This is a genomic window from Microterricola gilva (assembly GCF_004217495.1).
Lineage (GTDB): Bacteria > Actinomycetota > Actinomycetes > Actinomycetales > Microbacteriaceae > Microterricola > Microterricola gilva.
This window is the reverse complement of sequence record NZ_SHLC01000001.1, coordinates 2,279,399-2,334,710: the sequence shown is the minus strand read 5'-3', so window position 1 is coordinate 2,334,710 and position 55,312 is coordinate 2,279,399. Positions and strand designations below refer to the sequence as shown.

At 68.5% G+C, this 55,312-nt stretch carries 56 protein-coding genes and 2 riboswitches (2 of these 58 cut by a window edge); of the genes, 29 read left to right on the top strand and 27 right to left on the bottom strand.

All coding sequences use genetic code 11. From position 1 onward, the window contains the following. Positions 1-323 carry the 5' portion of an alkylmercury lyase family protein gene (locus tag EV379_RS10890; RefSeq protein WP_242616335.1) on the bottom strand. Its footprint begins 385 nt before the window's first position, so the window shows 323 of its 708 coding nt (coding positions 1-323); it begins with the start codon at positions 321-323; its stop codon lies off the left edge, out of view. 66 nt (positions 324-389) lie between these two features. On the opposite strand from EV379_RS10890, the gene EV379_RS10885 reads away from it, so the two are divergent. Together EV379_RS10885 and EV379_RS10880 are read left to right on the top strand one after the other, a co-directional pair. Then, entirely contained in the window at positions 390-794 is a 405-nt protein-coding gene (locus EV379_RS10885; RefSeq protein WP_130506152.1) for a VOC family protein, read from the top strand. 52 nt (positions 795-846) lie between these two features. Beyond that, positions 847-1,542, top strand: a complete 696-nt coding sequence (locus tag EV379_RS10880; RefSeq protein ID WP_130506151.1) for a hypothetical protein — start codon at positions 847-849, stop codon at positions 1,540-1,542. 4 nt (positions 1,543-1,546) lie between these two features. On the opposite strand, the gene EV379_RS10875 is transcribed toward EV379_RS10880, so the two are convergent. From EV379_RS10875 to EV379_RS10865, 3 genes are all read right to left on the bottom strand, one after another. Beyond that, positions 1,547-2,221 carry an alpha/beta hydrolase family protein gene (locus tag EV379_RS10875; RefSeq protein ID WP_130506150.1) on the bottom strand — a complete coding sequence of 225 codons (675 nt, stop codon included), beginning with the start codon at positions 2,219-2,221 and terminating at the stop codon, positions 1,547-1,549. A gap of 114 nt (positions 2,222-2,335) precedes the next feature. Next, the gene (locus tag EV379_RS10870) at positions 2,336-2,686 is read right to left on the bottom strand and encodes a VOC family protein (RefSeq protein WP_341273546.1); all 351 of its coding nucleotides are present in this window, start codon (positions 2,684-2,686) and stop codon (positions 2,336-2,338) included. Positions 2,687-2,985: 299 nt separating this feature from the next. Continuing rightward, positions 2,986-3,423, bottom strand: coding sequence for a VOC family protein (locus EV379_RS10865; RefSeq protein WP_130506148.1), 438 nt, complete (start codon positions 3,421-3,423; stop codon positions 2,986-2,988). 48 nt (positions 3,424-3,471) lie between these two features. Here EV379_RS10865 and EV379_RS10860 point away from each other — a divergent pair, with 48 nt between their 5' ends. The 4 genes from EV379_RS10860 (at position 3,472) to EV379_RS10845 (ending at position 6,689) form a co-directional block, all read left to right on the top strand. Next, on the top strand, positions 3,472-3,954 hold the full coding sequence (locus EV379_RS10860) for a hypothetical protein (protein ID WP_130506147.1): 483 nt from the start codon (positions 3,472-3,474) through the stop codon (positions 3,952-3,954). A 72-nt stretch (positions 3,955-4,026) separates the two neighbouring features. Beyond that, positions 4,027-4,455 carry a cupin domain-containing protein gene (locus EV379_RS10855; protein ID WP_130506146.1) on the top strand — a complete coding sequence of 143 codons (429 nt, stop codon included), beginning with the start codon at positions 4,027-4,029 and terminating at the stop codon, positions 4,453-4,455. Positions 4,456-4,535: 80 nt separating this feature from the next. After that, on the top strand, positions 4,536-5,153 hold the full coding sequence (locus EV379_RS10850) for an RNA polymerase sigma factor (protein WP_242616334.1): 618 nt from the start codon (positions 4,536-4,538) through the stop codon (positions 5,151-5,153). Between the two features lie 192 nt (positions 5,154-5,345). Beyond that, positions 5,346-6,689: a hypothetical protein gene (locus tag EV379_RS10845; protein ID WP_130506145.1), complete on the top strand. Its 1,344-nt coding sequence runs from the start codon at positions 5,346-5,348 to the stop codon at positions 6,687-6,689. Between the two features lie 110 nt (positions 6,690-6,799). Here the strand turns inward: EV379_RS10845 and EV379_RS10840 are convergent, their stop codons facing one another. Together EV379_RS10840 and EV379_RS10835 are read right to left on the bottom strand one after the other, a co-directional pair. Beyond that, positions 6,800-7,498 (bottom strand): alpha/beta fold hydrolase, encoded by a 699-nt coding sequence (locus EV379_RS10840; RefSeq protein ID WP_130506144.1) that lies wholly within the window; start codon positions 7,496-7,498, stop codon positions 6,800-6,802. A 43-nt stretch (positions 7,499-7,541) separates the two neighbouring features. Further along, entirely contained in the window at positions 7,542-7,775 is a 234-nt protein-coding gene (locus EV379_RS10835; protein ID WP_207226236.1) for a PLD nuclease N-terminal domain-containing protein, read from the bottom strand. 139 nt (positions 7,776-7,914) lie between these two features. Here EV379_RS10835 and EV379_RS10830 point away from each other — a divergent pair, with 139 nt between their 5' ends. The 5 genes from EV379_RS10830 to EV379_RS10810 all read left to right on the top strand — a co-directional run bounded on the left by EV379_RS10830 (position 7,915) and on the right by EV379_RS10810 (position 10,543). Next, a complete protein-coding gene (locus tag EV379_RS10830; RefSeq protein WP_130506143.1) occupies positions 7,915-8,268 on the top strand; it encodes a zinc ribbon domain-containing protein YjdM in 354 nt (117 codons plus the stop codon). A gap of 153 nt (positions 8,269-8,421) precedes the next feature. Next, complete coding sequence (locus EV379_RS10825) at positions 8,422-9,330, top strand: alpha/beta fold hydrolase (RefSeq protein WP_130506142.1); 909 nt, start codon at positions 8,422-8,424, stop codon at positions 9,328-9,330. A gap of 30 nt (positions 9,331-9,360) precedes the next feature. Then, a complete protein-coding gene (locus tag EV379_RS10820) occupies positions 9,361-9,549 on the top strand; it encodes a hypothetical protein (RefSeq protein ID WP_130506141.1) in 189 nt (62 codons plus the stop codon). Positions 9,550-9,601: 52 nt separating this feature from the next. Beyond that, positions 9,602-10,117, top strand: coding sequence for a hypothetical protein (locus tag EV379_RS10815; protein ID WP_130506140.1), 516 nt, complete (start codon positions 9,602-9,604; stop codon positions 10,115-10,117). A gap of 36 nt (positions 10,118-10,153) precedes the next feature. After that, positions 10,154-10,543: a DUF1801 domain-containing protein gene (locus EV379_RS10810; RefSeq protein ID WP_130506139.1), complete on the top strand. Its 390-nt coding sequence runs from the start codon at positions 10,154-10,156 to the stop codon at positions 10,541-10,543. A gap of 10 nt (positions 10,544-10,553) precedes the next feature. On the opposite strand, the gene EV379_RS10805 is transcribed toward EV379_RS10810, so the two are convergent. Beyond that, entirely contained in the window at positions 10,554-11,243 is a 690-nt protein-coding gene (locus EV379_RS10805) for a GntR family transcriptional regulator (RefSeq protein WP_130506138.1), read from the bottom strand. 193 nt (positions 11,244-11,436) lie between these two features. Here EV379_RS10805 and EV379_RS10800 point away from each other — a divergent pair, with 193 nt between their 5' ends. The 3 genes from EV379_RS10800 to EV379_RS10790 are packed head-to-tail and all read left to right on the top strand — an operon-like array spanning position 11,437 to position 15,640. After that, positions 11,437-12,690 carry an amidohydrolase family protein gene (locus EV379_RS10800; RefSeq protein WP_130506137.1) on the top strand — a complete coding sequence of 418 codons (1,254 nt, stop codon included), beginning with the start codon at positions 11,437-11,439 and terminating at the stop codon, positions 12,688-12,690. Next, entirely contained in the window at positions 12,647-13,921 is a 1,275-nt protein-coding gene (locus EV379_RS10795) for an MFS transporter (protein WP_130506136.1), read from the top strand. The genes EV379_RS10800 and EV379_RS10795 overlap by 44 nt, the downstream gene beginning before the upstream one ends. A 9-nt stretch (positions 13,922-13,930) precedes the next feature. Beyond that, positions 13,931-15,640, top strand: coding sequence for an ABC-F family ATP-binding cassette domain-containing protein (locus tag EV379_RS10790; protein ID WP_130506135.1), 1,710 nt, complete (start codon positions 13,931-13,933; stop codon positions 15,638-15,640). On the opposite strand, the gene EV379_RS10785 is transcribed toward EV379_RS10790, so the two are convergent. The 3 genes from EV379_RS10785 to EV379_RS10775 form a co-directional block, all read right to left on the bottom strand. Beyond that, on the bottom strand, positions 15,637-16,647 hold the full coding sequence (locus tag EV379_RS10785) for an NAD(P)H-quinone oxidoreductase (protein WP_130506134.1): 1,011 nt from the start codon (positions 16,645-16,647) through the stop codon (positions 15,637-15,639). The two genes, EV379_RS10790 and EV379_RS10785, sit on opposite strands and share 4 nt — an antisense overlap. Before the next feature lie 21 nt (positions 16,648-16,668). Continuing rightward, a complete protein-coding gene (locus EV379_RS10780) occupies positions 16,669-17,016 on the bottom strand; it encodes a LysR family transcriptional regulator (RefSeq protein WP_120256661.1) in 348 nt (115 codons plus the stop codon). 72 nt (positions 17,017-17,088) lie between these two features. Beyond that, on the bottom strand, positions 17,089-17,361 hold the full coding sequence (locus EV379_RS10775; protein ID WP_130506133.1) for a DUF2277 domain-containing protein: 273 nt from the start codon (positions 17,359-17,361) through the stop codon (positions 17,089-17,091). Between the two features lie 174 nt (positions 17,362-17,535). On the opposite strand from EV379_RS10775, the gene EV379_RS10770 reads away from it, so the two are divergent. Next, complete coding sequence (locus tag EV379_RS10770) at positions 17,536-18,441, top strand: EamA family transporter (RefSeq protein ID WP_130507422.1); 906 nt, start codon at positions 17,536-17,538, stop codon at positions 18,439-18,441. A gap of 80 nt (positions 18,442-18,521) precedes the next feature. Here EV379_RS10770 and EV379_RS10765 read toward each other — a convergent pair whose 3' ends face one another. The 11 genes from EV379_RS10765 to EV379_RS10720 form a co-directional block, all read right to left on the bottom strand. Continuing rightward, positions 18,522-20,009: an MDR family MFS transporter gene (locus EV379_RS10765; protein ID WP_242616333.1), complete on the bottom strand. Its 1,488-nt coding sequence runs from the start codon at positions 20,007-20,009 to the stop codon at positions 18,522-18,524. A 439-nt stretch (positions 20,010-20,448) separates the two neighbouring features. After that, positions 20,449-20,583: a hypothetical protein gene (locus EV379_RS17510; protein WP_278044030.1), complete on the bottom strand. Its 135-nt coding sequence runs from the start codon at positions 20,581-20,583 to the stop codon at positions 20,449-20,451. Positions 20,584-20,654: 71 nt separating this feature from the next. Then, positions 20,655-22,607, bottom strand: a complete 1,953-nt coding sequence (locus EV379_RS10760; protein ID WP_130506132.1) for a multicopper oxidase family protein — start codon at positions 22,605-22,607, stop codon at positions 20,655-20,657. A 53-nt stretch (positions 22,608-22,660) separates the two neighbouring features. Continuing rightward, positions 22,661-23,143: a DUF6220 domain-containing protein gene (locus EV379_RS10755; protein ID WP_130506131.1), complete on the bottom strand. Its 483-nt coding sequence runs from the start codon at positions 23,141-23,143 to the stop codon at positions 22,661-22,663. Between the two features lie 219 nt (positions 23,144-23,362). After that, on the bottom strand, positions 23,363-24,532 hold the full coding sequence (locus EV379_RS10750; RefSeq protein ID WP_130506130.1) for a cysteine desulfurase family protein: 1,170 nt from the start codon (positions 24,530-24,532) through the stop codon (positions 23,363-23,365). Positions 24,533-24,549: 17 nt separating this feature from the next. After that, positions 24,550-25,419, bottom strand: a complete 870-nt coding sequence (gene nadC / locus EV379_RS10745; protein WP_130506129.1) for a carboxylating nicotinate-nucleotide diphosphorylase — start codon at positions 25,417-25,419, stop codon at positions 24,550-24,552. Continuing rightward, positions 25,413-27,029 (bottom strand): L-aspartate oxidase, encoded by a 1,617-nt coding sequence (nadB, locus tag EV379_RS10740; protein ID WP_130506128.1) that lies wholly within the window; start codon positions 27,027-27,029, stop codon positions 25,413-25,415. The genes nadC and nadB overlap by 7 nt, the downstream gene beginning before the upstream one ends. Before the next feature lies 1 nt (position 27,030). Then, positions 27,031-28,392 (bottom strand): quinolinate synthase NadA, encoded by a 1,362-nt coding sequence (gene nadA / locus EV379_RS10735; RefSeq protein WP_130506127.1) that lies wholly within the window; start codon positions 28,390-28,392, stop codon positions 27,031-27,033. Continuing rightward, entirely contained in the window at positions 28,389-29,111 is a 723-nt protein-coding gene (locus tag EV379_RS10730) for an NUDIX hydrolase (protein WP_130506126.1), read from the bottom strand. Before EV379_RS10730 ends, nadA begins: the two co-directional genes overlap by 4 nt. Positions 29,112-29,215: 104 nt before the next feature. Further along, on the bottom strand, positions 29,216-30,037 hold the full coding sequence (locus EV379_RS10725; protein ID WP_165397347.1) for a hypothetical protein: 822 nt from the start codon (positions 30,035-30,037) through the stop codon (positions 29,216-29,218). Beyond that, positions 30,037-30,405, bottom strand: a complete 369-nt coding sequence (locus EV379_RS10720) for a hypothetical protein (RefSeq protein WP_130506124.1) — start codon at positions 30,403-30,405, stop codon at positions 30,037-30,039. Before EV379_RS10720 ends, EV379_RS10725 begins: the two co-directional genes overlap by 1 nt. 259 nt (positions 30,406-30,664) lie before the next feature. Then, a riboswitch (glycine riboswitch) is annotated at positions 30,665-30,762 on the top strand. A gap of 1 nt (position 30,763) precedes the next feature. Continuing rightward, positions 30,764-30,928: riboswitch (glycine riboswitch) on the top strand. Between the two features lie 74 nt (positions 30,929-31,002). On the opposite strand from EV379_RS10720, the gene gcvT reads away from it, so the two are divergent. Genes gcvT through gcvP form a run of 3 tightly spaced genes read left to right on the top strand, consistent with a single transcriptional unit; the run spans position 31,003 to position 35,569 of the window. Beyond that, positions 31,003-32,154, top strand: a complete 1,152-nt coding sequence (gene gcvT, locus EV379_RS10715) for a glycine cleavage system aminomethyltransferase GcvT (protein WP_130506123.1) — start codon at positions 31,003-31,005, stop codon at positions 32,152-32,154. Between the two features lie 49 nt (positions 32,155-32,203). Further along, complete coding sequence (gcvH, locus tag EV379_RS10710; protein ID WP_130506122.1) at positions 32,204-32,575, top strand: glycine cleavage system protein GcvH; 372 nt, start codon at positions 32,204-32,206, stop codon at positions 32,573-32,575. A gap of 48 nt (positions 32,576-32,623) precedes the next feature. Then, positions 32,624-35,569: an aminomethyl-transferring glycine dehydrogenase gene (gene gcvP, locus EV379_RS10705; protein WP_130506121.1), complete on the top strand. Its 2,946-nt coding sequence runs from the start codon at positions 32,624-32,626 to the stop codon at positions 35,567-35,569. Between the two features lie 530 nt (positions 35,570-36,099). Here the strand turns inward: gcvP and EV379_RS10695 are convergent. Both EV379_RS10695 and EV379_RS10690 read right to left on the bottom strand, forming a co-directional pair. Continuing rightward, positions 36,100-36,909, bottom strand: coding sequence for a CPBP family intramembrane glutamic endopeptidase (locus tag EV379_RS10695; RefSeq protein ID WP_423203262.1), 810 nt, complete (start codon positions 36,907-36,909; stop codon positions 36,100-36,102). A gap of 41 nt (positions 36,910-36,950) precedes the next feature. Beyond that, the gene (locus EV379_RS10690; RefSeq protein WP_130506119.1) at positions 36,951-37,340 is read right to left on the bottom strand and encodes a thiol-disulfide oxidoreductase DCC family protein; all 390 of its coding nucleotides are present in this window, start codon (positions 37,338-37,340) and stop codon (positions 36,951-36,953) included. Between the two features lie 228 nt (positions 37,341-37,568). Here EV379_RS10690 and EV379_RS10685 point away from each other — a divergent pair, with 228 nt between their 5' ends. From EV379_RS10685 to EV379_RS10655, 7 genes are all read left to right on the top strand, one after another. Beyond that, positions 37,569-39,191 (top strand): peptide ABC transporter substrate-binding protein, encoded by a 1,623-nt coding sequence (locus EV379_RS10685; protein ID WP_130506118.1) that lies wholly within the window; start codon positions 37,569-37,571, stop codon positions 39,189-39,191. 129 nt (positions 39,192-39,320) lie between these two features. Beyond that, entirely contained in the window at positions 39,321-40,250 is a 930-nt protein-coding gene (locus EV379_RS10680; RefSeq protein ID WP_130506117.1) for an ABC transporter permease, read from the top strand. Continuing rightward, positions 40,240-41,190, top strand: a complete 951-nt coding sequence (locus tag EV379_RS10675; RefSeq protein ID WP_130506116.1) for an ABC transporter permease — start codon at positions 40,240-40,242, stop codon at positions 41,188-41,190. The genes EV379_RS10680 and EV379_RS10675 overlap by 11 nt, the downstream gene beginning before the upstream one ends. Positions 41,191-41,198: 8 nt before the next feature. Beyond that, on the top strand, positions 41,199-42,935 hold the full coding sequence (locus EV379_RS10670) for a dipeptide ABC transporter ATP-binding protein (RefSeq protein WP_130506115.1): 1,737 nt from the start codon (positions 41,199-41,201) through the stop codon (positions 42,933-42,935). A 241-nt stretch (positions 42,936-43,176) separates the two neighbouring features. Beyond that, positions 43,177-45,087: a translational GTPase TypA gene (typA, locus tag EV379_RS10665; protein WP_130506114.1), complete on the top strand. Its 1,911-nt coding sequence runs from the start codon at positions 43,177-43,179 to the stop codon at positions 45,085-45,087. A 312-nt stretch (positions 45,088-45,399) separates the two neighbouring features. Continuing rightward, entirely contained in the window at positions 45,400-46,062 is a 663-nt protein-coding gene (locus EV379_RS10660; RefSeq protein ID WP_165397346.1) for a M23 family metallopeptidase, read from the top strand. A 67-nt stretch (positions 46,063-46,129) separates the two neighbouring features. Further along, a complete protein-coding gene (locus EV379_RS10655) occupies positions 46,130-46,585 on the top strand; it encodes a hypothetical protein (protein WP_130506112.1) in 456 nt (151 codons plus the stop codon). Between the two features lie 167 nt (positions 46,586-46,752). Here EV379_RS10655 and efeB read toward each other — a convergent pair whose 3' ends face one another. The 3 genes from efeB to efeU form a co-directional block, all read right to left on the bottom strand. After that, positions 46,753-48,117: an iron uptake transporter deferrochelatase/peroxidase subunit gene (gene efeB, locus EV379_RS10650; RefSeq protein WP_130506111.1), complete on the bottom strand. Its 1,365-nt coding sequence runs from the start codon at positions 48,115-48,117 to the stop codon at positions 46,753-46,755. Positions 48,118-48,127: 10 nt separating this feature from the next. Next, positions 48,128-49,306, bottom strand: coding sequence for an iron uptake system protein EfeO (gene efeO / locus EV379_RS10645; RefSeq protein ID WP_130506110.1), 1,179 nt, complete (start codon positions 49,304-49,306; stop codon positions 48,128-48,130). A gap of 65 nt (positions 49,307-49,371) precedes the next feature. Then, positions 49,372-50,229, bottom strand: a complete 858-nt coding sequence (gene efeU, locus EV379_RS10640; protein ID WP_130506109.1) for an iron uptake transporter permease EfeU — start codon at positions 50,227-50,229, stop codon at positions 49,372-49,374. Between the two features lie 171 nt (positions 50,230-50,400). On the opposite strand from efeU, the gene EV379_RS17415 reads away from it, so the two are divergent. The 3 genes from EV379_RS17415 to dapC all read left to right on the top strand — a co-directional run bounded on the left by EV379_RS17415 (position 50,401) and on the right by dapC (position 52,957). Then, positions 50,401-51,342, top strand: a complete 942-nt coding sequence (locus EV379_RS17415) for a hypothetical protein (RefSeq protein WP_242616332.1) — start codon at positions 50,401-50,403, stop codon at positions 51,340-51,342. Positions 51,343-51,455: 113 nt separating this feature from the next. Next, complete coding sequence (gene fdxA, locus EV379_RS17300; protein WP_207226235.1) at positions 51,456-51,776, top strand: ferredoxin; 321 nt, start codon at positions 51,456-51,458, stop codon at positions 51,774-51,776. A 14-nt stretch (positions 51,777-51,790) separates the two neighbouring features. After that, complete coding sequence (gene dapC, locus EV379_RS10630; protein ID WP_278044029.1) at positions 51,791-52,957, top strand: succinyldiaminopimelate transaminase; 1,167 nt, start codon at positions 51,791-51,793, stop codon at positions 52,955-52,957. Between the two features lie 76 nt (positions 52,958-53,033). Here dapC and EV379_RS10625 read toward each other — a convergent pair whose 3' ends face one another. Beyond that, complete coding sequence (locus EV379_RS10625) at positions 53,034-54,209, bottom strand: hypothetical protein (RefSeq protein WP_130506107.1); 1,176 nt, start codon at positions 54,207-54,209, stop codon at positions 53,034-53,036. Positions 54,210-54,468: 259 nt separating this feature from the next. On the opposite strand from EV379_RS10625, the gene EV379_RS10620 reads away from it, so the two are divergent. Next, a protein-coding gene (locus tag EV379_RS10620; RefSeq protein WP_130507418.1) for a citrate synthase crosses the window boundary here: on the top strand, positions 54,469-55,312 show its 5' portion. 425 nt of this gene lie beyond the right edge of the window; the window shows 844 of its 1,269 coding nt (coding positions 1-844); it begins with the start codon at positions 54,469-54,471; the stop codon falls past the right edge of the window.

The window sequence follows — 55,312 nt, the reverse complement described above, 5'->3', positions numbered from 1 at the left end:
ATGCCGAACGAGTCCCAGGCGCAGCCGCCCCACCAGCGACGGTCGTCTCGGCCGTCGAGCGGCGTCAGCACGAACGCCATTGGGGCGGCGGTGAACGGATGTGCCATCCGCACGGCGTCGCGCTCGACGTTCAGCACCAGTGCATGGGCGCCGTGCAACTCGGACAGGAGCCGCTTCACCGTTTCGGTGTCCGCGCCGGTCACGCGGGCCAACTCCCCGATGGATGGAGCTCGCCCCTCGGCTGCGAAGGTCGCGTAGACGAGGTCGCGGATCCGGCGGTTCTCTGGCGAGCTCATGGGGTCGCGTCGTTGCGTTTCAGTCATGTCCTCAGTCTCCCGCACGGTGCACGGAAACCCGTTCCGGGCGGGCGCATCCGCTAACGTGGCGTCATGGCCATCTTCGATCATCTCGGCATCACGGTCGACGACGTCCCGCGGGCAATCACGCAGTTCGACCCCGTGCTTGCGGCGCTCGGTTTCGCCCGGCACGACGCCGACGGGTCCGTCTCCTGGAACCTTGAGGGTGAGCCGGAGCTCATCCTGATGCCGGCACGCGATCCGGGTACGGGACCGCACCGTCACGGGCGAGTCGGCTGGCAGCACCTCGCGTTCGCCGTCGATTCCCGCGACGAGGTCGACCGCCTGCACCGGATCGCAACGGAGACCGGGTGGACGACTGTGCGCGACCCCAAGGAGTACCCCCGCTTCACCGATCGGTACTATGCCTCCTTCGTCGAGGACGACAACGGCATCCGGATTGAATTCATGCACAACCCGCCGCGCGAGGTCGACTGACCAGCAGGCGCGGCGCGAGCCGACCAGATTGTGCTGCCCCTATGCTGTGCCCATGGGGAACATGAGGCGTCCGAAGTTTGTCATCGCTGCGCTGGGGATCGCAGCGCTCGCACTTGTTGGATGCTCGCCGCAAACCGAGCCCACCGAGCAACCCGGCCAGACCACCCCGCCGGCTACCCAGACGCCAACAGCGACGGAGAGTTCGGCACCCGCCACCGCGGCGTCGATCGTGCTCTCGGTGACGTCGATCCAGGTTGTGGACAGCGCAGGCACGGTGATGAGCGAGAACGACTACTTTGAGCCCGCCGCGGATGTCGTCGCCACGCTCACTGCCGCTCTCGGCACGGATCCGATTGTCAGCCGCTATGAAGGCGGTGGGGATAGCCCTCCTGGCACGTCCTATGACTGGGGCGGGTTTGCGATTCGGGATGGCGAGTGGACGACCGAGGCCCCGTACTATCCGGAGTTCTCCGTTCTCCTGACCGCTGCGACCGTGGGCGGACTCACGATCTCGACCAGCGACGGTGTGGCGGTCGGCGATTCCTTTTCGGCCGTTGCTGCCGCGCACCCGGAGCACGTCCGAAGCTACGCAGACGGGCCCTTGCAACTGGAATGGACGGAGCTTCCGAAGTTTCCTGAGGGGTACGGTGTCGATATCGTGCCCGCGCTTTCCGTGCTTGTCGTCGACTCCGAGCACAACGACGTTGTCTCCCGCATCATCACCCCCGCCATGAACTGGGGCGCATAGGTCCTCAGACGAGTTCGTCGATGAAGCCGCGCACCGTCTCGACGACCAGACGCGCAACGCCGGGGGCGTCGAGCGGTGACGACTTCAGCACCGCCATCGAGTGATCGGCACCGGGAACAGCAACCACACGGATGCCGCGGGGCGAGACGGGCTCGCTCGACGCTGCGGCCTCGACAATCGCCGTTGACACCTCCTCCGCGTTGCCGAAGGTGTCCCGCTCGCCCTGCAGCACCAGCACCGGAACTGTGGGCTGCAGTAGCTCGTCGATCCGGGACCTCTCTGGCTTCCCCGGCGGGTGGAGCGGGAAGGCCAGGCAGACCACAGCGACGGCTTTGACGTCATCCGCCGTCCGGCAGGCGACCCGTGCCCCCGCGCTGCGGCCGCCCACGATGAGGGGGAGTCCTGCGGCGATCTCGGCGACGTGCGGCGCCGCGGCCATCCAGGCCACGTCGAGCGCGGCAGGTCGGGGAGCGACGCTACGCCCGGCCACCCGCCACGGCTGCTCGAAGCGCACTACGGTGATGCCGAGACCGGGCAGAGCAGCGGCGAGCGCGAGCGTGTCGACGGCATCCTTCCTGCCGCCCGCGCCGTGACCGATCCAGAGCACCGCACGAGGCTCCTCCGCCGCGTCGATGACGAGTCGTCCTGGTCCAAGGGTCGTTGGGACGTCAAGCTCCATGCCTATGACGCTACCCGAGCCGCGCCGCTGGGGACATGACGACATCACGCGAGCCGGCGAGCGGACCCGAAGCCGCGCTGAGGCGGCCTCGGTCCGCGAGCGGGTCCGAACCCTCTAAAGGTACGGCTGGGTGATGAGCTCGATGGCGTGCCCGGCAGGGTCCTTGAAATAGACGCCGCGCCCGCCGTGCTCCGTGTTCGTATCTCCCGGACGGGTCATCTGCGGGTCGGCCCAGTGGGTCACGCCCCAGTCGATCAGGCGCGAGTAGGCGCGATCGAAGAGCTCGTCGTCGACCAGGAATGCGTAGTGCTGCATCTGAATGGTGACGGGCGGCTCCGCGAACTGCAGCATCACGCCGTCGTCGAGCGTGATGTTGCTGAATGGTCCCCAGGACGCGGCTTCCGCCGCTTCGATGAGATCCCGATAAAACCTGGCGGACTCGTGCCGATCCGTCGAAGCGATGATGGTGTGGTTGAACGCTGCTGAAATGGTGGTTCTCCTGTTCTCTGGCTGTTTCTGACGTGTCGTCGATGCCGTCGATGCGTTGGCATTCGAATGGCACGCCAGACGGCGGTGCCCGCGAGCGGCGACAAGCGGGCTCGAGCGGGGAGAACGGGTGCGGCGGTCGCAACGACCGGCGGCGCCTCAGAGAACGACCGGTTTGCCCAACTGTGCATGGCGTCGAGCCGATCCGGTAATCACGCTCTCATGCTAACCGAGACGTACTTCTTGTGCCGGAAGCGCCGGAATCCCTGTGCCGGTGCTCAGCCGAGTTCCTGCGCAAGCCCGACGAGAATGCCTTCCGGGCCACGCACATAGCAGAGCCGGTACGCCTCGTCGTACTGGACGACCTCGTTGCTGACGAGTTCCGCGCCGTGCGCGCGCAGGCGACCGAGCGTCTCATCGATGTCGTCGACCGCGAACATCACCCGGAGATAGCCCAGAGCGTTCACGGGGGCGTTCCGATGATCGGCGACGACGGACGGCTCAATGAAGCGCGACAGTTCTATTCGGCTGTGGCCGTCTGGCGTGCGGAGCATCGCGATCTCGACGCGCTGCTGCCCCAGCCCGGTGACGCGTCCGGCCCACTCGCCCTCTACGACGGTCTGCCCCTCCAGCTCGAGCCCGATTTCTCGGAAGAACCCGATCGCCGCGGCGAGATCCTCGACGACGATGCCGACGTTGTCCATCCTCACGGTCATGGCGCCATCCTAGGTTGCCGGCCGATCCGGCTGCTACGGTGGGCCGGCATGGGGAGAATCCGCGTGTTCGGCCTCGCCGCCGTGCTGCTGTTGAGTCTGGCCGTGCCGGGGTGCGCAGAGGCGTGCCCCGCCATCGGATGGATCAACGCGGTCAACATCGAACTCGACGGGCACGTGGATGACGTGGCAGCTGTTGAGCTGTGCTTCGACGGCGTCTGCTCCGAGGCGGCTCCCTTCGTGCGCCTGACTGACGTGCCTTTGCACGTGGCGACCGCGCTCCCGGAGGACGATCCAACCGCCGCTTCAACGGCGGAGTCGCTGCTCTTCTCCACCGAGCGCATCAACGAGCGCACGTGGAGGATCACCTTCCCAACCCAGGCGCCAGACTCGCTCACCGTTCGAGCGGTCTCTGCGGCCGGGGAGGTTCTCGCCGAGGGGGACGCGACGCTCGAGTGGCAACGTGTTGGCGGGAGTGAGCGCTGCGGTGGCCCGCTCGAAGGCGCGCCGATCGGCCTCGACATCCCGTCCTGAACTCGGGCGCGGCCTCAGCGAACGAGGCGAGTTCCCGCCGCACCGACACCGCGCTTCTCGTAGTCTGCACTCATGAGTGAGTACGAGATTCTGGACATCGGCGGCCTCGACGAGTGGCGCGAGCACTTTGGCGGCTTCCGGCCAGAAAGTTCGCGCGATGGGCGCCGCGTGGTCGACCAGGAGTTGACGATGCAGTACATCGGCATGACGGTCAACGCCCTGGCCCCCGGCGAGGAGGCCGGGTACTGGCACCGGCACTCCCGGGTGGAGGAGCTGTACGTGTTCCTCGGCGGAACCGGGCAGATGGGCCTCGACGACGACGTGGTTGACGTGAAGGCCGGCAGTGTTGTGCGAGTGGGCCAGGGCGTGTGGCGCACCTGGCGCTGCGCTCCGGATGCCGCCGAGCAACTGCGTTGGCTCTGCATCCGCGCCGGCGGCGAGGAGCTTCCCGCACTTCCGAATGACTCTGAACGGGCCACAGACCGCCCGCTGCCCTGGTAGTTGCGTGCGACGGGGAACAGCCCGCCTGCGATTGTGCGCCATCCGTGCAAGATGTGGCGTGGATGTGACACATTCATGGTGTGAAGACTGACAGCGCCGCAGCCGCCCCCGATGCGACCGAGGGGCAGAACCCGCCCGATGGTGCCGCCGAGCCCGTTGCCGTGGTGACCGATCCCATTGAAAGCGTTGCCGTTGTGAGGGCTGCACCCGCCGATGCGGGGTGGTTCACGGCGATCGTGCACGAGCACTCCACCGCGCTCGTGCGGTACTTCGCTCGCCGCGGGCCCCGCCAGGACGCCGAAGATCTCGCCGCCGAGGTCTTCGCGGTCGCCTGGCGCCGGCGCGACGATGTACCCCAGGATGCCGTGCTGCCCTGGCTCTACCGCACGGCCGGATTCACACTGGCCAACCACCGCCGCAAGCACGTCGACCTTCCGGTCGACATCGTGCCCGAGACGGGCACAGCGCGCGTCAGCGAGGACCCAGAGCTGAGCGCCCTGTTCGACGCCGAACTCCGCGGTGCGCTTGAGAGCGTCGGGGAGCGCGACCGACAGATCCTGCTCCTGCATGCGTGGGAGGGCCTGGACGGCGAAGAGCTCGGCGCCGCGCTCGGCATCTCGCGGTCCGGGGCGGATGCCGCCCTCTCCCGCGCCCGCAAGCGCCTGCGCGAGGCGTGGCAGGAGCGGCTCGCCTTCTAGCACGCCTCGCCCCGCCTCGGGGCCCGTGAACAGTGCAGCGGCCCGGCGTATTTCCCGGGCCCGTGCAGTTTTCGCGGGCCGCGGCGGAACGAGCGGCTCGACTCCGCGGTGATCGATTCCGTCGCACGTGCAAGGTTCCACCCTCCCGACACACATACATCAGTGAAGCCCCTTCACGTGAGGACGATCGACATGAACGACGACAACGAGCTCGACCCGCTGGCGCGACTGCGCGCCGCCGACCCGGCATCCGGCGTCACACCCCGCGCCGGCTTCGAGGATGACGTCGTCGCCCGGGCGATGGCTGACCAGCCCGCCGGGGCATCCGCCGAGACCGCGGCGAACGAGACACAGGCCGACGCCGCCGTGACCGATCTCAGCGCCGAGCGTGCGCGGCGCCGTCCGCGCTGGCTTCCCATCGCCGCCGTCGCGGCCTCGCTCGCGATCGTCGGCAGCGCCGGCTACGGCATCGGCGCGTCGGCCGGCGGAGGCACGAGCACCATCGCCGACGGTGCGGCCCCGCCCATCTCGCTGCAGTCGGGCGCAGGGCTCGGGACTCCGGCTCCGGATGGTGGCGCGGGGCAGGGATCGAGCGGCGCGGTCGAGACGCAGTCGAAGATGTCCGCGAACGCGACCCCCGACACGATGTTCCCGGGCTTCGGACGGAACGTCTTCAGCTCCTCCGGCTTGTCGACGGCCGCGGGCTCGGCGGCCGCGTACACGTATGACGCCCGCGCTGCATCGAACGCCGAGTCGGTCGCGGCACTCGGGGCGGCGCTCGGTATCGAGGGAACGCCCGTGCTCAAGGACGGCTCGTGGCAGCTCGGACCCCAGGACGGCACCGCGCCGTACCTCTCCGTGGGCCTCGACGGCACGCTCGGTTTCTACTTCAACGACCCTCTGATCAACCCCTGGCAGTGCGCGGATGCCGCCGAGAGCTGCGCGCCGCCGGCGGACCTTCCGGGCGCGGATGCCGCGATCGACGCTCTGCGCTCGCTGATCACCTCGGTCGGGCGTGACCCGGCCTCCTTCGAGTACACCTCGGAGACGTGGGAGGGGTCGTTCACCCGACCGGCCCAAGCCTGGCCCGTCGTGAATGGGCAACGCCTCGACCAGTCCTGGAACCTGGAGCTCACGTCCTCCGGTGTCGTCAACGCCTCCGGCAGCCTGGCCGACATCGTCGCGCTCGGCGACTACCCGATCGTCAGCGAGCAGGAGGCATTCGAGCGGCTCTCCGACCCGCGCTTCGGCGCGCAGATGACGGCCATGCCGATCGCCTTCCGTGGGCCGCAGGCCGCGACCTCCACCGAGTGGGTGCCGCCGACCGAGCCGCCCGCCACCCCAGGGGCGGGCACAACAGTCTCCTGGCCGGTGAATGAGGTCGAGATCGTCAGTGCACGCCTCGGCCTGTCGAGCCAGTGGCAGCCGGACGGCAGCGTGCTGGTCGTCCCGGCGTACGAGTTCACGGATGCCGACGGCGGCACGTGGTCGGTCATCGCCGTCGCCGACTCCATGCTTGACTTCGCGAGCGAATAGCCGCGACCCATCGTCGGGCACGCGTGCGGGGGCGCGCGTGCCCGATGGCCCCCGGGCTCAGGACCGTTCGCCCGGGCGGCCGCCCCGCTGCACGCTGAGCGGAACTCCGCTCAGCGCTCCACAGTGGCGAGGAGCAGTGCGCCGAGCTCGTCCGGCTTCGTGAACTGCGGCCAGTGCCCGGTCGGCAGGTCGACGTACTCGGCATCCGTGAGGCGCGCGAGCTCCGCCACGAACGGCTGGCCGGCTCCGACCCAGTCGCTGAGCTGGGCCGCGGTGAACTCGCACGCGATGACCGTCGTCGGCACGTCGAGGCGGCGCTCGTCGTGCAGCTCCATGGCGTCGTAGGCGACCCCGCGCGGCTCCGGGATGGCGCGGGCACGGAAGGCGGCGCGCAGATCGTCGTCGAGGTCGATGAGATCGGCATCGTCGAAGAAGTCCCACGGCGGCAACGGGATGTCGTCGCCCTCGTAGGGCAGATTGTCGTTGATGGACTCACCGGGCCCGAGCGGGCCGGAGTCGACGTAGATCGCACGCGCGATGCGGTCTGGTCTGGCATCCGTGACCCCATAGATGACGGCGCCGCCACCGGAATGGCCGACCAGCACGACAGGACCGTCGATCGCGTCGACGACGGCGGTGACCGCGTCGATCTGTTGCCGCAGCCCGATGCCGGCGCGTGGGGCGTCCGGCGACTCGAGCCCAGGCGGAGTGAGCGGATGCACGCGGTGCCCCGCCTCCACGAGCGGTGGAAGGATCTCCGTCCACGATGACGCGTCTAGCCAAAACCCAGGTACGAGCACGATGTCCATGGCGGCAGGATACTCGCCTCGTCCGACGTCCGCAGGCGCGGTGTCAGCCGCTGCGCCGGCGCCCTGCCACGAAGTAGGAGATCGGGCCGATGAAATTGATGGCGATGATCACGCCCCAGAGTCCCTTGGGCCCGTTGACCTGCTCGGCCGGGCGCTTCGCCAAGTCGACCCAGGCGGCGACGGCGAGGGCGATCTGCACGGCCCCGGCGACGATGGCCCCTGCGCGGCGCCCCGTGCTCATGTCTTCCCAGCGCTGCTTCTGCATCTGATTCTTCATGATCCACCTCGTGATCGTCTGGAGTGCTGCCAGTCTCGCAGCAGATCACCGATCAGGCCATGGTCTCAGCCAACTTCGCCGCACGTGCGTGCTGCGCCGACGCGAACGGTCGCTGTCGCCGGCCAGATAGCCTTGACGGGTGACTGATTCCCTGCCGCTCTGCCCCGAATGCTCCAGCGAACACGCCTATGAGATGGGCGCACTGCTGGTCTGCCCGATCTGCGGGCACGAATGGGCCGCTGGCTCCGATGACGCGGATGCCGAGGCTCCCGTGGCCGTGATCAAGGACGCCGTCGGGAACGTGCTTGCCGACGGCGACACCGTCACGGTGATCAAAGACCTCAAGGTCAAGGGCAGCTCAACGGTGATCAAGGTGGGCACGAAGGTGCGCGGCATCCGGTTGATGCAGGGAGTCGGCGACCACGACATCGACTGCAAGGTCGACGGTGTCGGGCCGACACAACTCAAGTCGAGCGTCGTCAAGAAGGTCTAGTCCCGACCGTTCCGCTGCAACGGGGCCGACGCGGCCCGCGAACGGTGCACGGGCCCGCCAGATGTGCACGGGCTCGTTGAATACCCCGGGCCCACGCAGCTTTCCCGGGCCGCGAGTGCAGGGGGCGTGCCCGGGCCTCGCTAGGGTTGTCGGATGCCAGAAACTGCGAGCACCCCCGAACGCGCCATCGAGTGGGAGCGCCACGAGCTCGCCGTCGGCGATGTGACGATCAGCTATCTGCTCGGCGTCACGCATGCGGGCGCCGGGGCGCCCGCACACGCTGAGCAGCCTGCTGCCGCACCGCGTCCGACCGTCGTGTTCCTGCACGGCCTGGCCGGCAGCGCAGAGGAGTTCGTGCCGACCGCGGAGGCGATCGGTTCGGGTTACCGCTCCGTGCTGGTCGATCTGCGCGGGCACGGCCACAGCATGCGGCATCCGGATGATGCGTCGCGCGCGGCCTATGTGCGCGACGTCGTCGCCGTCATCGAGCAGCTGGACGCCCCGGAGGGCGTCGCCCTGGTCGGGCACTCGATGGGCGCGCACACCGCGATGCTCGTCGCCGCCGCGCGCCCGGATCTCGTGCGCATGCTCGTCATGCTCGAGGGCGGGGTGCAGGGATCGCCGCCCGAGGCTTCCGCCGGCATCGGCGCGTACTTCGGCTCCTGGCCGGTTCCGTTCGCGGATGCCGACGCCGCCGCCCTGTTCCTCGGCGACAGCCCGATCGCACGCGCGTGGACCGCGGACCTGGAGCAGCGGGCCGATGGCCTCTGGCCGCGCTTCGACGCGGCGTTCCTGCAGGCCTCCATCGCGGCCGTGCACGCGCAGCCGCGCTGGGACGAGTGGGAGGCGCTCGAGCCCGCGACGGCGCTCGTGTTCGCCCCGTCCGGCATGTTCGACGCCGACGACAAAGACGCTGTCATCGAGGCGCGGCCGGCGACTCTGCGCGTCGACCTCGGTGCCGGCAGCCACGATGCCCACCTCGATGCCACAGCGGAGTGGACAGCCGTGCTGCGCGACCTGCTCGGCCGACTGGGGGAGGGCCCGGTGCGCTGGGACTGGTGAACGACACCGGCTCCTGCCTAGGGTGAGTGCATGAAGTTCACACTCAGCGTTGACGTCGACGCGCTCGCCGGTGACCCGCAGGAGGAGCTCGCCCGCATCCTGCGGTACTGGGCGGGCAACCTCAAGCACTACGAGGTCGCGGATGGCTCCGCGGAGACCATCAGGGACTCGGCGTACACGGCGGTCGGCAACTGGCAGTTCGTGCCGACATCCGAGTAGCCGTGCGCCAGACGAGGCCGACAGGCGTCGGCCTCGTTCTAGACTCCATCAGGTGAGTGATGAGCAGAGCAGTCGGGCGGCGGCCAGCGTCGACGCGGCCATCGCGGACGCCGTGCTGCAGCTGACGGCGGCGGATGCCCACACCGAGGCGCTCGCCCGCTTCGAGCCGACGCGGCGACGGGCGCTGCTGTTCACCGCCGAACCGCGGATGGTTCCCATAGGCCGTGTGTGGCGTCTCGGGGTCTTCCTGCTCGGCCTCGACGGGCAGCTGTACGCAACCGGGCACACGACGCGGGCCGTCGATCCGCGGCACCCCGGATACCAGTCCGTCTCGGCCGAGGAGCGCCGAGGCTACCGGGCCGCGGCCTTCCGCGGACCATTCGAACGCGGCGAGACGGTGAACTTTGATGCCGACCCGATCGATCCGGGCGCGGTGGCGGATGCCGCGGGGCCGCTCGTCGTGAAGGATGGCCGGCCGCTCGTGCGGTGGAGTGCATCAGCGCCCGATGACGCGCTGCGCCCGTTCGCCGACTATCTGGCCGAACGCGTCGAGCTGCTGCGAGGATGAGGGCACCGCTCACGCGATTCGGGAAGGAGACCGTCTATGTCGAGAGCTGAAGTCGAGCACTACCTGAGCGCACTGCGGCACCCTCTCGCGGACGTGCTCGCCGAGCTCTGCGCCCTCATCCGAGCCAGCGACCCGCGGATCGACGAGACGATCAAGTGGAATGCGCCGAGCTTCTTCATCAGCGATCACTTCGCGACGACCGGGGTGGCGCCGACGGGCGGGATCCGCCTCGTGCTGCACACCGGCGCGAAGAAGCGCGCGGCCGCGCTCGTGATCACGATCGACGGCGCAGACGGCCTGCTGGACTGGAAGGGCACGGACCGGGCGGTCGTCAGCTTCGACAGCCGGGAGCAGTTCGACGGATGCCGGGAGCGCCTCTCTGCGGTGCTGGCGCAGTGGATCGCGCAGACCCAGTCGCAGGAATAGAGCCGGCGCGTCAGGCCGCGAGGAACGGTCCGAGCGCCTCGAGGATCGGGCCGCGGCCGAGCTCGATGTGGGCGTAGGCCTGCGCAGCAGCGAGCTCCGCCTTGCCGCCGACGATCGCGTCGACGAGCTGGCGGTGTTCGAGCACGTGTTCGCTCTCGCCGCGCGCCTGGTGGGTGAGTCGGAAGATCCACTCCATGCGGCCGAGCATGGGTTCGAGGCTCCGCACCAAGAGGCCGTTGCCGGAGAGCCGCACCATCTCGGCGTGAAACTGCACGTTCGACTCGATGCCGTTCGCGGTCTCGCCGGCCGCGAGGTGCCGCTCCGACCTGGCAAGGATCTCGGCCAGCGCGTCGGCGGACTCAAGCCCGGCGTGCACGCGGAGCGCCGCCTGCCTGGTCGCGAACGGCTCGATGCAGAGCCGGGCGTCGAAGAGCTCAGCGATGTCGGCGGCGGTCACGGGCTTCACCACAGCACCGCGGTGTGGTTCCGTCACGACGAAGCCCTCAGACTCCAGCCGCTGCAGGGCCTGGCGCACGGGAATGCGGGAGACCTCGAAGCGCTCGGAGAGCTCGCGCTCCTTCAGTCGCGCGCCCGGTGCCGGCTCGCCGGAGATGATGGACCGCAGCAGCGCCCGGTAGACGCCGTCCGCGAGTCCTTCGCCCTCGCGGCCGTCAACCCGTGTGGTGTGCTCGTGCTGCATCGCTTCTCCCTGCGCTCCCGCATGGCAGGCGCATCCGCGCCCTCCCGTTCTGGTATTCCAAATCTACATCACAGTCGCTGTCAGCCGTCGAAGACGCGCGTGAATCAGGGGATGGTTCCGGCGTCAAAGGACATGTCAAACACTTTGGTATACAATTCGGGAATACTTCTTCGCGGCGAAAGGACGATCATCCATGCTCATTCAGGACGTACGACCGTGGGGCGGACCAGCCGCCGATGTCGTGATCAGCGACGGCCGGATCACGGAGCTGCGCCTGCTGGGCGCTGCAGGCGCGACCGACGCCACTGCAGCATCCGCACCCTCCGCCGCGCAGAGTCCAGAGCAGGAGATCGTCGACGGGCGCGGGCGTCTGCTGCTGCCAGCATTCAGCGACGTGCACGTGCACCTCGACTCGAGCCGGATCGGGCTGCCGTTCCGCGGGCACACGGGTGCACCCGGGGTTTGGGCGATGATGCTGAACGACCGGAACAACTGGCGCGACGCCGAGATCGGGCTCCCGGAGCGGGTGGCAGGCACGCTCGAGCAGATGATCGCCAGGGGCACGACGCGCGTGCGCTCCTACGCCCAGGTCGACGTCGACTGCAAACTCGAGAAGCTCGACGCGGTGCTCGCGGCCAAGCAGATGTTCGCCAGGCACGCCGATGTGCAGATCATGATCTTCCCGCAGGCCGGAATCCTGCGGGAGGCCGGCACCGTCGAGGTGCTGGAGGAGGCCCTCAAGCAGGGCGCAGACGTCATGGGCGGCATCGACCCGAGCCAGCTCGATCGCGACCCGGCCCGCCACCTCGACATCGTCTTCGCCCTCGCCGAGAAGTACCAGGTCGAGGTCGACATCCACTTGCACGAGCCGGGGGAGCTCGGCGTGTTCAGCACGGAGCTCGTGCTCGAGCGCACGCGGGCCCTGGGCATGCAGGGCAAGGTGACGCTCTCACACGCCTACGAGCTCGGTGCCGTCTCGGATGCCGTCAGCCGGCGTCTCATCGACGAGTTCGCCGAACTCGACATCGCCATGGCGACCGTCGCACCGGCGGCTCGGAACCCGCTGTCGCTGCTCCAGCTCGTCGAGGCCGGCGTGCGCGTCGGGCTCGGTGAGGACGGCCAGCGCGACTACTGGAGCCCGTACGGCAACTGCGACATGCTCGACCGCACCTGGCAACTGGCGTTCACGAACGGCTTCCGCCGGGACGAGCACATCGAGCTCGCCCTCGCCGTCGCGACGATGGGCGGCGCGAGCATCATGTCGCACGACTCACAGCGCATCGCCGGTCTCGGTGACCGGCCGGGGGTCGCGGTGGGGGATCGCGCCGACCTCGTGCTCGTCGACGGTGAGACCCCGACGAGCGCCGTGATGGACCGCGGCGTCGACCGCACCGTCATCCACGATGGCCGCATCGTCGCCGACGGGCTGCATGTCGTCGGGCGCTGAGCGGAGAACGCGCCGTCCACTCGGCGCGGCCCTGCCGCTCGTCGCGGCGCTCCTCGTCGGCGTCAACCTCCGGCCGGCGATCACCTCGGTCGCCGCCCTGCTCGATGAGGCGAGCGCCCACTTCGGGCTGAGCGCCGAGCTGTCCGGCGTGCTCGTGACCCTTCCCGTGATCGCCTTCGGCCTGACGGCGCCGATCGGTCCGTGGCTGGCGCGGCGCATCGGCGTCGCCAGGGCGCTCGGCTGGGCGATGCTCGTCCTCGCCGTGGCGCTCGCACTGCGCGTTCTGGCGCCGGCCATGCTGCTGCCGGGAACGTTCATCGCGGGTGCCGCGATCATGGCGGCCGGCACGCTGCTGCCGCAGTACCTCAAGTCGCTGAACGCGGGCGGGCTCTGGGTCGGGCTCAGCAGCATGTCCTTCGGCGTCGGTGCGGCGCTCGGAGCCGGGGTGGTCGTGCCGGTTCACCGGGCGACGGGTGAGAGTGTTCCAGCGGCGCTCGGCCTCTGGTCGGCGCTCGCCGTCGTGGCGGCGATCGCGATCTTCCTGGTGGCGCAGCGGAGCGGCGGTGCAGCGCGGAGCGAACGCCGACCGCGCCTGACCGTTCCCGAACGCGGCGCGGGAACCATCGCCCTCGTGACCGCCGTGTTCGGTCTGCAGGCGCTGCTGTACTTCGCGGTGACGGCGTGGATGCCGCAGTTTCTCGCCGACCGCGGCATTGGGGCCGATGAGCGCGGCTGGCTGCTCGCCTGGTTCAGCGTCGCCGGCTTCCTGCCCACGCTCGTGACGCCGATGATCGCGCGCAGGCCCGCCGTGCTCCGCTGGTTCGGACCCGGCCTCGGCGTCGCCGTGTTGCTCGGCCTCGCGTGGCTCTTCGTCGCGAGCAGCGACCAGTACGTCTGGGTCGTCGGGCTGCTCGGCGCCGTGCAGAGCGCCGCGTTCGGGCTCGCCATCAGTCTCATCGTCAGCCTGTCGGCGAATCCGCCGACGGCCGGCGTGATGTCGGCCGTTGGGCAGGGTGTCGGCTATGCCTTCGCGGGGGCCGGTTCGCTGCTGATCGGCATCGTCCACGCGGCATCCGGCGACTGGTCACCGAGCTTCGCGCTCATGGCCGCCCTCGCCGCCCTGTTGAGCGTGGCGGTCGCGCTGGTCATCAGGCGGATGCCGGTTGACCTCCTCGCTGCCCAGACGTCCGAGCGGCCAACGGCGGCGGAGAGCCTGACCCACCCGGCATAGGGTTGACGGGTGACTGCAACACTCGTGGCCCAGGGCCTTGCCGGCGGATACGCCCACCGCACCCTCTTCGACGCGCTCGACCTCACGGTCGCGCCCGGGGACGTGGTCGGCGTGGTCGGCGCCAACGGCGCGGGCAAGTCGACGTTGCTGCGCATCCTCGGCGGCGAACTCGAACCGCAGGCAGGCACGGTGAGCTTCTCGCCCCGTGACGCCTTCGTCGGCTGGCTGCCGCAGGAACACGGGCGGGTTGCCGGCGAGAGCATCGCGGCCTACATCGGCCGTCGCACCGGCTGCACCGCGGCGACGGAGCAGATGGATGCCGCTGCCGCAGCCCTCGGCGATCCGACGCTCGCGGCCCCGGGCACCGACCCGGCTGACGTCTACTCGGTGGCGCTCGAGCGCTGGCTGGCCAGCGGCGCGGCCGACCTCGACGAGCGCCTGCCGGTCGTGCTGGCCGAGCTCGGCATGAGCATGAGCGGGGGTGCAGGCACGGGCGCTGACAGCGACGGCACACAGGCGGAGCACACGCTCAGCCCGGCGTCCATGATGACCTCCCTCTCCGGTGGCCAGGCCGCCCGCGTCGGCCTCGCGGCGCTGCTGCTCTCACGCTTCGACATCGTGCTGCTCGATGAGCCGACCAACGACCTGGATCTGGACGGGCTCGAGCGGCTGGAGGCCTTCGTCAGCGGCATCCGGGGCGGCGTCGTGCTCGTCAGCCACGACCGGGAGTTCCTCGCCCGCAGCGTCACCAAGGTGCTCGAACTCGACCTGGCGCAGAACGCCAACCGCGTCTTCGGCGGAGGCTACGACTCCTACCTCGAGGAGCGCGAGACCGCCAGACGGCACAAGCGGGAGGACTACGAGGAGTTCGCCGCCAAGAAGGCCGACCTCATCGGGCGCGCCCGCACCCAGCGCGAGTGGTCGAGCCAGGGTGTGCGGAACGCCATGAAGAAGTCACCGGACAACGACAAGATCCGCCGCAAGGCGTCGATGGAGTCCAGCGAGAAGCAGGCGCAGAAGGTGCGGCAGATGGAGAGCCGCATCGCGCGCCTCGACGAGGTCGAGGAGCCGCGCAAGGAGTGGCAGCTTGAGTTCACGATCGGTGCGGCGCCGCGCTCCAGCTCGGTGGTCAGCACCCTGAACGCGGCCGTCATCCGGCAGGGTGATTTCACCCTCGGCCCCGTCTCGCTGCAGGTGAACGCCGGTGAGCGGATCGGCATCACCGGGCCGAACGGGGCGGGCAAATCCACCCTGTTGCGCGCCCTGCTCGGGCGTCAGACGCCGGATGCCGGCAGCGCCAGCCTCGGCGCGAACGTCGCAATCGGGGAGGTCGACCAGGCCCGCAGTCAGTTCACCGGCAGCGCGCCGCTGGCGGAGGCCTTCGAGGCGCTCGTGCCGGAGATGGCCGCCGCAGAGGTGCGCACCCTGCTGGCCAAGTTCGGGCTGAAGGCCGACCACGTCCTCCGCCCGGTCGAGGCGCTCTCGCCGGGGGAACGGACCCGGGCAGGGCTCGCCCTGCTGCAGGCGAGGGGGGTGAACGTGCTCGTGCTCGATGAGCCGACGAACCACCTCGACCTCGCCGCGATCGAGCAGCTGGAGCAGGCGCTCGAGAGCTACGAGGGCACGCTGCTTCTCGTCACTCACGACCGACGCATGCTCGACACGGTGCGCATCGAACGGCGCTGGCACGTGGCATCCGGGACGGTGACAGAGCTCTAGCGCGCCGAGCGTGAGACGGCGGACGGCATTTCCAGCACCGTCTTGCCCGGACGCGCGGTGCCATCGGCAATCTCACGGTGAGCCTGCTCGGCCTTTGTGATCGGCATCACCGTTCCGACCGCTGCGCGCAGTTCGCCGGACTCGAACCAGGGCCAGACGTCCGCGCGAACACTGGCCACCACCTCTGCCTTGGAGGAAGGCCCGGTGCGCGGGCGCGCGCGAAGCGTCGTCGCGTGCACGCTCAGCCTGCGGGCCATGATCGATCTGAAGTCGAGGGTGGCTTCCGATCCGCCCATGAGCCCCACAACCATGAGGCGGCCGTCATCGGCCAGGGACGCGAGATTCCGCTCCAGGTAGCTGCCGCCGACGACGTCGAGGATGACGTTGACGCCGCGACCCGCGGTGAGCTCCGCCACGACGGCGACGAAGTCTTCCGTGCGGTAGTCGATCCCGCGCGTGGCTCCCCAACTCTGGGCGGCGCGAGCGCGTTCGAGCGAACCCGCCGTCGCGATCACGCTGTATCCGGCGCGGGCCGCGAGTTGCACGGCCATGCTGCCCAGCCCGCTCGCACCGCCATGGATGAGGGCGACTTCTCCGGGCATCGGATCGCGAAAGCCCATGGCCAGATTCGACCAGACGGTGCAGACCGCCTCGGGCAGAGACGCAGCCTCCACGAACGTCATGCCCACCGGGATCGGCAGCAGCTGGGTCGCCGGAACGGCGACGCGTTCGGCGTAGCCGCCTCCGCTCAGCAGCGCGCACACCCGGTCGCCGATACTCCAGCCCTGCACCGCGGATCCGAGCTCGGCGATGACGCCCGAACACTCCAGCCCGAGGATCGGTGACTCACCGGGCGGCGGTGGGTACAGGCCTTGGCGCTGCCCGAGGTCGGCCCGATTCACAGCAGTGGCGGCAACCTCGATGACGACCTCGTCTGGGGCCGGGGAAGGGTCGGCCGTCGCTGCCCACAGGAGTCGTCCATCTGAGTCTTCAAGAATCGCTCGCACAGCATCGGACGATAGCAGGGACTAGCGGGACTGGCGCTTCTTGTAGGGCAGCGGCTCGCCCTTCACCCTGGGGGCGCGGCCCTTGCCCTTGTTGGCCTTGGCTTTGCCGCCCGCCTTGGGGGTCGGCGGCTTGTTCGCCGCCTCGTAGGCCGCGATCTCGTCGTTGGCGGTGACGAGGAAGAGCTCGCCGGCCTCGGTCAGGCTCATCGTGCTGGTGGCGCGGTTGACCAGGTGGGCGCCGACGAGGGCCTCCACCTGGTTGAGCGATCCGCTGAGTGTGGCGTGGGAGACGCCGAGCGCGGTCGCGGCCTTGGCCAGGTCGAGCTCGTGCGCCACGACGACGTAGTGACGGAGCAGGGAGATGTCCACGGGTGCCTTTCGATGAGCCGCGCAGTTGTGCGGTCGACCCCAGCGTACGCGCTCGCCCTGTGTGCGGGCCGCCTAGGCGGTTCCGAAGCGCACCACGGCGCGGGCGTGGGCCTTGGCCGCCTCGTCCTCGCGATTCTTCGGTGGCGCGTTGCTCACCAGGTCCTCGAGCAGATGCCGCGTGATGTGGGCGATCTCGGCGACGGCGCGTTCGAACGCCGCCTCGTTCGCCTGCGACGGCTTGGTGGACCCGCTGATCTTGCGCACATACTGCAGGGCGGCGGCGTACACCTCGTCGTCGGTGGCCGCCGGTTCGAAGTTGTGCAGGGTGTGGATGTTTCGGCACATGCCTCAACGCTAGCCACCGGCATCCGCCACCGAAACCCCGCAGTCGCGCGCAGTGGAAGTGGAGGAGGGGAGGGGCGCGTAGGCTGGAGTGTCGTCCGCCGGAGCGGAACGACCGCAGTTGGATCGACAGGGCTTGTCCGCATCCGTGACAAGAAGGGCGCTGTCGGCGTGAGCATGCAGAGTGCAGAGCACGAGAAACACCTCGCACGTCGGGGCACCATCGGCGCCGCAACGCAGATCGGCACCGAGGTCAGCATCAACCTCGGTTCGGCGCTCGCCGGAGTGGTCATGCCCGTCGTCGGAGCGACCGTCGTCGTCGCCGTGCGCCAGATCGTGATGACGCTCGTGCTGCTGCCGGTGTACCGCCCGAAGCGCGCAGAGCTCAGCTGGGCCCGCCTCTGGCCGGCCGTCGCGCTCGGCGTCGTGCTCGCCGTGATGAACCTCAGCTTCTACGCCTCCGTCCACATCATCGGGCTGGGCCTGGCCGCCACGATCGAGTTCCTCGGCCCGCTCGCCCTGGCGCTCGCCGTGAGCAGGCGGCTGCTCGACGTGATCTGCGCGCTCGCCGCCGGCGTCGGCGTGGTGCTGCTCACCGGCCTCGACGGCACCATCGACCCCTGGGGCATCGCGCTTGCGCTCATCGCCGGAGCCGCATGGGCCGGCTACATTCTGCTCACCCGCAAGGTCGCACTGGGGCTGCCGGGCCTGGAGGGCCTCACCGTTGCGAGCATCGTGAGCCTCGTGCTGCTGATTCCCGCCGCGGCGTTCGCCTTCGACCCCTCCGTGCTGACACTCGGTGTCGTGGGTCTGCTGATCGCGATCGGGGTGCTCTCCTCCGCGCTGCCGTACAGCCTGGACACCTTCATCCTGCGCCGCGTCGACACCCGGGTGTACGCAATCATCACCGCCTGCGGCCCCGCCGTCGCCGCGCTGTTCGGCTGGATGATCCTCGACGAACAGTTCAGCGGCATGCAGATTGTCGCCATCGCACTGGTCTGTGCCGCGGCCGCGACGGCCGTTGCCACACAGCGTCGGCGCCCGGCTTCCGAGCTCGAGCGCACCGCCGAAGCCCAGCACTAGGAGCACCTGCGCGAGGCGCAGGGAACGCACAACGGCCGGCGCTGAATGCTCAGCGCCGGCCGTTGTCGTACTCAGTTCACTCAGTGCCCGTGGGGGGCGCCCTCCATGTCGGCCGGCTTCTTCACGAAGAAGGCCCCGACGATGGCGAAGAGCGAGATGATCGCCCCGACCGTGAAGGCCGCCTGCGTTCCGCCGGCCGCTGCGACATCCGCAGCCGCACCGCCGGCCACGAGTTGCGCAGTCTGGGTGGCGAGAACCGTGATGAACAGCGCGGTTCCGGCTGCTCCGGCCAACTGCTGCAGGGTGGAGAGCATCGCACTCGCGTGCGAGTAGAAGCGCGGCGTCACGGCCCCGAGCGCCGAGGTGAACAGCGGCGTGAAGATCAGCGCAAGGCCGAGGCTCATCACGATGTGCGCCGCGAGCAGGAACCAGATGGGGGTGTGCTCGTTGACGGTCGTGAGCCCCCACATGACGGCGCTGACCAGGATGCTGCCAGGGACGAGCAGCGGGCGCGGGCCGAAACGGTCGAAGAGGCGGCCGACGAAGGGCGCGATGACGCCCATCAGGATGCCGCCGGGCAGCAGAATCAGGCCGGCCGTGACCGGGTCGAGGTGCAGCACACCGAGCATGAACAGCGGCAGCACGATGATCACGCCGAACAGCGACGCCATCATGACGAGCATCATGCTGAGCGAGATGGTGAACTGCGGGAAGCGGAAGGTGCGCAGGTCGAGGAGCGCCTTGTCCTGGCGCTGCAGGCGCAGCTGGCGCAGCACGAAGAATGCCAGGGCGATGCCGCCGCCGACGAGACCGATGGACGAGGGGTTGATCGCGCTGTCGTACTGCTCGCCGACCGTGCTGAGGCCGTAGATGAGCCCACCGAAGCCGAGCGCGGAGAGCACGACGGAGAGCACGTCGAGCGGGACCTTCTTCGGCTCGCTGACGTTCTGCACCTTGCGCATGCCGTAGACGAGCATGGCGGCGCCGATCGGCAGCATGACACCGAAGATCCCGCGCCAGCCGAAGCTGTTGAGCATCAGGCCGGAGAAGGTCGGGCCGATCGCGGGGGCGACCGACATCACGATCGACACATTGCCCATCATCTTTCCGCGGTGGTGCGGGGGGACGAGGGTCATCAGCGTCGTCATCAGCAACGGCATCATGATCGCGGTTCCTGATGCCTGCACGACACGGGCGACCAGCAGGATGCTGAAGCTCGGTGCGATGAAGGCGATCGCGGTTCCGACCGTGAAGAGGCTCATGGCGGCGATGTAGATCGGGCGGGTGTTGAAGCGCTGCAGCAGGTAGCCGGTGATCGGGATCACGACGGCCATCGTGAGGAGGAACGCCGTGGTCAGCCACTGGCCGACGCGCTCGTCGACGCCCAGGTCCTCCATGATCGGACGGAGGGCGACACCCATCGTCGTCTCGTTGAGGAACACGACGAAGGTGGAGGCGACGAGCAGCCAGATCACCTTATTGTTGCGGCGTTCGGTTGCTGGATCGAGTTGTTGGGGAACCGAGCTCGTATCGAGAGCCTCGGCGTCGGATGTGGTGCGTTCAGTCACAGTCAGTTTTCGTTTCGATGAAGGTAGAGAGGGCGTAATGCACGATGCGGCACCGTGTCTGAGGCGATCGGCGGGGTCGGCGGTTCGGAACCGTGCCGAAGGACTCGACGTCTCAGAGGGATGGATGCGGGGTCGATGGGCGCCGTGGTCGAGGTCGGTCACGCCACGCGGAGTGGTGCGTGCACGATCCGATGGAAGGCGCCATCGGTCAGTGAACGGTCGGTCGGCAGACAACGTTCTGTCTGCAGACAAGCTGATTGCAGACAACGGTCTGTCGGCAAACGTCTGTCAGCACACGGTCTGTCAACGAACACAGACCTGACTGATCAGCTCAGCGCTGGCGAGAATGAATCTATTCCCGACCACCGACAGAAGTTCTCGGGTGCGCTCAACTGCTGTGGCGGATCCGGATGTGTGGATGCGCCGTCAACGGCGGGGCTCAGGGAGCGGGTGCTGGACCATCGGTTGGGGTCGGCGTGGGAAGCCAGCCCTTGAGAATCGACTCCTCTGGCGCGAGGAACTCCTCGTCCGAGAGGTCGTGGTCGTCCCGGTTCGTGTTCGCTGGAGTGGTCATTGTTTCACCCTAGCGAGGATCACCCTGGAGGTAAACCTCCATTTCGAGCACGCTTCAACCGCCGGCGGCGCTCACTCCGATCGGTTGTCGTGGGCGCCGCCGTGCTCGTATGGAGTCGTGACGCCGCGATAGTGCATGGCCATCATCATGCCCTCCGCCGCGTGATCGAGGTTGTGGCAGTGGTCCATCCAGATCCCCGGGTTGTCGGCCACGACGGCCACCTCCCACACCTCTCCCGGCCGCACATCGAAAGTGTCGAGCCAGGTCTCCGCACCGCTCGCCGCCACACCATTGCGGGAGAGCACGAGCACGTGGTGGCCGTGCACGTGCATCGGATGCGTCTCCCAGCCCCGGTTGGCGACGCTGAGCAAGACGACGTCGCCCTCGTTCACGGTGATGCTCGGAATCCGCGGGTACACCGCCCCATTGACCGTGTAGCCGTTGACCGGCACGCCCTGCAGGAAGCGGGGGTTGCGATCGAGCACCATCTCGGCGCGCACGAGCGGTCCGTCTGGCAGCACCGCGGCCGGCCCGCCGCCGTAGCCCAGCAGATCCAGCTCGGGCTCGCCGGAGCGGTCAGGCGCTCGCCCCAACTGGGCCGCGGATGCCGCAGCGCCAGGGGCGAACGCGATCCACGGCGTCCTGCTGGCATCCGTCGTCAGGTACACCGGCCCCTCCGGCATCGTGAACGCAACGTCGATGCGCCCGCCTGCCGGGATCCTGATCGACTGCGCACTCACCGGGGGCGGCTCGGCGAGCTCGTACCCGTCGGCGGCGACGACGGCGAACGGGGTGCCGTCGAGGTGGAAGGTGTTCGGCAGCCCGTCGGTGTTGATCAGCCGCAGCCGCACGCTCTCGCCGGCCGGAATGCGCATCGTCGTCGGCAGATCGCTGGCTCCGAGCAGCACGGAGTCGCCGATGCTGTGCAGCGGAACGACGACATCGTGCTGCTCGGCGATACCACCGCTCGGTTCGACGATGAGGGTGCCGTAGAGGCCGCGCTGCACGCCGCGGGAGGCGTTCTGGTGCGTGTGGTACCAGTAGCTGCCCGGCTGATCGGCGACGAAGCGGTAGTCGAAGCTCTCGCCCGGCAGCACCGCGTCCTGCGTCACGCCGGCGACGCCGTCCTCCCCGTTGGGAACGTCGTAGCCGTGCCAGTGGATCGTCACGCCTGCCTCGACGTCGACGTTCTCCAGGTGCACCTCGACGACGTCACCCTGCTGCACACGCAGCTCCGGGCCGGGGAGGGAGCCGTAGTTCCAGCTCTGCACGGTGTCGCCGGAGGCGAGCGTCACGCTCTCCGTCCCTGCACGCAGCGTGAACTGCCGGCGTGGGCCCGGCACGTCCTCCGGCGTGCGGAGCTCGTCGACGGAGACGGTCGTGGGGCCAGAGGCGGCGCCGGTGCCGGACGCACTGTTCGCACCGACGTCTGGTCCTGTGCCGGCCGCGAGCGTTGCACCGTGCCCGCTCGCGTGTGAGGCCTGCTCCCCGGCGAAGTCGGGCGGTGCCATGCTCGTCATCCACGCCAGGGCGACGGATGCCACGAGTACCAGTGATCCGAGCGCGGCGAGGCCGGCGACCACCCGGCGGCCGGCCCGCGCGAACAGCGCGTAGCCGATGCCCGTGGCGAGCAGCGCGAGCAGGGTGAGCACGGCGGCGGCCGCGGGCTCGAGCGGGTATCCGATCAGCGTGCTGGCGACGACAGACGCGATCGCCGCACTGGTGGCGGCGAGCAGCGCGGTCGGCACGCGCGCGGGGAGCCGCGTCGGGTTCGATCCGGCCCTCGCCAGCCGCAGCAGGGGTGGGGCGGCGATGACCACGGCGACCACAGCGGCGAGCAGCTGCACCGGCAGCGCGAACAGCAGCTTCTCCTGCACGAACCACCACCCCTGGCCTAGCAGGATGAGCACGAAGGGCAGCTGGGCGAGGGTGGCGAGCAGCCCACCGCCCGCGAAGGCCAGCGCACGCCATGCCCTGGCTGCGGTGATCTCGCCAGCCGCGGTGACCGTGGCGGCACACCACAACCCCGCACCGACGATGGTCAGTGCGAGGTCGATGGCGAGCAGGGCAGACGTGTTCAGAGCCGGGCCGAGACGTTCTCGCCGGAGGTGTTTCCGACGGCGGCCTGCTGTGCGGACGCGGCACCCTGCCCGCGGGCGAGACGCCAGCCCTTCTGGGCGAGGTAGAGGCTCAGCAGGATGATGGCGAGTCCGTTCAGGGCGTGCAGCGAGACGAAGAGCGTCGCGGCGAGCGGCGGGCTCGCGTGCGAGTCGGGGCCGACACCGAAGAGCACGCCGGTCAGCACGAAGATGCCGGTCTGCAGCAGGATCAGCACCAGCGGCAGCGCGCTCAGCCAGATCATCCTCTTGCCGAGGCGGGCGATGGCGGCGCAGATCAGGGTGAGCAGGGCGAGGATCGGCAGTACCATCCGACCGTTCGCGCCGTGGATCGCGAAGAGTTCATCATCGGGGTTGCTGAAGACTCCGACCGCTGCGAAATACAGCTGGAGCATGACGGATGCCGTCAACAGAGACGCCACGACGGCGTAGAGGGTGCGCATGAGGGATGGGTTCCTTCGCATGAGGGATGGGTTCCTTTCGGGCCGCTCGGGAAGGCGGCGGGTAACCCGACTGTGCCGTGGTGGGTGGCCCGACGGCATCCGTGGCGTCCCCGAGAGGGCACCAGCAGCGTCCCTGAACGTTGCCTGAGGGCTCAGCGCAGTGTCGGAGCGCCGCGCGGCGCCTTCGCACGCAGCTTTCGGCCGGCTCGCGGCGCGCGCTCAGCGCCGGGCGATGCCGGCCACGGCGGCCACGGAGGCCGTGACGGCCGCCGCCGCCGCGCGGAGCTGCTCTGCGGTCGTGCTGCCGGAGAGCGAGAAGCGCACGGCGGTCTGCGCGAGCGTTGCCTCCACCCCGATCGCGGTGAGCACGGGGGAGGGTTCGTCGGATCCGGCCGCGCAGGCCGAGCCGCTTGAACAGATCACACCGCGCCGTTCGAGCTCGAGGAGAACCGCCTCGCCGCTCGTTCCGGCGAAGACGAAGGACGCGGAGCCTGGCAGCCGCGCTCTCGGGTGTCCGGTGAGGCTGGCGTCGGGAACGGAGCCCAAGACGTCGGCGATGAACGCGTCGCGCAGCGCGCTCGTGGCTTCGGCGGCCCCGGCGAGGCGTTCGGCCTCGGCCATACGCAGCGCGGTCGCGAGGGCGACGGCCCCAGCCACGTTCTCCGTCCCGCTCCGCCGGCCGCGCTCCTGCCCGCCGCCGTGCAGCAGCGGCTCCAGAGGCAGCCGCCCGCGCACGAAGAGCGCGCCGATGCCCTTGGGGGCGCCGACCTTGTGTCCGGAGATGCTGAGTGCGTCGACGCCGAGCTCGCCGACGTGCAACGGCAGCACGCCTGCGGCCTGCACGGCATCCGTGTGCAGCGGAACGCCGGCGGCACGCGCGACGGCCGCGAGTCGCTGCACGGGCTGCACAGTGCCGATCTCGTTGTTGGCGTAGTGCACCGAGACGAGGGCGGTGTCCGGGCGCAGCCGAGCGGCGAGCTCCTCCGGATCAAGGAGTCCTGCGGCATCCGGGCTGAGGAACTCGATCTCGAAGCCGTGCAGCCGGCGCAGGTAGTCAAGCGACTCGAGCACGGCCTCGTGCTCGAGCGGTGAGCTGATGATGTGCGTGCCGCGGCCGGATGCCAGTGCGATGCCCTTGACGGCGAGGTTGTCGGCCTCGGTGCCACCGGCCGTGAACACCACCTCGCCTGCGCGGCAGCCGAGCACCGCGGCCACCTCACGCCTGGCCTGCTCGATGGCGGCCGCCGCGGCCTCGCCGGCGCGGTGGTGGCTGGACGGGTTGCCGAACTCGCCGCCGCCGAGCCACGGCCACATCGCCTGCAACGCCTCCTGACGCACGGGGGCGCTCGCCGCATTGTCGAGGTAGATGGCGTCGTGGTATTGGCTCATGGCTCGATCGACCTGCTTCAGTCTGTGACGACGTCTGTGGCGACGGTGACGTCGAGACCGAGGTCGAGCGCCCGCACGCTGTGGGTGAGAGCGCCGACCGAGATCACGTCGACGCCGGTCTCGGCGATGGCCCTGACCGTGCCGAGGTTCACGCCACCGCTGGCCTCGACCACGGTGCGGCCGGCGATGTGCGCGACGCCCGCACGCAGCTGCTCCGGGGTGAAGTTGTCGAGCATGATCGTGTCGACGCCGGCGGCCAGCACGGCATCGATCTGGTCGATCCGATCGACCTCCACCTCGATGTGGGTGGTGAGCGGCAGTCGGGCGCGGAGGCCGAGCAGCGCGTCGGTCACCGAGATGCCGTTCGCCGTGAGCACGGCGAGGTGGTTGTCCTTGGCCATCACGGCGTCACTGAGGCTGAAGCGGTGGTTGTGGCCGCCGCCGTCGCGCACGGCCTGGCGTTCCAGGGCGCGCAGGCCGGGGGTGGTCTTGCGGGTGTCGGCGATGCGGGCGCGCGTTCCGGCTGTCTCGGCCACGTACTCCGCGGTGAGTGTGGCGATGCCGCTCATGCGCTGCACGAGATTGAGGGCGACGCGTTCGGCCTGCAGGATGCCGCGGGCCGAGCCGCTCACCCGGGCGAGCACGTCCCCGGCGGCGAAGGGGGCGGCATCCGCAACCAGCAACTCGACGGTGATCGAGGGGTCGGTCAGCGCGAAGGCTGCCAGGAACACGGCGCCGCCGCTGAAGACGCCGTGCTCGCGCGCGACCAGTTCGGCCGACGCCATCGCGTCGGACGGGATCAGCAGCTCGGAGGTGATGTCGCCCCAAGGGGCGTCCTCGTGCAGGGCCGCCGAGACGACGGCGGTGATGGTGGCGGTGGTCAGCATGCGAGGGCATCCTCTCGAGTGGTTGCAATTGTTCCAGTGCCGTCGGCTGCCGGGAAGTCGCTGCGGAAATGCGCGCCGACCGACTCTGTCCTGGCGCTCGCGGCGGCCACGAGGAGCCGGGCGAGGTCGAGCAGATTGGCGTCTTCGATCTCGCGGCGGCTCGCGCCCGGCGTGGTGCTCGGCCGGGGCAGCGCTGCGAGGGCCTCTGCGGCCGCCTCGAGCGTTGCACCGTCGCGCTCAAGCCCGGCGGCATTCCACATCAGCGTCTGCACGGTCGTGCGGAGCGCGGCCGACGACCCGCCGTCGGTGCGGGCGTCTGTCGCGGCGCGGCGCGGCTCATCTCCGCTGACCGGCGGTTGCGCGGGCGTCCTGGCGGATGCCGCATCCGCCGTCAGCGCCTGCACCGCCCGCTCGGCGAACACGGCCGCCTCCAGCAGCGAGTTCGACGCCAGCCGGTTGGCGCCGTGCACGCCGGTGCAGGCGGCCTCGCCGACGGCGAAGAGCCCGGGCAGCGACGTGCGCCCCCAGAGATCGGTGGCGATGCCGCCCATCCAGTAGTGCGCGGCGGGCGTCACGGGCACCGGGCTGAGCGCCCAGTCGTGACCGCTTGCCTCGCAGGCGGCCGTGATCGTGGGGAAGCGGGCGGCGAGCATGGCCCGGTTCGCCGCGGGATCCTCCGCGAGCGCTGTCGCGTCGAGCAGCACGGGCTCGCCGCCCTGCGCCGCCATCTCGCGGGCGATCTCACGGGCGACGACGTCGCGCGGGGCGAGCTCGGCCTCGGGATGCCGGCCCAGCATGAAGCGCTCGCCGGAGCGGTTCCGCAGCACGGCACCCTCGCCGCGCACGGCCTCGGAGACGAGCGGTGTGCCCGGAACGGCCAGCGCCGTCGGGTGGAACTGCACGAACTCGAGGTCCGCCAGGCTGGCGCCAGCGCGCCAGGCGGCGGCGACCCCGTCCCCGGTGGCGATCGCCGGGTTGGTCGTGTGCAGGAACAGCTGCCCTGCGCCGCCGGTGGCGAGCACCACGACGTCGGCGAGCACGCGCTGGCGGCCGCCGTCCGGCAGGGCCAGCTCGGCTCCGACGACGCGGGGGGCGGCATCCGCGCCGGAGGGCAGGGCAGCAGCCTCGTCGTCGATGGTCTCGGTGAGCAGCTCCACCAGCATCGTCTGCTCGCGCACGGTGATGGGGCGGCGGCCGAGGGCGTCGAGCATGGCGCGTTCGATCTCGGCGCCGGTCGCGTCGCCGCCCGCGTGCAGGACCCGGGCCCGGACGTGGGCAGCCTCGAGCCCGCGGGCGAGGCCTGACTCGTCGCGGTCGAAGTGTGCGCCGAAGCGGATCAGGTCGCGTACCCGCGCCGGGCCAGCGTCGCAGAGCACCTGCGCCGCGGCCGGATCGCTGCGACCGGCGCCGGCACGGAGCGTGTCGAGCAGATGGGCGTTGGGGGAGTCGTCGGGGAAGAGCGACGCGGCGATGCCGCCCTGCGCGTGGCTGGTGTTGCTCTCGGCCAGCGCCCCCTTCGTCACCAGCGTCACCGTGTGCCCGGCATCGGCGGCGCGCACGGCGGCGAACAGCCCGGCGAGGCCGCTGCCGATCACCAGCACGCTTGCCATGTCAGGCTCCAGCGGGAACGGCTGTCGCGGCAGGGGCAGTGCCGCCGCCGTTGGCCGGCGGCTTGGCGGCGAGCATCCGTTCGAGGGCGAGGCGGGCAGGAACGGCCACGTCGGCGCTGACCGAGATCTGGTTGACGACCTCGCCGGCCACGAGTGACTCGAGCACCCAGGCGAGGTAGCCCGGGTGGATGCGGTACATCGTCGAGCACGGGCAGACGACGGGGTCCAGGCAGAAGATCGTGTGCTGCGGGTACTGCGCGGCCAGGCGCTGCACCAGGTTGATCTCGGTGCCGATGGCGAAGGTCGATCCGGCCGGCGCAGCCGCGATCGCCTTCGTGATGTAGTCGGTTGAGCCGTACTCGTCGGCCGCGTCGACGACGGGCATCGGGCACTCCGGGTGCACGATCACGCGCACGCCGGGGTGGCTGACGCGTGCCTGCTCGATCTGATCGACGGTGAAACGCTTGTGCACGCTGCAGAAGCCGTGCCAGAGGATCACCTGGGCGTCGTGCAGCTCGGCCTCGCTCGAGCCGCCGAGGGGCTTGCGCGGGTTCCACATCGGCATCCGGTCAAGCGGGACGCCCATCGCCTTCGCCGTGTTGCGGCCCAGGTGCTGGTCGGGGAAGAACAGCACCCGTTGGCCGCGCTCGAACGCCCACTCCAGCACGGTCTCCGCGTTCGACGAGGTGCAGACGATGCCGCCGCGCTCGCCGCAGAAGCCCTTGAGCGCGGCGGAGGAGTTCATGTAGGTCACGGGGATGACAGGCACGCGGCCGTCGGCGTCCGGCTCGGTGCCGTAGAGCTCCTCGAGCGCCTCCCAGCACTCGGTGACCGAGTCGATGTCGGCCATGTCGGCCATCGAGCAGCCGGCGGCGAGGTTCGGCAGGATGACGGCCTGCTCCGGCGTCGAGAGCAGATCGGCGGTCTCTGCCATGAAGTGCACGCCGCAGAAGACGATCGCCTCGGCATCCGGCTTGGACTTCGCGGCACCGGCCAGTTGGAAGGAGTCGCCGATGTAGTCGGCGTGGGCCACGACCTCGTCGCGCTGGTAGAAGTGGCCGAGCACGAGCACCCGGTCGCCGAGTGTCGCCTTGGCCGCGCGCACGCGGGCGTCGAGCTCCTCGTCGCTGGCGGTCTTGTACTCGGCCGGCAGCGCGCCCTGACGGGGCGAGCCGGCTGGGATCACATCGCCCATGGATGAGCCGGGACCGTACGCGGTGGGGCCGGCGTCGAACTCCCACGGGCCCTTGCTGAGTTCCGGTGAACAGCTCTCGCCTGAGGATTCGCCGCTCGCGATCAGCTGGATGACGCGGTCGACGGATGCCGGGGTGGTCGGCGCTGTTGGGTTCGAGATGGTGCTCATGATGCCTTCCCAGGGGTGGCGCGGCCGAGGGGGCCGAGGTCTGCGGGGTCGATGGTGGAGTCGAAGCGGTAGAGGCGGGGCGGTCGGTGCGGCGTGCCTGCGAGATACTCGTCGGTCGCGATCACCGTCTTGGATGCCTCGATCGTGCGGCGGAAGTTCGCCGGGTCGAGTGGGCGCTGCAGCACGGCCTCGTGCACCTCGCGCAGCTGGGCGAGGGTGAACGTCTCCCCGAGGAAGGCGTGGGCGATGCGGGAGTACTCGAGCTTGGTGCGCAGCCGCCAGAGGGCGTAGTCGACGATCAGGTTGTGGTCGAAGGCGAGCTCAGGCAGATCGTCGGCCGGGAACCACTGCACGTTCTCGCCGACGGCCGCACGCGCGGCCTCGTCGGACTGCACGAGTGCCCAGTAGACGACCGAGACGACCCGGCGCCCAGGCGAGCGGTCGAGTGCGCCGAAGCTGTAGAGCTGCTCGAGGTACTTCGGCGCGAGCCCCGTCGTCTCGCGCAGGGTGCGCGCCGCGGCCCTACCGAGCTCCTCGTCGACGGGGAGCCAGCCGCCCGGCAGCGCCCACTGGCCCTCGAACGGTTCCCGGGTGCGGCGCACGAGCGGCAGCCAGAGCGAGGGTAGCTCGGTGTCGGGCCCGGATGCCGGCTGGGCTCGCAGCGCGAAGATCACCGTTGACACGGCAAGCTCGGCGCTCGCTGGCTGCTCAACCGCCATGGCGTCTCCGTTCGATGCTCGCGACTAAAGGTCAGAGTGACTTTAAGTCTGCGCCCATCTTATGGTCAATCTGACCAGAAGGCGAATTCGTGACGTCGACCCCGCTAGCCGAACAGCGCCGTTCCCACCATCCCGATCCAGTAGAGCCCCGCGGACAGTGCCAGCAGTGCCGCAAGCGCGATGCCGGCCTTCTGCAACGCGGTCGTGCGGGTGCGCAGCCGGTTTCCGGCGGCGCCGACCATGTGCCCCACTTCGCTTCCCTGCGCGGTGGCGGTGAGCTGCGCCCGCCGGAACGGATCGGCCAGCTCCCCGTCTGAGCGACGCTCGTCCCGGTAGCGCATGGACTGCCGTTCGAATTTCTCGTGCAGGTAGCGCGCCAGTGCGGGCAACTCGGCGAGCTGCCCTGCCCCCTCGAATGCGTGAGCGGGCGCGTAGATGAGAACGCGGTTGTCGACGACCTCGATGTCACAGCCGGCTGCGGCATCCATCAGGCGGGTCAGGAGGTCTGGTGAGAATAGGTAGAGCGCGTCGGCGCCGTAGCCGGCTGGGCAGTAGAGGGTGAACCGGGTGTGGAAGTCGCCCTCGACCGCCAGGCGCTGGGACTCGTTCAGGGCAATGCCCAGGCGGCGCAAAACGGAGCCGCCCGTGCTCAGCAGCACCATGTTGGGAACGGGGCGCGGCAGCGGGATCATGATCATCTTCAGGCCCCGTAGCCGTCGCCCGCGTGCCGTGATCCGGGCACACAGGTATGGGGCATCGGACGAGAGCGCGTCGATGACGCCCAGCATCAGCACATTCCGTGTGCTCCTGAAGAGCAGGCCGGACAGCGGTGGGTTGACCACGCGGTCGCGGAAGACGTACCCCCGCTCAGCGCAGAACGCCCGGGCCTGCCGAGACTGCTCGGCCTGAGCGAGGGGCCGGGGCACTAGGCCTTGCCGCCGTGCCTGCGGATGACCTCAGAGAGCTTGTCGTTCTCCTCGTACTGGATCTCCTTGGCCTGCTGGTCGCCGAGGCCGTGCTCGATGGAGTGCTCGTAGGACACCATCACCTTGTACTTGGTGCCGCCGACGCTCAGCTGGGGGATGGAGGAGAGGGAGTACGTGAAGCCCTTCTTGAGTTCAACGGAGGCGAGTGGCGCGCTGTTGATCAGATCGCCGTTCTCGCGAAAGAGGCCGAGGTGACCGTCGGCGACGACCAGGCGGCCGCGCTTGGCGAGGACCTTCATCCCCGACGAAATTGTCGCCCACGGCCCGCTGTCAAACTCCGGGTTGGTCGAGTACGAGGGTTCCCCCATTGGTTCCTGCCTTCTCTTCGGTGATGCGTGAGTGACGGGCGCAGGGGATTTTGTACCCCAGTCGCCAACGAGCGATAAAGCTACACCACGCGTGTGTCGAGGGGTGCTGATGAGGCGTGCAGAGGGCGTCCGCTGCTTCGGCCGAGTGAGGTGACTGCGCCCGGTGGCGGGCGGCGATGGAAACCCGCGCCGCGCGGTATGCTGGCAGCGCACTCTGCTCGCGGGTGGAGCGCGCGCACTGAACTGAATATCGGGCCACATGGTCGACGCGGGAGAGCCGGGCGTTTTCGAACGTATCGGCACCGAAGGAGCAATCCTCCCCGACAATCTCTCAGGTATATGTACCGCGTCGAGCTGGCCGCTCTGGAAAGTGGATTTCGCGAGCGAAATCCTGATCGAGCCTGTCGAGATCACTCTCGCGTGGCCGGTCTGGATCGCGAAGTCCCGCCCAAGGTGAAAGCCGCACGATTCCGTCGATCGACGGAGCCGCGGTGAAACTCTCAGGCCGGATGACAGAGGGGGAGTTCCGAGACGGTCAAACGACCGTCCAGAATCTCGCCCGGCCTCGGCCGGTTCGACGTGAGGAACTCCGCGCCAATGAATGACGTAACGACTGACACGACCGGCACCACCGACCGCTTCTCGCCGCTGCACGAGCTGCACGTGGCCGCCGGCGCCAGCTTCACCGACTTCGGCGGTTGGCAGATGCCCGTGCGCTACTCCAGCGACCTCGCCGAGCACCACGCCGTGCGCACCGCCGCCGGCATCTTCGACATCTCGCACATGGCCGAGATCCTCGTCGAGGGTCCAGGCGCCCCGGCCTTCCTCGACTACGCCCTCGCAGGCAAGCTCTCCGCCATCACATACGGTCAGGCCAAGTACAGCCTGCTGCTCAACGAATCTGGCGGCATCGTCGACGACCTCGTCGTCTACCGCCTCGGCGACGAGAAGTTCCTCGTCGTCGCCAACGCCGGCAACCGCTTCGCCGTCGTGCCTGCCCTCGTCGAGCGCGCGGCCGGCTTCGACGTCACCGTCACCGATCAGAGCGACGACCTCGCACTGATCGCCGTGCAGGGCCCGGTCTCTCGCGCCATCCTCGAGGCCACTCCCGGCATCACGGATCTCGGCATCCCGCTCTCCGAGCTCAAGTACTACTGGTCGACCGATGCCCTCTTCGACGGCGTCCCGTTGCTCGTCGCCCGCACCGGCTACACCGGTGAGGACGGCTTCGAGCTCTACATCCAGACGGAGCGGGCCGCCGAGCTCTGGGCCGCGTTGACCGCAGCCGGAGCGGAGCACGGCCTCGTCCCGTGTGGGCTCGCCAGTCGCGACACCCTGCGCCTCGAGGCGGGCATGCCGCTCTACGGCCACGAACTCGGCGTCGACGTGTTTCCAGCGCAGGCCGGCCTCGGCCGCGTCGTTGCGCTCGCCAAGGAGGGCGACTTCGTCGGCCGCGCGGCCAGCGAGCAGGGCCCGGCCGACGGTGCCCGCGTGCTCGTCGGCATCGCGGCAGAGGGTCGTCGTGCCGGTCGAGCCGACTACGAGCTCTTCTCCGGCGCGGATGCCGCCGCGCCCGCCGTCGGCGTGATCACCAGCGGCGCGCTGTCGCCGACCCTCGGCCACCCGATCGCGATGGCCTTTGTCGACCCCGGCCACGCCGAGCTCGGCAGCGAACTGTTCATCGACGTGCGCGGCACGCGGGTGCCGGCATCCGTCGTCGCGCTGCCGTTCTACAAGCGCGCGCAGTAAGCGCACGCACCACCTCACTCAGCACACCATCCATCGCAAAGGAGCCATCATGGCCGACACCACCACCCTCAAGTACACCGCCGAGCACGAGTGGCTCCAGATCGACGGCAACACCGCCGTCGTCGGCATCACCGCCTACGCAGCCGAGAAGCTCGGTGACGTGGTCTTCGTCGACCTCCCGGACTCCGGCGACGAGATCACCGCAGGCACCGTCGTCGGCGAGATCGAGTCGACCAAGTCCGTCGGCGAGCTCTTCGCCCCGGCGAACGGCACCGTGCTCGAGATCAACCAGGCCATGGTCGACAGCCCCGAGCTCGTCAACTCCGACCCGTTCGGCGAGGGCTGGCTGATCAAGATCAGCTTCACCGAGCTGCCCGCGCTGCTCAGCTTCGACGAGTACACCGCGCTGATCGCCGAATAGGCGTCGCACCCACCGCTTCTGACGACCCTCCAGAGAATCTCGAGAGCAATGACCTCCAGCCAGCCCGTGCCCACCTCGTCTGCACCCATCTCTTCGGCCTTTGACACCGATGCCTTCGGCCGGCGCCACATCGGCGTCGGCGTGAACGAGCAGCAGCAGATGCTGTCGACGCTCGGATACGACAGCCTGGAGGCCCTGCTCGGTGCCGCGGTGCCCGAGTCGATCCGCGTTGGCGAGATTCTCAACTCGGCGATCCCGGATGCCGCAACCGAGCGTGAGGCGCTGGCCGAACTGCGTGGCATCGCAGACCAGAACACGCTGCGCACCTCGATGATCGGCCTCGGCTACTACGGCACCATCACGCCGTCGGTCATCAAGCGCAACGTGCTCGAGAACCCGAGCTGGTACACGGCGTACACGCCGTACCAGCCGGAGATCTCGCAGGGCCGTCTCGAGGCGCTGATCAACTTCCAGACGATGGTCACCGACCTCACCGGGCTCGACACGGCCAACGCCTCGATGCTCGACGAGGGCACGGCCGTCGTGGAGGGCATGCTCCTTGCCCGCCGCGCCTCGAAGCTGAAGACGAACCGCTTCGTCGTTGACGCCGATGTGTTCCCGCAGACGCTGGCCCTGCTGCAGTCGCGTGCAGAGGCGCTCGACATCGAGCTCGTCGTCGCCGACCTTCACGGGGTTTCGACAGGCTCAACCAGCGAGGACCTCGGCGAGCACTTCGGCCTGTTCGTGCAGTACCCCGGTGCATCCGGCCGGGTCTGGAACCCCGCGGCCGTCATCGCGGCGAGCAAGGCGCAGGGCGCCCTCGTCGTCGTCGCAGCCGATCTGCTCGCCCTCGCGCTCATCACCTCGCCGGGCGAGCTCGGCGCGGACGTCGCCGTCGGCACCAGCCAGCGTTTCGGCGTCCCGATGGGGTTCGGCGGGCCTCACGCCGGCTACATGGCCGTGCGCGCGGGTCTCGAGCGCCAGATGCCCGGCCGCCTCGTCGGCGTGTCCAAGGATGCCGTCGGCCACCCCGCGTACCGCCTCACCCTGCAGGTGCGCGAGCAGCACATCCGCCGCGAGAAGGCGACGTCGAACATCTGCACCGCGCAGGTGCTGCTGGCCGTCATGGCGAGCATGTTCGCGGTCTACCACGGCCCTGCCGGCATCCGCCACATCGCCGTCGGCACCGCGCAGAAGGCGCGCGCCCTCGCCGATGTGCTCACCGGCTACGGCCTGACCCTGGTCAGCGACGACTTCTTCGACACGATCCGCGTGCACGTTCCCGGCCTGGCCTCGACGGTCATCGAGCGTGCCCGCAGCCGTGGATACAACCTGTGGGAGGTCAGCGAGGCCACCATCGCGATCTCGGTCGATGAGACAACGACCGAGGCCGACCTCTCGCTCATCGCCGAGGCCTTCGGCCTGCCCGAGCGCACGCCCGTCACCGTCGACCCCTCCGTGCTGCCGGCCATCGCCGCAGGCGAACTGCGCCGCACGAGCAGCTACCTCGGCCACCCGGTGTTCAACTCGCACCACTCCGAGACGCAGATGATGCGCTACCTCAAGACGCTCGCCGACCGCGACTACGCCCTGGACCGCGGCATGATCCCGCTCGGCTCCTGCACCATGAAGCTCAACGCGGCCACCGAGATGGAGGCCGTCACCTGGCCAGAGTTCGCGGGGCTCCACCCCTTCGCCCCCGAGGCCGACGTGCGCGGTTCGCTCGCGCTGATCGAGCAGCTCGAGACGTGGCTCTCCGAGGTCACCGGCTACGACTCGGTGTCGCTGCAGCCGAACGCCGGTAGCCAGGGCGAGCTCGCCGGACTCCTCGCGATCCGCGGCTACCACCGCTCCAACGGTGAGCTCGAGCGCACCGTCTGCCTCATCCCGTCCAGCGCACACGGCACGAACGCGGCATCGGCCGTGCTCGCAGGCATGAAGGTCGTCGTGGTCGCCTGCGACGAGCTCGGCAACGTCGACCTGGACGATCTGCGCGCCAAGATCGCGCTGCACGCCGACGAACTCTCTGCGCTCATGATCACCTACCCGTCGACGCACGGCGTGTACGAGCACGAGGTCACCGCCATCACCCAGGCCGTGCACGACGCGGGCGGCCAGGTGTACGTCGACGGTGCCAACCTCAACGCGCTGCTCGGATTCGCCCGCTTCGGCGACTTCGGCGGCGACGTCTCGCACCTCAACCTGCACAAGACGTTCTGCATCCCGCACGGCGGTGGCGGCCCCGGCGTCGGCCCCGTCGCGGCCAAGGCGCACCTCGCCCCGTTCCTTCCCGGCCACCCGCTCGCGCAGCGCGCCGACCACGGCCCGTTCGTGCACGCCGGCGGCCCCATCTCGGCGGCGCCGTACGGCAGCCCGAGCATCCTCCCGATCACGTGGGCGTACATCCGCATGATGGGCGCAGAGGGGCTCAAGCAGGCCACAGGCGCGGCCGTGCTGAGCGCCAACTACATCGCGGCGCGCCTCGGCGAGCACTACCCGGTGCTCTACACGGGTGACAACGGCCTGGTCGCACACGAGTGCATCCTCGACCTGCGCCCCCTCACCGAAGCGACCGGTGTGACCGTCGACGACGTGGCCAAGCGCCTCGTCGACTACGGCTTCCACGCCCCGACCATGTCCTTCCCCGTTGCAGGCACGCTCATGGTCGAGCCGACCGAGTCGGAAGACCTCGGCGAGATCGAGCGCTTCATCGAGGCCATGATCTCGATCAAGGCCGAGGCGGATGCCGTCGCCGCCGGCGTCTGGCCGGCCGACGACAACCCGTTGCGCAACGCCCCGCACACCGCGCAGTCGGTCGTGACCGGAGACGACGGCTCTGGCGAATGGACCCACCCGTACAGCCGCGAAACCGCGGTCTACCCCGTGCGCTCGCTCATCCGGAACAAGTACTGGGCTCCGGTGCGTCGCATCGATCAGGCGTTCGGTGACCGCAACCTCGTGTGCGCCTGCCCGCCGCCGGAGGCCTTCGCCTAAGCGGCAGCACGCAGCTCCGCCCAGAGACCGCACATCCGATGGAATCTGGCCCGAAATCGGGCCGGATCGCCACCGGGTGTGCGGTCTCTGTCTGTGTGTGGGCGAGGGTGTCAAGCGGTGCGATGCAGGGCTGGCGAGGGCCGGGGCACGGGGGTAATCTGAGCACAACTCATGTATGGAGGAGGCCATCATGCTTCTGGCAGATCTTCTCTGGGCAGGCGCGGGGCTCAGCCTGATCGGCACGCTTGCCGCGGCCGTCGCTCTGATTCCCGATGCCATCGATGCCCGCGCCGATCGTCTGCAACACAGCGATCCCGGCACGGCGGCCGCGCTGCGTCGTGCCAGAGCGATGAGCGAATTCGGCAGCAGCGAGGGGCTGCTCTTCGACGGCTCTCTGGTGGCGTGCACCCCGACGCGGCGCAGCGGAATCACGCTGCGTGTTCTCGGCGATGACGAGGAATCGGATCACGCCGTCGCGGTTCGTGCCGAAGCACCCCCACAGCCGGTCGAGGTTCCGAAAGCGGATGTCGTCAGCCGGCCGCGAAGAGTGCCGGCCACCACATCACGGCGAGTGGGTAGCCGACGAACGAGGCGACGTCCAGAACCCAGTGCGCGATGACGAGCGGCATCGTCCTGCCCCACTTCTCGTAGCACCAGCCGAAGAGAACGCCCATCGCGAAGTTGCCGGCGAATGGGCCGAAGCCCTGGTAGAGGTGGTAGCTCCCGCGCAGCGTCGCGCTGGCGAGGATGATCGCCCAGCGATTCCAGCCCAACTGCCGCAGCCGGGTGAACAGGTAGCCGACGACGATGATCTCCTCGCTCAACGCCGCGTTCGCGGCGGAGAGCAGGAGAATCGGGATCGTCCACCAGAAGGTCTCGAGCGGCGAGGCGTTGATCGCCACGGTGATGCCGAGCGCGCGGCCGCCCAGGTAGAGCGCGATGCCCGGGATGCCGATGACGGCCGCCAGAGCGAGTCCGGCGCCGAGGTCGCGCCCGGGTCTGCTCAGATCGAAACCGATCCGCCGAAATGGACTCCGGCCCGGCTGCCACAGCAGATACAGCACGAGGGCCACCGCGAAGAGTGCGAAGAAGATGTTCAGGAACTGGTAGGTGAAGTCGAGCCATTCGCGGCTTGATTGCGAGGTGTTCAGGGCGGTGCTCTGCTGACCGAGCGGCTTCTCTGCGGTGAGCTTGGCGATGAGCGACACCACCGAATAGACGGCTGAGGCCCCGAGCGAGAGTCCGAGCACGATCGCCAGCTCGATCCACAGCCGAGTCCGCTCCGGCCGTGTGAGGCTCGGAGCCGGGGGATGGGGTGGCAGGCGAAGCGCCGAGCGGATACCGGACGGCCGCGCCGGTGCTGCGGGCGTTGTGCTGCCGATCACTGTTGTCCGACCCGGCAGGCCGGCGTTCCGCCCGGGAGTGCGAAGCGATAGCGCGCGACGAGGGCATAGCCGACGGCGGCCAACCACGAGAGTGGGGGAAACAGCATGAGATGGCCGGCGATTCGGAGAATCGCACGGGGCTGGTGAGTGAGCATGGCTGCAACGGCGCGGTGCCCGCCGTGGTTGCGGCCGTCAGCGACCAGCCACACGCGCGCAGCGGCATCCGCCTCGCTCAGGCCGTACTTCTCCAGCGCAGTCCACTGGTATGGCGCGGCGTCCGGCATGGCCGGAAGCACGCGTCGCAACCACGAAACGCTGCTCGTGCAGAAGCCGCAATCTCCGTCGAAAATCAGCAGAGCGGGTTGTGAATCTGATGCTGAACCCATGCCGCCATTCAACCACGAGAGGCGCGCGCAAGATCCTGCGAAATCACGCACAACATCTGAGCGATTTGTAAGATCCTGCAAGAAAGCTGCTCATGATGTTTCCTGTTTGTAACGGTTCCGTACTGAATTTGCACATGGCTCCATCGCTGCATACTCTCGGGGGTACTTGGCGCGGCGGTGCGACAACGTTTCCGTGCTGCCGTTGCCCACTTTGCACAGGAGGAAAACTTGAAGATCAAGAAGCTAGGCCTCGTTGCCGTCGCTCTTGCTGCCGCCAGCGCTCTCGCGCTTAGCGGTTGCGCAAGCGACACTGGCAGTGGAAGCACCGAAGGCGCATCCAGCTCGTCGGCCATCATCACCACGAACGGCTCGGAGCCGCAGAACCCGCTGCTCCCCGCCAACACCACCGAGACCGGTGGCGGAAAGATCGTTACGTCGATCTTCGCCGGCCTGGTGTCGTACACCGCTGACGGTGAGATCGAGAACGAGGTCGCGAAGTCGATCGAGTCCGACGATGCACAGCACTGGACCGTCACGCTGAACGATGGCTGGACCTTCACCAACGACGAGCCCGTCACGGCGAACTCCTTCGTTGACGCCTGGAACTACGCCGCCAAGCTGAGCAACGCTCAGGGTGGATCGTACTTCTTCGACAACATCGAGGGCTTCTCCTACGACGCCGACTCGGAGCTGACCGGTCTCAAGGTCGTCGACGACCTGACCTTCACGGTTGACCTCGCGGCCCCCGAGGCCGACTGGCCGCTGCGTCTGGGCTACTCGGCTTACATGCCGCTGCCCGAGGCCGGCCTTGCCGACATGGAAGCATTCGGCGAGAACCCGATCGGAAACGGCCCGTACATGCTGGCCTCCGACAAGGCGTGGGTCCACAACGAGAAGATCGACCTCGTCACCAACCCCGACTACAAGGGTGTCCGCACCCCGGTCAACGGTGGCCTCACGATCACCTTCTACGCGACGCAGGATGCGGCTTACGCCGATGTCCAGGGTGGCAACCTCGACGTTCTCGACGGTGTTCCCGACTCCGCGTTCGAGACCTACGAAGACGAGTTCGGTGACCGCGCGGTCAACCAGGCTGCTGCCATCTTCCAGGGCTTCAACATCCCGGGCTACCTCGAGCACTTCGGTATGGATGAGGAAGGCGAGCTTCGCCGCCACGCCATCTCGATGGCCATCAACCGCGATGAGATCACCGACGTGATCTTCCAGGGCACCCGCACCCCGGCCACCGACTTCACCTCCCCGGTGATCGCCGGTTGGACCGACAAGCTCAAGGGCGCTGAGTTCCTGGAGTACAACCCGGAGGAGGCCAAGAAGCTCTGGGCCGAGGCCGACGCCATCTCGCCCTACACCGGTACCTTCGACATCGCGTACAACGCTGATGGCGGACACCAGGCATGGGTCGAGGCTGTCACCAACAGCATTGCCAACACGCTCGGCATCCAGGCCGTTGGCAAGTCCTACCCGACCTTCGCCGCTGCGCTGGACGACCGTGAGCAGCAGAAGCTGACCGGTGGAACCCGCGCCGGATGGCAGGGCGACTACCCCTCGATGTACAACTTCCTCGCCCCGCTCTACCAGACCGGTGCAGGCAGCAACTACGAGGGCTACAGCAACACGGCGTTCGACGACCTGCTCGCTGAGGGCTCCGTGGCGCAGACCGTCGAGGACGCAACCGCGAAGTACCAGGCTGCTCAGGAGGTCCTGCTCAAGGACATGGCCACCGTTCCGCTGTGGTACTCCAACGTGAACGGTGTCTCCTCTGAGGCCGTTGACAACGTCGTATTCGGCTGGGACTCCGTCCCGCTGTACTACCAGATCACGAAGGAATAGTTCTCCGTAACTAACCTCCCTTCCTAGTTCGACCGGCTGTCCGAGGCGTTTTCGCCTCGGACAGCTGGCCGACTAAGCTCATCCAGTGATTGTGATCTCAATGCTTCTTCCATCGAACGGAGGATGCTGATGCTGTGGTACACAGGCAGACGTATTCTCCAGATGATCCCCGTATTCTTCGGCGCGACCTTCCTGATCTACTTCATGGTGTTCTCGCTCCCGGGTGACCCGATTGCCGCTCTGTACGGCGACCGTCCTCCGGCCCCTGAAGTGATCGAACAGATCCGGGCGCAGTACAACCTCGACAAGCCGTTCATCGTGCAGTACCTGCTCTACATCGGCGGTCTGTTCCAGGGTGACTTCGGAACGACTTACTCCGGCCGACCCGTCTCAGAGGTCATGGCCGAGGCGTTCCCGATCACCCTCCGGCTCGCCTTGCTTGCCCTCTTCTTCGAAGCCGTTGCCGGCATCACGATCGGCCTCATCGCCGGTCTCCGCAAGGGCAAGATCTTCGACGCGAGTGCGCTCGTCGTCAGCCTCCTGCTCATCTCAGTGCCGACCTTCGTCGTCGGTTTCGTGTTGCAATACGTCTTCGGCGTGCAACTCGGCTGGGCTCGAACGACCGTCAGTGGCGATGCGCCGTTCAACGAGTTGGTTCTGCCTGCGATTGTGCTGGCATCCGTGTCGTTCGCGTATATCGTGCGCCTGACCCGGGCGAGCGTCGCAGACAACCTGAACGCCGACTTCGTGCGGACCGCGACGGCCAAGGGCCTCTCGCGCAACCGCGTCGTTCGCGTTCACGTGCTGCGCAACTCACTCGTTCCCGTCGTGACGTTCCTCGGTGTTGACCTGGGTGCGCTCATGGTCGGTGCGATCGTCACAGAGGGAATCTTCAACATCAACGGCGTCGGTGGCACCGTCTACCGCGCCGTTCAGCTCGGAGAAGGACCGACCGTCGTGTCGTTCGTGGCGATGATGGTCATCATCTTCGTCGTGGCGAACCTGCTCGTCGACCTGCTCTACGCATTGCTTGACCCGAGGATTCGCTATGCAAAATAACAACGTCCAGACGCAAGCGCACTACGTTGCGCCGATCGAAGACACCCCGATCGCCCCGGTCGACCGCCTCGATGAGACTGAAAAGGCCCGGAGCACCTGGGCTGACGCGTGGGACTCCATGCGCCGCCGCCCCTCGTTCTGGATCTCCTCGATTCTCATCGTTCTGATCCTGGTCGTCGCCGCATTCCCCGGGCTGTTCACCTCGGTGTCGCCGAACCTGAACTGCCAGTTGGCAAACAGCAACGGCGCCCCTGAGGCCGGTCACCCGCTCGGCTTCACCCGTCAGGGCTGTGACGTCTACGCGCGCATCATCTTCGGCGCGCAGGCATCCGTCACCGTCGGTGTGCTGGCGACCCTGCTCGTGACGCTCTCCGGCATCATCGTCGGTTCGCTCGCGGGCTACTACGGCGGATTCCTCGACTCCTTCGTCTCCCGTGTCGGCGACATCTTCTTCGCGATCCCCACCGTCCTCGGTGCGATCGTGCTGATGTCGGTTCTGCCCGAGCGCACACCTCTCACGGTGGCTCTCGTGCTGGCGATCTTCGCCTGGCCACAGATCGCGCGCATCATGCGCGGTGCCGTGCTCTCCGCGAGGAACTCCGACTACGTGACGGCGTCGACCGCCCTTGGTGTGTCGAAGTTCCGGATTCTCATCCGGCACGTGATCCCGAACTCGATCGCCCCGGTGATCGTGGTCGCGACGATCTCGCTCGGAACGTTCATCGTCGCCGAGGCGACCCTGTCGTTCCTCGGTATCGGCCTGCCGCCGAACGTCATGTCCTGGGGTAACGACATCGCTCAGGCGCAGACATCGATCCGCACCAACCCCCAGGTGCTGCTCCTTCCCTCTGCCGCACTGTCGATCACCGTGCTGTCGTTCCTGATGCTCGGCGACGTGGTCCGCGACGCACTCGACCCGGCAGCGAGGGCACGTCGATGACCCCGGCCATGAACGAAAACGAGAGTCAGAACATCGATACCTCGACAACGCCCCTGCTTCAGATCCGCAACCTCGAGGTGGGATTCCGCACCCAGCGCGGTCTCGTGCCCGCGGTGCGCGGCGTCGACCTGACCCTGTACCAGGGCCAGACCCTCGCCATCGTCGGTGAGTCCGGCTCAGGTAAGACGACGACCGCCCAGTCGGTCATCGACCTGCTGCCCGGCACCGGCGAGGTCACGGGTGGCGAGATCCTGTTCGAGGGTCGCGACCTGACCAAGCTGTCTCCGAAGGAGATCCAGGATGTGCGCGGCCGCCTGATCGGCTACGTCCCCCAGGACCCGATGTCGAACCTCAACCCGGTGTGGAACATCGGCTTCCAGGTCGAGGAGGCCATCAAGGCCAACGGCGTCGCCCAGGGCAAGGACGCGAAACTGCGCGCAATCCAGGTGCTGCAGGAGGCCGGCCTCGGCGACGCCGCGGAGCGCCTCAAGCAGTACCCGCACCAGTTCTCCGGCGGTATGCGTCAGCGCGTGCTCATCGGAATCGGCCTCTCGTCTCGCCCGAAGCTCCTGATCGCCGACGAGCCGACCTCGGCTCTCGACGTCACGGTCCAGCGCCAGATCCTCGACCACCTCGGCACCCTGACGCGCGACTACGGCACCTCCGTGCTGTTCATCACGCACGACCTCGGCCTGGCCGCGGAGCGTGCTGAGCAGCTCGTGGTCATGTACCGCGGCAAGGTCGTCGAGTCCGGGCCGTCCAAGGAGATCCTGGCCAACCCGCAGCACCCGTACACGCAGCGCCTCGTCTCGGCCGCGCCGAGCCTCGCCTCGCGTCGCATCCAGTCGGCGAAGCACGCCGAGGCAGCGGCTCCGGAGATCTTCTCCGGCGACTCCCTCGACGCGACGCTGATCGCTCGCGCCGCTGAGCGCGAGCAGGCGGCGCCGGCCAAGGACCTGATCTCGGTGCAGGACGTCTCCAAGACGTACCGCATCCGTCAGCAGGGGTTCAAGTACAAGGAACTCCAGGCCGTCGACGGGGTGAGCTTCGGCGTGCAGCGCGGAACGACCACCGCGATCGTCGGTGAGTCCGGCTCCGGCAAGTCGACCGTCGCCAAGCTGCTGCTGCAGCTGGAGACGATCACGAGCGGCAAGATCGAGTTCGACGGTCAGGATGTCGCCGCGCTGAAGGGTGCGGAACTGCTCAAGTTCCGCCGCCGCGTTCAGCCGGTGTTCCAGGACCCGTACGGATCGCTCGACCCGCAGTACAGCGTCGGTAACACGATCGCCGAGCCGCTGCTCGCGCACAAGGTCGGAAACGCCAAGGAACGGCAGGCCCGCGTTCTGGAGCTGCTCGACCAGGTGTCGCTGCCGGCCGCGACGCGATTCCGCTACCCGAGTGAGCTCTCTGGCGGTCAGCGTCAGCGCATCGCCGTCGCGCGTGCGCTTGCGCTCAAGCCCGATGTGCTCGTGCTCGACGAGGCCGTCTCGGCGCTCGACGTGCTCGTGCAGGGTCAGATCCTGAACCTGCTCACCGAGCTGCAGACCGAGCTCGGCCTGACCTACCTCTTCATCACGCACGACCTCGCGGTGGTGCGCCTGATCGCCGACAACGTCTGCGTCATGAAGAAGGGGCAGATCATCGAGGCGGCGACGACCGATGAGGTCTTCGACAACCCGCGCGAGCGCTACACCCAGGATCTGCTGGCCGCCATTCCCGGCGGAAACTTCGTGTTCGGCCGCTAATCGGTCGCCGAATCTCCGGCTGTTTCCCAATCGGCCCAGCACCCGTCATCCGGGTGCTGGGCCGATTTTCATGTAACTCAGGGTAAACTGATCGCATAGGGTACCAGCGAACATTGATTTCGCAACCGCAAGACCGTCCCTATCGCGCGCTTCATCAGTGCTCTTCTCAGCCTGATCCCGTCGAGCAGGGTGCTCGCCGCGAGGCGCAACTCAACCCACAGCAGACCAAGGACAAACTTTTATGGCACTCGCCACGCGCGATAACCTCCGAAATGTGGCGATTGTCGCCCACGTTGACCACGGCAAGACGACTCTGGTTGACGCCATGCTGCGCCAGACCGACTCCTTCGCCGAGCACGCTCACCTCGAAGAGCGCGCCATGGACTCCAACGAGCTGGAGCGCGAAAAGGGCATCACGATTCTCGCCAAGAACACGGCGGTCTCGTACAAGGGCAAGCACGCCACCGACGGCCCCATCGTCATCAACGTCATCGACACCCCCGGCCACGCCGACTTCGGTGGAGAGGTCGAGCGCGGTCTCTCCATGGTTGACGGCGTCGTTCTGCTCGTCGACTCCAGCGAGGGCCCGCTCCCGCAGACCCGCTTCGTGCTGCGCAAGGCGCTCGAGGCCAAGCTCCCCGTCATCCTGTTGGTCAACAAGACCGACCGCCCCGACGCGCGCATCGACGAGGTCGTCGCCGAGAGCCAGGACCTGCTCCTCGGCCTCGCCAGCGACATGGCCGACGATGTTCCCGACCTCGACCTCGATGCGATCCTCGACGTTCCCGTCGTGTACGCATCGGGCCGCAACGGCGCAGCGAGCCTGAACAAGCCGGCCAACGGCGCGCTTCCGGACAACGACGACCTTGAGCCCCTCTTCGAGGCGATCCTCAAGCACGTTCCTGCCCCCGTCTACGACGACGAGCACCCGCTGCAGGCCTGGGTCACCAACCTCGACTCCTCGCCGTTCCTCGGCCGTCTTGCGCTGCTGCGCATCTTCCAGGGCACCATCAAGAAGGGCCAGACGGTTGCCTGGGTCAAGCACGACGGTACCGTTGCAAACGTCCGCGTGACCGAGCTCTTCATCACGAAGGCACTCGACCGCTTCCCCGCCGAGAGCGCAGGCCCCGGTGACATCGTCGCCGTCGCCGGCTTTGAGGACATCTTCATCGGTGAGACCCTCGCCGACGTCAACGACGTGCGCCCGCTGCCGACCATCACGGTCGACGACCCCGCCATCTCGATGACCATCGGAACCAACACCTCGCCGATCGTCGGCAAGGTCAAGGGCCACAAGCTCACCGCGCGCATGGTCAAGGACCGCCTCGACCGCGAGCTGGTGGGTAACGTCTCGCTCAAGCTCGTCGACATCGGACGCCCGGACGCCTGGGAGGTTCAGGGTCGTGGTGAGCTCGCGCTCTCCATCCTCGTCGAGCAGATGCGTCGTGAGGGCTTCGAGCTCACCGTCGGCAAGCCGCAGGTGGTTCTGAAGAAGATCGACGGCAAGACGCACGAACCGTACGAGCACCTGACCATCGACGCCCCCGACGAGTTCCTCGGCGCCATCACGCAGCTGCTCGCCGCCCGCAAGGGCCGCATGGACGGCATGTCGAACCACGGCACCGGCTGGGTCCGCATGGAGTTCATCGTTCCCTCGCGCGGCCTCATCGGCTTCCGCACCGAGTTCATGACCATCACCCGCGGTGCCGGCATCGCCAACGCCGTCTCGCACGGCTACGACATCTGGGCCGGCGAGATCGTCACCCGCACCAACGGCTCCATCGTGGCCGACCGTGCAGGTGTCGCCACCCCGTTCGCCATGGTCGCTCTGCAGGAGCGCATGTCGTTCTTCGTCGAGCCGACGCAGGAGGTCTACGAGGGCATGGTCGTCGGAGAGAACTCGCGCGCCGATGACATGGACGTCAACATCACCAAGGAGAAGCAGCTGACCAACATGCGTCAGTCCACCTCCGATTCCTTCGAGCGCATGACCCCGTCGCGCAAGCTCACCCTGGAGGAGTCGCTCGAGTTCGCCCGCGAGGACGAGTGCGTCGAGGTCACGCCCGAGTTCGTGCGCATCCGCAAGGTCGAGCTCGACTCGACCGCGCGTGCCCGCACCTACTCGCGCATGAAGAAGCAGAACCAGGGCTAAGTCCCGCTCGACAACGGCCACCGCGCACAGCGCGGTGGCCGTTGTCATGCGCCGGTGCTGAGGTGGCCACCCAGCGTTTTCTGAGCTTCTCTCAGGACTTTTGCGGCACTTGTACCCTGACCGCCCAGAACGGCCTTCTAAGCTCGTCGGATTGCTTGCGTCACGGTTCTCGTGGTGCGTTCCCCACGAGATTGTGTACAGCACGCTTCTGACTTTATGAGTTTCTTCCTTTCACACCGTTCCCCGTCCGATTCCCGCCCGGCTTCCCGCGCCGCCTCACGTCTGCTCCGGCCCACGCTGAGCGTGGTGGCGATGGCCACCGTCCTCGGCTTCACCGCGATGCCTGCCGTCGCGGCCAACGCCGTCGTCTTCACCGAGACGAGCACCGTGGCGGACGGCCAGCAGGTCACCAGCGCCCTGGCTGATGGCGCGCAGTCTGTGGTGAGCCCGGCGGAGGCCGTCTCGACCATCGACCACGACGAGTACAGCGCGGAGGCGCCTGCGCCGGCGCCGGCCGCCGTCGCGCAGGCCGCGGCCCCCGTCGCGGTGGGCGGCGGAATCGTCTGGCCCTACCCGTTCGAGGCGCGCATCAACGGTGGCTTCGGCCCGCGCGATGCACCATGCGACGGATGCTCGACGTTCCACGACGGTGTCGATTTCGGGGGCGGGGACGGCACGCCGATCCAGTCGATCGCCGACGGCGTCGTCGTGGTCGCGACCAACGACGGTGGGGGACTCGGCACCCACGTCGAAATCCAGCACGTCGTCGGCGGGCGCACCATCACCAGCTCGTACTCGCACATGCAGTACGGTTCGCTCGGCATGTCGGTCGGCGACGCCGTCGTGGCCGGACAGTTCGTCGGACTGACAGGGACGACGGGCCAGTCGACCGGACCGCACCTGCACTTCGAGCTGTTCTACGAGGACGGCGTGCGCATCGACGGCTACGCCTGGTTGGCTGAGAACGCGGGCTGAGCGACCCCGTAGAATTCGTTGTGACGGCGGGCATTCGCCGGCCGACAGCGTGATGGAGACGACCCTGATGAAGACCATTCGAACCCGTGTAGCCGTTCCCGTTGCCATCGTTGCCGCGCTGCTGCTCGCCCCGGCCCTCAGTGCCTGCTCGGAGGTCTCCGGCATCGTCAACGGTGCGGTCGAGGACGCATCCGGCGGCAACGTCAGCGTCGGCTCGCTCCCGAGCGGCTGGCCAGAGGCAGTGCCAGTCATCGATGGCGACGTCGTCGGCGGTGGCAAGAACCCTGACGGTCCCGGGTGGATCGCAATCATCAAGTCCGACGCCGCCGACCCGATCGCCGATGCGCAGGCCCAGCTCGAAGCGGCCGGTTTCACGACGCCGGATGGCGTCTCGGCCGAGAACATCCCTGGGCTCGAAGGTCTGGCGAGCGGCGCATACTTCGCGCAGAACGCGAACTACGCCGTCGTCGTGGCCGGCAGCGACCAGGGCGTGCTGTACACGGTCGTGCCGATCACGCAGTAACCCAATTCCGACGAATAGCCCGCCAGGGCCGTACCGAGACCCTCGCTCGTTCGATAACTCCGCCAGCATCGGTGACGGTTCCCGAGCTTGCCTTGGTGATGGCTGCCGCCTTTCGCGATGCTGCGCATCGCGCTACTCAACCAGCGAATCGAGCGGTTTGCTCGCGACTAGGCGAAGAGGGCCTCGCCGACGTAGCCGCCCTGGCCGGCGCCGGGCGGAACGGCGAACAGCGCGGAGCCCACGTGCCGGATGTACTCGTTGAGGGCGTCGTTCTTGGCCAACTGGGACTGCACGGTGATGAATTGCTCGGGGGAGCGTTGGTAGCTGAGGAAGAACAGCCCGGCGTTCAGCCTGCCCAGCTCATCGTTGCCGTCGACGAAGTTGTAGCCGCGGCGCAGCATCGCCGCTCCGCCGTTCTTGCTCGGGTGCGACAGCCTGACATGCGCCGTCTCGGGGATGAGCGGCTGCTCGGCACGGCCTGTGGCCTCGAAGTCGGGTTCGGTGAACTCGCTGCCGCCGGAGAGCGGGGCGCCCTCGCCCTTCGTGCGGCCGATCACAGCCTCCTGCTCGCGCAGGATGGTGCGATCCCAGGTCTCGATGGTCATCCGGATCCGCCTGGCGACGAGGTAGCTCCCGCCGCTCATCCATGCCGGACCGTCTGCGGCATTCACCCAGATCTGCTTGTCGACCGTCGCGGTCTCCTCGGCCTTGACGTTGGCGGTGCCGTCCTTGAAGCCGAACAGATTGCGCGGAGTTGCCTGCGTTGTGCTCGTGGATGACGTGCGGCCGAAGCCGAGCTGGGACCAGCGCAGGCTCGCCCGGCCGAAGGCGATCCGCGTGAGGTTGCGGATGGCGTGGACGGCGACCTGGGGGTCGTCCGCGCAGGCCTGGATGCAGAGGTCGCCGTCCGAGGCCGCTGGGTCGAGCATGTCCCCTGGGAAGTGCGGCAGCCGGGTGAGCGCCGGCGGCTGCTTGCCCGCGAGGCCGAAGCGGTCGGCATCCGCCGGCCCGCGGAAGAGGCTCGGGCCGAAGCCGAAGGTGATGGTGAGCCCGCTGGCGGGCAGCCCTTGTGCCTCACCGGTGTCTGACGGCGGTGCGTCGTAGTTGCCGCCGACGGCACCAAACTCGCCGACGTCCTTGCCTGCCGTCATCGCCGCGGCCGCGACGGTCCAGTCCTGTAGCAGTTCGATCAGATCGGCGCGCGTGGCATCGCCGGCCATGTCGAATGCGGCGAAGTGCAGGCGGTCCTGCGCCGGGGTGACGATACCGGCCTGGTGTGCACCGTAGAAGGCGTAGCTGCGTGCGACGGCGGATGACGCGGATCCGGTGGCCGCGATCACGGCACGGTCGGCGCCGATGCCGAGACCGATGCCGGCGACGGTCGCACCGGCCAGGCCGAGCAGGCCGCGGCGCGAGAGCCCACGGCGCTCGGCTGTGCCGTCGCCGGGGGCGGCATCGGAGGCGGCGCCGGATTCTCCAGCAGGGGTTCCCCCGGCCGGAGTGCCGAGGGAACCGTCGTCGTGCGTGCTCATGCTCTCGAGGTTAGTTGAGCACGAGCGTTGCGGTGAGCTGGTTGAGCGGCTCGCCGAGTGCGTTCACCTGGTCGGAGAATGCCCGGATCTCTGCGGGGCTGAGTTCGGTGTACAGGCGGAACCCATCGCCGACGCGCTGTGCGTCGAGCAGCGTCTGCAGCGAGGCGAACTCCTCGTCGAGGGTCGCGGCCAGTTCGGCATCCTTGGCCAGCAGGATGTCACGCACGCCGCCGTAGAGCACCGTCGCGCCGTCGACGTTGGCCTGGAAATCCCAGAGGTCGGTGTGCGACCAGAACTCCTCCTCGCCGGTGACCTTGCCGCTGGCGACCTCGTCCATCAGGCCGATGGCGCCGTTGGTCTGCATGTCGAGGGTGAACTCGAGGTCCTGCACCTTCTCGTTCAGCGTCGCGGTGTCCTCGACAAGCTTGTCGGCGAGGGCTCGGCGCTGCTCAGGGGTGTACGCGGCGAAGCCGGCCTCGGCCTCGGCTGGCCAGAGGTCCTTCTCGATGGCGTGCCAGCCGGTCCAGTCCTGGCCCTCTTCGAGGTCGGCCTCGCGGAGGTCGAGCATCGGGTCGAGGTCGCCGAAGGACTCTGCGACGGTCTCGACGCGCTCCCAGTGCACGCGGGTGGGGGCGTAGAGGGCGCGGGCCTCATCGTCGTTGCCTGCGACGTAGGCGGCGGCGAAAGCGTCGGTTCCGCTCACGAGCTGGGCGATCTGGTCCTTCACGTACGCCGCGTAGTTGACGTTCGCTGCCTCGACCTGGGCGGTCAGGTCGGCGTCCGCCTCGAAGTCGTGGCCGGAGTCGGTCACAGTGAACGCCGCCTTGCCGATGCCCGCGCCGATCATGCCGGGCTTGCAGACGGTGAAGTAGTCGCCGGGGCGTGCCTGCACGACGAGGTCACGGCTGATGCCTGGGCCGATGTTCTCGACCTCTCCGACGATGCGCAGACCGTCTTCGGCGAGCAGGTAGAACTCGGTCACCTGCGTTCCCGAGTTGCTGACCGTGAACTGCACGTTGCCACTCGGGGCAGTTGCGGCTCCGACGGTGCAGTCCGAGGCGCTGCTGTCGACGGTGATAGCGGTGTGGTCGGCATCCGCGCTCGATGCGTTCGCGACGCAGCCGGAGAGCAGCAGCAGGGCGGCGCCGGCAGCTGCCGAGGCGATGACGGGGCGGAGTAGGCGTGACACAGATGTCTCCTCGAGAGTGGGGGATATGCGGAAATGCGGGGGTCTGGGCGCCGTGCTGGCTGGGTCTACACGCGGGCGAGCGGCGCGGATGGCGTGGCCGCCGGCTGGGCGACGGGGCGCTTGCCCGCGCGACTCTTCACGATGAAGACCGTGAGGGTCGGCACGACATAGGCGAGCCAGACGATGGCCTCGAGCCAGGTCGTCGCCGGCGAGAAGTTGAGGGTGCCCTTGAGCAGGGTTCCGTACCAGCTGTCCGGCGGGATCGCGGCGCTGACGTCGAACGCGAGGTTGTGCAGGCCAGGCAGGATGCCGGCCTCCTGCAGGTCGTGCACGCCGTAGGCGAGCACGCCGGCGGCCACAACGATGAGGGCCGCACCCGTCCAGGTGAAGAAGCGGGAGAGATTGATGCGCAACATGCCGGAGTAGATGAGCCAACCGAGACCCACAGCGGTGAGGATGCCGAGGCTCGCGCCCAGGATCGGCATCGTCGTCTCGCCCGTCGCCTGCACGGCGGCCCAGATGAAGAGGGCGGTCTCGATGCCCTCGCGGCCGACGGCGAGGAACGCCACCAACACCAGGCCCCATCCGGTTCCGTTGAGGTGCTTGTCGACGTTGCCGTGCAGGGCGCCCTTCATGTCGCGGGCGGTGCGCAGCATCCAGAACACCATCCACGTGACGAAACCCGTTGCGATGATCGAGAGCGTGCCGCCGATCGCCTCCTGCGCCTCGAAGCTCAGCCCGTAGGTGCCGAAGGTCAGGATGGCGCCGATGCCGAGCGCGAGCAGGACGGCCAGGCCGATGCCGAGCCAGATGCGGCCGAGCAGGTCGCGGCGATCGATTTTGACGAGGTAGGCGATCAGGATGGTGACGATCAGCGCCGCTTCGAGACCTTCGCGCAGGCCGATCAGGTAATTAGCGAACATGGGTCTTCCGTGGCTGGGAGCAAGACTGACGAAGTCTGAGAGTTTGGTAAGGCTACCCTTAGGGCAAAGCCGTCCGGAGGTCGAGCGTAGACCTGAGAAGGGCTCCTGTCCAGTCGGGGCTCGTTAGGATGACTGACGACCGTGCTTGCTGAGCGAAATGGGTGCCACGTGGTGTTGAGCGGACGAGACGAGCGCGTGCTCCTCGTGTTTCCCCGGGGCCGCGACGCACTGGACCAGGCCGGTGGCACCATCGCCAGGCTCGTCGATTCCGGTTCGAGCGCCGCCGTGCTCACCGCCGACGCCGACACCGCGGCCGAGGCCGGGCTGTGGGCGATGGGGGCGCGCAGCCACGCCATGACAGGCTCCGACGCGCGGGCAGCGGTCGCGGCCGCGTTCGATGCGCAGCAGGCGACGGCGATCGTCGTTCCCGCGCTCGGCCCCGGCCAGGAGAGCGGCGACGCGGCCGCCCTCGTCGCGGCGGCCGTCGCCGAGGCGTCCGCGCGCCACCTTCCCGTCTACCTGGCGGTGACGGGGCGGATGCCGGCCGGCAAGCGACTCATCGCCGTCGATGTCTCTGACCAGCTCGACGCCAAGGGCGACGCGCTGGCCGCGCTGCCCGGAGTGAGTGTGCGCGAGCGCACCGTCAGCTTCGCCGATCAGGAGCCGCACCTGCTCGGCGCCACCGAACAGTTCGTGATGATCGGTGGCGGCCACGCAGAGGCCGAGCAGCCGCCGAGTACCGCGAACCGCATCGGCGCAGCCGTGCTCGGCTTCGTGGTCGGAGCGATCTTCGGCGCCATGGCGACCGTTGCACATCAGTCGACCATTCAGCTCGGCCCCCTGACGATTCCGTGGGGCCTGATCCTCGGGCTGCTCGGCATCACCGCGCTGCTTGTCGGCCTCCGGCTCGTGCTGCACGACCGCGTCACGGTGCTGTTCACGGCGCTCGGTGTGCTCGTTGCCATCTTCGTGCTCTCGCTGCGGAGCACGGGCGGATCCGTGCTGATCCCGGAGGGGGCGCTCGGCCTGGCCTGGACGATGGGACCGGCACTCATCGCAGCGGTCGTCATCGCCTGGCCGCGTCTGCCTGCTCGCCCCGCCCCGCGCGCGTAGGCTGGACGCAGTGCCCGCCTCGAGCGGTGGCACTGTCGGGCGAGTCGTTTGTCGCGCGCGTAGACTGGACGCAACGCTTGCAATGGCGTGCTCGTGAAGGGAATCTGAACACTGTGACCTATGTCATCGCTCTTCCGTGCGTCGACGTCAAAGACCGCGCTTGCATCGACGAGTGCCCGGTTGACTGCATCTACGAGGGTGAGCGTTCGCTCTACATTCACCCAGACGAATGCGTCGACTGCGGTGCCTGCGAGCCCGTCTGCCCCGTCGAGGCGATCTACTACGAAGACGATCTCCCCGAGCAGTGGGCCGACTACTACAAGGCCAACGTCGAGTTCTTCGACGAGATCGGGTCCCCGGGCGGCGCGGCCAAGGTCGGCGTCATCGCCAAGGACCACCCGGTGATCGCGGTTCTTCCGCCTCAGGCTCACTGAGCCAGGGCGCCCTCGTGCTGAAAGAGCTCCCGGAATACCCGTGGGACCAGATGGTGCCGTTCGCCGAGCGGGCGCGCCGGCATCCGGGCGGAATCGTCGATCTCTCGATCGGTTCGCCCGTTGACCCGACGCCGGCGCTGATCCGCGACGCCCTCGCCACGGCGACCGACGCGCACGCCTACCCGCAGACGGCGGGAACGCCCGAACTGCGTCGCGCCATCATCGACTGGTTCGAGCGCCGTCGCGGCGTGACCGGGCTCGCTGAGCGCAATGTGCTGCCGACGATCGGCTCCAAGGAGCTCGTCGCCCTGCTGCCGTTCGTGCTCGGGGTCGGGGAGGGTGACGTGATCGTGCACCCGCGCGCCGCATACCCCACGTACGCCATCGGCGCCGCAATCGCCGGAGCCGAGAGCCTCGCCTCCGATGACCCGGCCGAATGGCCCGCGAACACCAAGCTCATCTGGCTGAACAGTCCAGGCAACCCAGACGGCCGTGTGCTCAGCGTCGACGAACTGCGCAGCGCGCGCGAGCGTGCACGCGAACTTGGCGCCGTCATCGTGAGCGACGAGTGCTACGCCGAGCTCGGCTGGGACGCGCCGTGGGATGCCGAACGCATTCCGAGCATCCTCGATCCGCGCGTCGTCGGCGACGACCGCACGAACGTGCTGGCCGTCTACTCGCTGAGCAAGCAGTCGAACATGGCCGGATACCGTGCAGCATTCGCGGCCGGCTGCGGGGGAGTCATCCAGCGGCTGCTCACCGTGCGCAAGCACGCCGGCCTCATGCTGCCCGGGCCGCTGCAGGAGGCGATGGTCGTCGCCCTCGGCGATGACGCGCATGTCGACGCCCAGCGCGAGATCTACCGTGCCAGGCGGGCCGTGCTGTTGCCGGCGCTGCTTGACGCCGGTTTCACGATCGATCACAGCGAGGCCGGTCTCTACCTCTGGGGCAGCGAGGGGCGCGACGCCTGGGCCACGATCGATCGGCTGGCCGAACTCGGCATCCTGGCCGGTCCAGGGCCGTTCTACGGTGACTTCTACCCGCAGCACGTGCGTTTCTCGCTCACCGCGAGCGATGAGCGCATCGCGGAGGCCGCCGCGCGCCTGCGCGCGATGCGCAGCATCGCGAAAGGCGGCAGCCCTGCCAAGGAAACTTCGGGAGCCGTCACCGACGCTCGCTGAGTTTTCGCGACTTTCAGGGTCTCGATACGGCCGTAGACGGCCTACTCGACCAGCGAGCTGAGTGAGACCGCAGAAATCAGGGCAGCTCTATGCGGGCGAGCCCAGAATCGTCGCCGTTGCCTGGGACAACAGCCACGAGAACGCCCGGCGCGACCCACACCGCGGTGCGGGCGCGCGCCAGCGCTTCCGTCGCCCTCATCGTGTCGGAGTGCACCGCGAGCCCCGACCATGAGCCGCCATCCCAGCCGCGAACGAGTTCACGGAACCGGCCGGAGCCGCCCATCACCCGAACCGGGGCGGCATCCAGCTGCTCTGCGCTGGGCGGCACGGCGGTGGGCAACACGACCGCACCCAGCTCGTCGGCGTCGATGAGTCTCACCCGGTATCCGGGACCGTACTCCAGCGCGGCGCGGCGGGGGGAATCGGCCGGGAGCGGCCCGTCGATGGTGCGGGCTGTGCCGTCCGTCTCGATCTGGAACACGCCATGCTCGGTGCCGACGACGACGCCCCGTTGGTGCCCGGCCGAGACGTCGACGGATGCCGCGGAGAGCGCGCGGCCCCGAAGCTGCTCGCCGTCCGCGGGCTGGGGCGCCGCATCGCCCGAGGAGCCGGGCAGCGCCGTGTCCGCCGTGCCTGCCAGCGTCTCGAGCTCACCGTCCCGCGTCATCCGACGGACAACGTAGCCGCCGGAACCCGTCTCCTGCGGATCGACGCGTTCGACGAAGACGAGTCGGCCGCTCGGGTCGACGTCGATGCTCGTGATCGGGCCGAATGGGGAGTCTGGGGTGACGGTGCCGTCCGCGGTGAACGGGAGCGTCGGATCCGGGCTCGTCCGCACGCGCTGGCCGCTGAGGACCGGCTCAGAGGTGCGTGTCGCCGTGTCGAAGAGTTCCACCGTCGTGTTCAGTACGCCGCTGCCGAGGGGGCGCAGCACGTAGAGCATGGTCGGATTGACGGCGGCGATGTCGAGGGCCGTCACCCCGTATCTCGTCTCCTCGTTGAAGCGGGTGATCGCGCCATCCGCGGCGACGCCGAGCCACGAACCGGCGGATTCCGTCCACACGCCGCCTGCGGTGTCGTCGCTGAGGTTCCAGATCCCGGCAGTGATATCCGTCTCCTGGCCGTAGCTGCCGTCATTGACCGTGAGCGGGCTGAGCAGCCAGCCATCGGGGGAGGATTCAGTCGTGCATCCGGCCAGCAGCAGGGTCGTCAGCGCGATGCCGCAGCACGCGAGCCCCCGCCTCGTGGTCATACGGTGATCATAGTGTCCGGTGCTGGCGAATCGAATCAGGAGCTTTTCTCCAACGGAATCGCACATTCTTGAGCGGATGCAACAGTAGGCTGCGGCGCGGATTAGGCTGTAACTCGGACTGCGCGCTCATCGTGCGCCCGTCCATCAACTTTCTTCCCCTTCCACCATCCAGGATTCAGGAGGCGCCGTGGGCGACGTCGAGCAGGCACAGGCCGGAACAACAGAGGCCGAAGCGGCAACCACCCCGGCGCAGCCGGTGATGGCCACGCTGAGCTACCCGGGCGGCACCGCCGAGTTCCCGATTCTTGAGGGAGTCGACGGGCCTGCCAGCCTGGACGTGTCGACCCTCACCAAGCAGACGGGGCTCACCGCCCTTGACTACGGCTTCGTGAACACGGCGTCGACCAAGTCGGCGATCACGTACATCGATGGCGCGCAGGGGATCCTCCGCTACCGCGGCTATCCGATCGAGCAGATCGCCGAGCACTCGACGTTCCTCGAGACCGCCTGGCTGCTGATCTACGGCGAGCTCCCGAGCGCGAGCGAGCTCGCCGACTTCGACGACAAGATCCGCCGCCACACCCTGCTGCACGAGGACCTCAAGAAGTTCTTCGGTGCGCTCCCGCACGATGCCCACCCCATGTCGGTGCTGAGCGCCGGTGTCTCGGCGCTGTCGACCTACTACCAGGGCGACCTCACCTCCAAGGACCCGGAAGACATCGAGCTGGCCACCATTCGCCTGCTCGCCAAGCTTCCCGTTATGGCCGCCTACGCGCACAAGAAGAGCATCGGCCAGGCCTTCCTGTACCCGGACAACTCGCTGAGCTTCGTCGACAACTTCCTCAAGCTCAACTTCGGCAACATGGCGGAGCAGTACGTGCCGAACCCGGCCGTGTCGCGTGCCCTCGAGCGTCTGCTCATGCTGCACGAAGACCACGAGCAGAACGCGTCGACCTCGACCGTTCGCCTCGTCGGCTCGACGGATGCCAACCTCTTCGCGTCGGTGTCCGCCGGCATCCAGGCCCTCTCCGGCCCGCTGCACGGTGGAGCCAACGAGGCTGTTCTCACGATGCTGGCCGAGATCCGCGACTCGGGTGAGGGCG

Bases quoted from the DNA above. Each gene is read 5' to 3' on its own strand.
- EV379_RS10885 (WP_130506152.1), top strand. From the start codon at position 390: ATGGCCATCTTCGATCATCTCGGCATCACGGTCGACGACGTCCCGCGG.
- EV379_RS10880 (WP_130506151.1), top strand. From the start codon at position 847: ATGGGGAACATGAGGCGTCCGAAGTTTGTCATCGCTGCGCTGGGGATC.
- EV379_RS10875 (WP_130506150.1), bottom strand. From the start codon at position 2,221: ATGGAGCTTGACGTCCCAACGACCCTTGGACCAGGACGACTCGTCATC.
- EV379_RS10865 (WP_130506148.1), bottom strand. From the start codon at position 3,423: ATGACCGTGAGGATGGACAACGTCGGCATCGTCGTCGAGGATCTCGCC.
- EV379_RS10860 (WP_130506147.1), top strand. From the start codon at position 3,472: ATGGGGAGAATCCGCGTGTTCGGCCTCGCCGCCGTGCTGCTGTTGAGT.
- EV379_RS10855 (WP_130506146.1), top strand. From the start codon at position 4,027: ATGAGTGAGTACGAGATTCTGGACATCGGCGGCCTCGACGAGTGGCGC.
- EV379_RS10845 (WP_130506145.1), top strand. From the start codon at position 5,346: ATGAACGACGACAACGAGCTCGACCCGCTGGCGCGACTGCGCGCCGCC.
- EV379_RS10840 (WP_130506144.1), bottom strand. From the start codon at position 7,498: ATGGACATCGTGCTCGTACCTGGGTTTTGGCTAGACGCGTCATCGTGG.
- EV379_RS10835 (WP_207226236.1), bottom strand. From the start codon at position 7,775: ATGAAGAATCAGATGCAGAAGCAGCGCTGGGAAGACATGAGCACGGGG.
- EV379_RS10825 (WP_130506142.1), top strand. From the start codon at position 8,422: ATGCCAGAAACTGCGAGCACCCCCGAACGCGCCATCGAGTGGGAGCGC.
- EV379_RS10820 (WP_130506141.1), top strand. From the start codon at position 9,361: ATGAAGTTCACACTCAGCGTTGACGTCGACGCGCTCGCCGGTGACCCG.
- EV379_RS10810 (WP_130506139.1), top strand. From the start codon at position 10,154: ATGTCGAGAGCTGAAGTCGAGCACTACCTGAGCGCACTGCGGCACCCT.
- EV379_RS10805 (WP_130506138.1), bottom strand. From the start codon at position 11,243: ATGCAGCACGAGCACACCACACGGGTTGACGGCCGCGAGGGCGAAGGA.
- EV379_RS10800 (WP_130506137.1), top strand. From the start codon at position 11,437: ATGCTCATTCAGGACGTACGACCGTGGGGCGGACCAGCCGCCGATGTC.
- EV379_RS10795 (WP_130506136.1), top strand. From the start codon at position 12,647: ATGGCCGCATCGTCGCCGACGGGCTGCATGTCGTCGGGCGCTGAGCGG.
- EV379_RS10775 (WP_130506133.1), bottom strand. From the start codon at position 17,361: ATGTGCCGAAACATCCACACCCTGCACAACTTCGAACCGGCGGCCACC.
- EV379_RS10770 (WP_130507422.1), top strand. From the start codon at position 17,536: ATGCAGAGTGCAGAGCACGAGAAACACCTCGCACGTCGGGGCACCATC.
- EV379_RS17510 (WP_278044030.1), bottom strand. From the start codon at position 20,583: ATGACCACTCCAGCGAACACGAACCGGGACGACCACGACCTCTCGGAC.
- EV379_RS10755 (WP_130506131.1), bottom strand. From the start codon at position 23,143: ATGCGCACCCTCTACGCCGTCGTGGCGTCTCTGTTGACGGCATCCGTC.
- EV379_RS10750 (WP_130506130.1), bottom strand. From the start codon at position 24,532: ATGAGCCAATACCACGACGCCATCTACCTCGACAATGCGGCGAGCGCC.
- nadC (WP_130506129.1), bottom strand. From the start codon at position 25,419: ATGCTGACCACCGCCACCATCACCGCCGTCGTCTCGGCGGCCCTGCAC.
- nadB (WP_130506128.1), bottom strand. From the start codon at position 27,029: ATGGCAAGCGTGCTGGTGATCGGCAGCGGCCTCGCCGGGCTGTTCGCC.
- nadA (WP_130506127.1), bottom strand. From the start codon at position 28,392: ATGAGCACCATCTCGAACCCAACAGCGCCGACCACCCCGGCATCCGTC.
- EV379_RS10730 (WP_130506126.1), bottom strand. From the start codon at position 29,111: ATGGCGGTTGAGCAGCCAGCGAGCGCCGAGCTTGCCGTGTCAACGGTG.
- EV379_RS10720 (WP_130506124.1), bottom strand. From the start codon at position 30,405: ATGGGGGAACCCTCGTACTCGACCAACCCGGAGTTTGACAGCGGGCCG.
- gcvT (WP_130506123.1), top strand. From the start codon at position 31,003: ATGAATGACGTAACGACTGACACGACCGGCACCACCGACCGCTTCTCG.
- gcvH (WP_130506122.1), top strand. From the start codon at position 32,204: ATGGCCGACACCACCACCCTCAAGTACACCGCCGAGCACGAGTGGCTC.
- gcvP (WP_130506121.1), top strand. From the start codon at position 32,624: ATGACCTCCAGCCAGCCCGTGCCCACCTCGTCTGCACCCATCTCTTCG.
- EV379_RS10690 (WP_130506119.1), bottom strand. From the start codon at position 37,340: ATGGGTTCAGCATCAGATTCACAACCCGCTCTGCTGATTTTCGACGGA.
- EV379_RS10680 (WP_130506117.1), top strand. From the start codon at position 39,321: ATGCTGTGGTACACAGGCAGACGTATTCTCCAGATGATCCCCGTATTC.
- EV379_RS10675 (WP_130506116.1), top strand. From the start codon at position 40,240: ATGCAAAATAACAACGTCCAGACGCAAGCGCACTACGTTGCGCCGATC.
- EV379_RS10670 (WP_130506115.1), top strand. From the start codon at position 41,199: ATGAACGAAAACGAGAGTCAGAACATCGATACCTCGACAACGCCCCTG.
- typA (WP_130506114.1), top strand. From the start codon at position 43,177: ATGGCACTCGCCACGCGCGATAACCTCCGAAATGTGGCGATTGTCGCC.
- EV379_RS10660 (WP_165397346.1), top strand. From the start codon at position 45,400: ATGGCCACCGTCCTCGGCTTCACCGCGATGCCTGCCGTCGCGGCCAAC.
- EV379_RS10655 (WP_130506112.1), top strand. From the start codon at position 46,130: ATGAAGACCATTCGAACCCGTGTAGCCGTTCCCGTTGCCATCGTTGCC.
- efeB (WP_130506111.1), bottom strand. From the start codon at position 48,117: ATGAGCACGCACGACGACGGTTCCCTCGGCACTCCGGCCGGGGGAACC.
- efeU (WP_130506109.1), bottom strand. From the start codon at position 50,229: ATGTTCGCTAATTACCTGATCGGCCTGCGCGAAGGTCTCGAAGCGGCG.
- EV379_RS10625 (WP_130506107.1), bottom strand. From the start codon at position 54,209: ATGACCACGAGGCGGGGGCTCGCGTGCTGCGGCATCGCGCTGACGACC.